Source organism: Nitrospirillum goiasense (assembly GCF_034427435.1).
In the GTDB taxonomy this organism is placed as follows: Bacteria; Pseudomonadota; Alphaproteobacteria; order Azospirillales; family Azospirillaceae; genus Nitrospirillum.
Window position 1 is genome coordinate 515,733 of sequence record NZ_JAXQNP010000001.1, and the last position, 57,671, is coordinate 573,403.

The 57,671-nt window shown below is 66.6% G+C and carries 51 protein-coding genes and 1 pseudogene (1 of these 52 only partly in view); 31 read left to right on the forward strand and 21 right to left on the reverse strand.

The genetic code is table 11. The annotated features are described in order from the left end of the window. From ULB03_RS01810 to ULB03_RS01830, 5 genes are all read left to right on the forward strand, one after another. Positions 1-167, forward strand: the 3' end of a protein-coding gene (locus ULB03_RS01810) for an efflux RND transporter periplasmic adaptor subunit (protein WP_322481612.1). Its footprint begins 577 nt before the window's first position; 167 of the gene's 744 nt are visible here — the last part of the coding sequence; its start codon lies beyond the left edge, outside the window; it ends in the stop codon at positions 165-167. Positions 168-177: 10 nt separating this feature from the next. After that, entirely contained in the window at positions 178-1,569 is a 1,392-nt protein-coding gene (locus ULB03_RS01815; protein ID WP_322481613.1) for an efflux RND transporter periplasmic adaptor subunit, read from the forward strand. 3 nt (positions 1,570-1,572) lie between these two features. Then, entirely contained in the window at positions 1,573-3,714 is a 2,142-nt protein-coding gene (locus ULB03_RS01820) for an HlyD family efflux transporter periplasmic adaptor subunit (protein WP_322481614.1), read from the forward strand. Between the two features lie 80 nt (positions 3,715-3,794). Beyond that, positions 3,795-4,199, forward strand: a complete 405-nt coding sequence (locus tag ULB03_RS01825) for a hypothetical protein (protein ID WP_322481615.1) — start codon at positions 3,795-3,797, stop codon at positions 4,197-4,199. A gap of 74 nt (positions 4,200-4,273) precedes the next feature. Further along, the gene (locus ULB03_RS01830) at positions 4,274-4,852 is read left to right on the forward strand and encodes a hypothetical protein (protein WP_322481616.1); all 579 of its coding nucleotides are present in this window, start codon (positions 4,274-4,276) and stop codon (positions 4,850-4,852) included. 107 nt (positions 4,853-4,959) lie between these two features. Here ULB03_RS01830 and ULB03_RS01835 read toward each other — a convergent pair whose 3' ends face one another. From ULB03_RS01835 to ULB03_RS01865, 8 genes are all read right to left on the reverse strand, one after another. Beyond that, positions 4,960-5,760, reverse strand: coding sequence for a quinoprotein dehydrogenase-associated SoxYZ-like carrier (locus ULB03_RS01835; RefSeq protein WP_322481617.1), 801 nt, complete (start codon positions 5,758-5,760; stop codon positions 4,960-4,962). Beyond that, the gene (locus ULB03_RS01840) at positions 5,757-6,704 is read right to left on the reverse strand and encodes a quinoprotein relay system zinc metallohydrolase 2 (protein WP_322481618.1); all 948 of its coding nucleotides are present in this window, start codon (positions 6,702-6,704) and stop codon (positions 5,757-5,759) included. Before ULB03_RS01840 ends, ULB03_RS01835 begins: the two co-directional genes overlap by 4 nt. Then, entirely contained in the window at positions 6,686-7,837 is a 1,152-nt protein-coding gene (gene pqqE, locus ULB03_RS01845) for a pyrroloquinoline quinone biosynthesis protein PqqE (RefSeq protein ID WP_322481619.1), read from the reverse strand. The genes ULB03_RS01840 and pqqE overlap by 19 nt, the downstream gene beginning before the upstream one ends. Continuing rightward, a complete protein-coding gene (gene pqqD, locus ULB03_RS01850; protein ID WP_416210988.1) occupies positions 7,837-8,034 on the reverse strand; it encodes a pyrroloquinoline quinone biosynthesis peptide chaperone PqqD in 198 nt (65 codons plus the stop codon). Before pqqD ends, pqqE begins: the two co-directional genes overlap by 1 nt. 89 nt (positions 8,035-8,123) lie before the next feature. Beyond that, positions 8,124-8,918 carry a pyrroloquinoline-quinone synthase PqqC gene (gene pqqC / locus ULB03_RS01855; RefSeq protein WP_322481621.1) on the reverse strand — a complete coding sequence of 265 codons (795 nt, stop codon included), beginning with the start codon at positions 8,916-8,918 and terminating at the stop codon, positions 8,124-8,126. After that, positions 8,915-9,847 (reverse strand): pyrroloquinoline quinone biosynthesis protein PqqB, encoded by a 933-nt coding sequence (pqqB, locus tag ULB03_RS01860; protein ID WP_322481622.1) that lies wholly within the window; start codon positions 9,845-9,847, stop codon positions 8,915-8,917. Before pqqB ends, pqqC begins: the two co-directional genes overlap by 4 nt. Before the next feature lie 96 nt (positions 9,848-9,943). Next, positions 9,944-10,024, reverse strand: a complete 81-nt coding sequence (gene pqqA / locus ULB03_RS27365; RefSeq protein ID WP_044560716.1) for a pyrroloquinoline quinone precursor peptide PqqA — start codon at positions 10,022-10,024, stop codon at positions 9,944-9,946. 133 nt (positions 10,025-10,157) lie between these two features. After that, a complete protein-coding gene (locus ULB03_RS01865) occupies positions 10,158-11,417 on the reverse strand; it encodes a porin (RefSeq protein WP_322481623.1) in 1,260 nt (419 codons plus the stop codon). Positions 11,418-11,910: 493 nt separating this feature from the next. Here ULB03_RS01865 and nosP point away from each other — a divergent pair, with 493 nt between their 5' ends. From nosP to ULB03_RS01890, 5 genes are all read left to right on the forward strand, one after another. After that, a complete protein-coding gene (nosP, locus tag ULB03_RS01870) occupies positions 11,911-13,260 on the forward strand; it encodes a nitric oxide-sensing protein NosP (RefSeq protein WP_322481624.1) in 1,350 nt (449 codons plus the stop codon). Continuing rightward, on the forward strand, positions 13,257-15,869 hold the full coding sequence (locus tag ULB03_RS01875) for a PAS-domain containing protein (RefSeq protein ID WP_322481625.1): 2,613 nt from the start codon (positions 13,257-13,259) through the stop codon (positions 15,867-15,869). Before nosP ends, ULB03_RS01875 begins: the two co-directional genes overlap by 4 nt. Before the next feature lie 14 nt (positions 15,870-15,883). Continuing rightward, on the forward strand, positions 15,884-16,105 hold the full coding sequence (locus tag ULB03_RS01880) for a response regulator (protein ID WP_322481626.1): 222 nt from the start codon (positions 15,884-15,886) through the stop codon (positions 16,103-16,105). 93 nt (positions 16,106-16,198) lie between these two features. Beyond that, entirely contained in the window at positions 16,199-16,984 is a 786-nt protein-coding gene (locus ULB03_RS01885) for a 2OG-Fe(II) oxygenase (protein ID WP_322481627.1), read from the forward strand. A gap of 1 nt (position 16,985) precedes the next feature. Further along, on the forward strand, positions 16,986-17,645 hold the full coding sequence (locus ULB03_RS01890; RefSeq protein ID WP_322481628.1) for a hypothetical protein: 660 nt from the start codon (positions 16,986-16,988) through the stop codon (positions 17,643-17,645). 66 nt (positions 17,646-17,711) lie between these two features. Here the strand turns inward: ULB03_RS01890 and ULB03_RS01895 are convergent, their stop codons facing one another. Both ULB03_RS01895 and ULB03_RS01900 read right to left on the reverse strand, forming a co-directional pair. Beyond that, on the reverse strand, positions 17,712-18,242 hold the full coding sequence (locus ULB03_RS01895; protein ID WP_322481629.1) for a cupin: 531 nt from the start codon (positions 18,240-18,242) through the stop codon (positions 17,712-17,714). A 63-nt stretch (positions 18,243-18,305) separates the two neighbouring features. Continuing rightward, positions 18,306-18,977 carry a response regulator transcription factor gene (locus ULB03_RS01900; RefSeq protein ID WP_322481630.1) on the reverse strand — a complete coding sequence of 224 codons (672 nt, stop codon included), beginning with the start codon at positions 18,975-18,977 and terminating at the stop codon, positions 18,306-18,308. 593 nt (positions 18,978-19,570) lie between these two features. Here ULB03_RS01900 and pqqA (ULB03_RS01905) point away from each other — a divergent pair. The 19 genes from pqqA (ULB03_RS01905) (at position 19,571) to ULB03_RS01995 (ending at position 35,433) form a co-directional block, all read left to right on the forward strand. Beyond that, complete coding sequence (gene pqqA, locus ULB03_RS01905) at positions 19,571-19,675, forward strand: pyrroloquinoline quinone precursor peptide PqqA (RefSeq protein ID WP_322481631.1); 105 nt, start codon at positions 19,571-19,573, stop codon at positions 19,673-19,675. 180 nt (positions 19,676-19,855) lie between these two features. Next, positions 19,856-21,655, forward strand: coding sequence for a lanthanide-dependent methanol dehydrogenase XoxF5 (xoxF5, locus tag ULB03_RS01910; RefSeq protein WP_322481724.1), 1,800 nt, complete (start codon positions 19,856-19,858; stop codon positions 21,653-21,655). Positions 21,656-21,794: 139 nt separating this feature from the next. Further along, a complete protein-coding gene (locus tag ULB03_RS01915) occupies positions 21,795-22,253 on the forward strand; it encodes a c-type cytochrome (RefSeq protein ID WP_211102249.1) in 459 nt (152 codons plus the stop codon). Between the two features lie 13 nt (positions 22,254-22,266). Beyond that, the gene (locus tag ULB03_RS01920; RefSeq protein ID WP_322481632.1) at positions 22,267-23,118 is read left to right on the forward strand and encodes a substrate-binding domain-containing protein; all 852 of its coding nucleotides are present in this window, start codon (positions 22,267-22,269) and stop codon (positions 23,116-23,118) included. Continuing rightward, entirely contained in the window at positions 23,115-23,732 is a 618-nt protein-coding gene (locus tag ULB03_RS01925) for a PQQ-dependent catabolism-associated CXXCW motif protein (protein WP_322481633.1), read from the forward strand. Before ULB03_RS01920 ends, ULB03_RS01925 begins: the two co-directional genes overlap by 4 nt. 38 nt (positions 23,733-23,770) lie before the next feature. After that, positions 23,771-24,151: a c-type cytochrome gene (locus tag ULB03_RS01930; protein WP_322481634.1), complete on the forward strand. Its 381-nt coding sequence runs from the start codon at positions 23,771-23,773 to the stop codon at positions 24,149-24,151. A gap of 130 nt (positions 24,152-24,281) precedes the next feature. Beyond that, positions 24,282-24,545, forward strand: coding sequence for a hypothetical protein (locus ULB03_RS01935; protein ID WP_322481635.1), 264 nt, complete (start codon positions 24,282-24,284; stop codon positions 24,543-24,545). A gap of 84 nt (positions 24,546-24,629) precedes the next feature. Continuing rightward, on the forward strand, positions 24,630-25,178 hold the full coding sequence (locus tag ULB03_RS01940) for a phosphatase PAP2 family protein (protein ID WP_322481636.1): 549 nt from the start codon (positions 24,630-24,632) through the stop codon (positions 25,176-25,178). Between the two features lie 226 nt (positions 25,179-25,404). After that, on the forward strand, positions 25,405-26,058 hold the full coding sequence (locus ULB03_RS01945) for an isochorismatase family protein (RefSeq protein WP_322481637.1): 654 nt from the start codon (positions 25,405-25,407) through the stop codon (positions 26,056-26,058). Between the two features lie 65 nt (positions 26,059-26,123). Next, the gene (locus ULB03_RS01950; protein WP_322481638.1) at positions 26,124-26,414 is read left to right on the forward strand and encodes a XapX domain-containing protein; all 291 of its coding nucleotides are present in this window, start codon (positions 26,124-26,126) and stop codon (positions 26,412-26,414) included. Between the two features lie 3 nt (positions 26,415-26,417). Then, complete coding sequence (locus tag ULB03_RS01955) at positions 26,418-28,313, forward strand: amidohydrolase (protein ID WP_322481639.1); 1,896 nt, start codon at positions 26,418-26,420, stop codon at positions 28,311-28,313. Between the two features lie 2 nt (positions 28,314-28,315). Continuing rightward, positions 28,316-28,753, forward strand: coding sequence for a DoxX family protein (locus ULB03_RS01960; RefSeq protein WP_322481640.1), 438 nt, complete (start codon positions 28,316-28,318; stop codon positions 28,751-28,753). A gap of 14 nt (positions 28,754-28,767) precedes the next feature. Further along, positions 28,768-29,679 (forward strand): VOC family protein, encoded by a 912-nt coding sequence (locus ULB03_RS01965; protein WP_322481641.1) that lies wholly within the window; start codon positions 28,768-28,770, stop codon positions 29,677-29,679. A gap of 56 nt (positions 29,680-29,735) precedes the next feature. Further along, entirely contained in the window at positions 29,736-31,178 is a 1,443-nt protein-coding gene (locus ULB03_RS01970) for an alginate export family protein (protein ID WP_322481642.1), read from the forward strand. A gap of 4 nt (positions 31,179-31,182) precedes the next feature. After that, positions 31,183-31,860, forward strand: coding sequence for a DUF1275 family protein (locus ULB03_RS01975; RefSeq protein ID WP_322481643.1), 678 nt, complete (start codon positions 31,183-31,185; stop codon positions 31,858-31,860). 142 nt (positions 31,861-32,002) lie between these two features. Beyond that, positions 32,003-33,061, forward strand: coding sequence for an aldose epimerase family protein (locus tag ULB03_RS01980; RefSeq protein ID WP_322481644.1), 1,059 nt, complete (start codon positions 32,003-32,005; stop codon positions 33,059-33,061). A 74-nt stretch (positions 33,062-33,135) separates the two neighbouring features. Then, positions 33,136-33,381: a type II toxin-antitoxin system ParD family antitoxin gene (locus ULB03_RS01985; protein ID WP_322481645.1), complete on the forward strand. Its 246-nt coding sequence runs from the start codon at positions 33,136-33,138 to the stop codon at positions 33,379-33,381. Then, positions 33,382-33,702, forward strand: coding sequence for a type II toxin-antitoxin system RelE/ParE family toxin (locus ULB03_RS01990; RefSeq protein WP_322481646.1), 321 nt, complete (start codon positions 33,382-33,384; stop codon positions 33,700-33,702). Positions 33,703-33,840: 138 nt separating this feature from the next. Then, positions 33,841-35,433 carry a Na+/H+ antiporter gene (locus tag ULB03_RS01995; RefSeq protein ID WP_322481647.1) on the forward strand — a complete coding sequence of 531 codons (1,593 nt, stop codon included), beginning with the start codon at positions 33,841-33,843 and terminating at the stop codon, positions 35,431-35,433. 25 nt (positions 35,434-35,458) lie between these two features. Here ULB03_RS01995 and ULB03_RS02000 read toward each other — a convergent pair whose 3' ends face one another. Then, positions 35,459-35,899, reverse strand: a complete 441-nt coding sequence (locus tag ULB03_RS02000; protein WP_322481648.1) for a hypothetical protein — start codon at positions 35,897-35,899, stop codon at positions 35,459-35,461. Beyond that, positions 35,899-36,459, reverse strand: coding sequence for a PadR family transcriptional regulator (locus ULB03_RS02005; protein ID WP_322481649.1), 561 nt, complete (start codon positions 36,457-36,459; stop codon positions 35,899-35,901). The genes ULB03_RS02000 and ULB03_RS02005 overlap by 1 nt, the downstream gene beginning before the upstream one ends. A gap of 126 nt (positions 36,460-36,585) precedes the next feature. Between ULB03_RS02005 and ULB03_RS02010 the strand changes: the two genes are divergently transcribed. After that, positions 36,586-38,631, forward strand: a complete 2,046-nt coding sequence (locus tag ULB03_RS02010; RefSeq protein ID WP_322481650.1) for an NADPH-dependent 2,4-dienoyl-CoA reductase — start codon at positions 36,586-36,588, stop codon at positions 38,629-38,631. A 17-nt stretch (positions 38,632-38,648) separates the two neighbouring features. Beyond that, positions 38,649-39,461 (forward strand): crotonase/enoyl-CoA hydratase family protein, encoded by an 813-nt coding sequence (locus ULB03_RS02015; protein WP_322481651.1) that lies wholly within the window; start codon positions 38,649-38,651, stop codon positions 39,459-39,461. Between the two features lie 306 nt (positions 39,462-39,767). Here ULB03_RS02015 and ULB03_RS02020 read toward each other — a convergent pair whose 3' ends face one another. From ULB03_RS02020 to ULB03_RS02060, 9 genes and pseudogenes are all read right to left on the reverse strand, one after another. Further along, the gene (locus tag ULB03_RS02020) at positions 39,768-40,922 is read right to left on the reverse strand and encodes an alanine racemase (RefSeq protein ID WP_322481652.1); all 1,155 of its coding nucleotides are present in this window, start codon (positions 40,920-40,922) and stop codon (positions 39,768-39,770) included. Between the two features lie 242 nt (positions 40,923-41,164). Further along, the gene (locus ULB03_RS02025) at positions 41,165-41,890 is read right to left on the reverse strand and encodes a glycosyltransferase family 32 protein (RefSeq protein WP_322481653.1); all 726 of its coding nucleotides are present in this window, start codon (positions 41,888-41,890) and stop codon (positions 41,165-41,167) included. A 21-nt stretch (positions 41,891-41,911) separates the two neighbouring features. Further along, positions 41,912-42,703 (reverse strand): glycosyltransferase family 2 protein, encoded by a 792-nt coding sequence (locus tag ULB03_RS02030; RefSeq protein ID WP_322481654.1) that lies wholly within the window; start codon positions 42,701-42,703, stop codon positions 41,912-41,914. A gap of 16 nt (positions 42,704-42,719) precedes the next feature. Next, positions 42,720-44,825, reverse strand: coding sequence for a tetratricopeptide repeat protein (locus ULB03_RS02035; protein WP_322481655.1), 2,106 nt, complete (start codon positions 44,823-44,825; stop codon positions 42,720-42,722). Positions 44,826-44,898: 73 nt separating this feature from the next. Then, complete coding sequence (locus ULB03_RS02040) at positions 44,899-45,495, reverse strand: hypothetical protein (RefSeq protein ID WP_322481656.1); 597 nt, start codon at positions 45,493-45,495, stop codon at positions 44,899-44,901. A gap of 110 nt (positions 45,496-45,605) precedes the next feature. Next, positions 45,606-47,483 carry an O-linked N-acetylglucosamine transferase, SPINDLY family protein gene (locus ULB03_RS02045; protein ID WP_322481657.1) on the reverse strand — a complete coding sequence of 626 codons (1,878 nt, stop codon included), beginning with the start codon at positions 47,481-47,483 and terminating at the stop codon, positions 45,606-45,608. 71 nt (positions 47,484-47,554) lie between these two features. Continuing rightward, positions 47,555-48,103 (reverse strand): hypothetical protein, encoded by a 549-nt coding sequence (locus ULB03_RS02050; protein WP_322481658.1) that lies wholly within the window; start codon positions 48,101-48,103, stop codon positions 47,555-47,557. Positions 48,104-48,278: 175 nt separating this feature from the next. Beyond that, positions 48,279-56,732: a hypothetical protein gene (locus ULB03_RS02055; protein ID WP_322481725.1), complete on the reverse strand. Its 8,454-nt coding sequence runs from the start codon at positions 56,730-56,732 to the stop codon at positions 48,279-48,281. Between the two features lie 9 nt (positions 56,733-56,741). Beyond that, positions 56,742-56,888: pseudogene (locus ULB03_RS02060) on the reverse strand (hypothetical protein); the annotation flags it as partial. Between the last annotated feature and the right edge of the window lie 783 nt (positions 56,889-57,671).

Below are 57,671 nucleotides of genomic sequence, written 5' to 3' on the forward strand. Positions count from 1 at the left end.
TCGGGATCGAGGAGACTGGCCGCAAGTATCCGGCCAAGGTCTCGCGCCTGTCGCCGCGCATCGACCCGGTGTCCCAGAGCATCCGCGTGTTCGCCGTGATCGACGGCAAATTTCCGGACCTGCTGCCGGGAATGAGTGGCCGCGCCTTGGTCGCCGCCCCCAATTGAGGATCCGGTGATGCGTATCGTGCCCCCGGCTTCCGAGGATATCGCCCAGCGCCCCGATGCGGCCGAACTGGCCAATCGGCAGCTGTTCGGCCTGACCACCCTGCTGCAGTTGCAGAGGCGGGCGCGCCATGCCCGCAGCGAGCAGGAGCTGGGCTTCCAGATGGTGAACGACACCTTCGGCCTGGTGCGTTACCGCCAGGCGCTGGCCTGGCAACGGGCGGAGCGGGGCGGCGGCACCGTGCTGGCGGTGTCCGGCCTGTCGTCCGCCGATGCCGACAGCCCCTATGCCCGCTATGCCTGCCGGCTGTTGAGCGCGCATGGCGATCCGGCCGGCATCAAGACGCTGACCACCGGCGACCTGCCGGAGGACTTGGCGGCGGAATGGCCGGACTACCTGCCGGCGCACGGCCTGTGGCTGCCCTTGACGGCCCCCGACGACCGGTCGCTGGGCGGCCTGTTGCTGGCCCGGGAAGATCCCTGGACGGACGGGGAGCGCGTGCTGCTGGAGAATCTGGGCGACGCCTATGCCCATGCCTGGGGCGGGTTGGTCAAACAGCAGCGGCGATGGCACCGTGACGCCGCGCGGCTGAAATCCCTGCGGACGCTGGGCTATGTGGCGGCGGGCCTGGTCGCCCTGTCGCTGTTCCCCGTGCGCCTGTCGGCCCTGGCCCCGGCGGAGGTCATCCCCCGGGACCCGACCGTGGTGCGGGCCCCCTTTGACGGCGTGGTCGACAAGTTCCTGGTGACGCCCAACCAACCGGTGACCCAGGACCAGCCGCTGTTCCAACTGGACCCCGTGCGCCTGCAGAACCGGCTGGACGTGGCGCAAGCCACGCTGGAGGCGGCGGAGGCGGAATACCGCCAGACGGCGCAGCAGGCGGTGTTCGATGAAAAGGCCAAGGGCCAGTTGGTGGTGCTTCAGGGCAAGCGCGACCAGGCGATGGCCGAGGTCACCTATGTCCAGGATTTGCTGAAGCGCATCGTCGTCCACGCCCCCCGCGCCGGACTGGCCGTGTTCGCCGACGTCAACGACTGGATCGGCCGGCCGGTCACCCAGGGTGAGCGCATCCTGATGGTGGCGGAACCCAAGGACGTGGAGCTGGAGATCAAGCTGCCGGTGGCGGACGCCATCGCCATGGACGCGGGCGACCCCGTCTCGCTGTTCCTGAACATCGATCCGCAGCATCCGCTGGACGCCACCGTGCGCCTGACCACCTACCAGCCCGAGGTGGGCACGGATGGTGTCGCCGCCTATCGCCTGAAGGCCCGGTTCAACGATGGCCAAGCCCCCGTGCGCATCGGCCTGCAAGGCACGGCCAAGATTTATGGCGAGCGCACGACCCTGTTCTACTACCTGTTCCGGCGGCCGTTGGCCGCCCTGCGCCAGCGGCTGGGCGTCTGAACCATGGACGGCGAAACGGCCATGACCCCGCCGGAGACGCAGGCGCAAATCCTGCGGCTGGCTCCCTTGCGCGAGGAATTGACGCTGCTGGCCGGGCCCGCCCTGGCCGACGGCTCCCCCACCTGGACCCTGCATGACCAGGTGGCGGGCCGCTTTTACCGCCTGGGCTGGTTGGAGTTCGAGATTCTGCGCCGGTGGCAGCTGGAGGTGCCGGAGGTGATCGCCGCCGACGTGGCGTCCAACACCACCCTGCGCGCCACGGTGGACGACGTCATGGCGGTGTCGCAGTTCCTGGCCATGAACAACCTGCTGCAGCGCCATGGACCACAAGCGGTGGCGACGCTGATGCGCCAGGCGGAAATGCGCAAGCCAGGCCTGTGGCAATGGCTGCTGAAGAATTACCTGTTCTTCCGTATCCCGCTGGTGAAGCCGGACCGCTTCCTGGCCCAGGCCATGCCCTATGTGTCCTGGATATTCACCCGCGGCTTCTTCCTGGCGACCCTCGCCGCCGCGCTGGTCGGCATCTATCTGGTGACGCGGCAGTGGGACCAGTTCCGCACCACCTTCGTCAGCTTCCTGTCGCCCTCGGGCCTGATCACCGCCGCCCTTGGCCTGACGGTGGCCAAGGTGGTGCATGAACTGGGGCACGCGCTGACGGCGAAGCGCTATGGGTGCCGGGTGCAAACCATGGGCATCGCCTTCATGGTCATGTACCCCCTGCTGTACACCGACGTCAGCGACGCCTGGCGCCTGCCCAACCGGCGCCAGCGCCTGGCCATCGGCGTGGCCGGCATGGGGGCCGAGCTGACACTGGCGGCCTATGCCACGCTGGCCTGGTCCTTCCTGCCGGAGGGGCCGGTGAAGGCCGCCGCCTTCCTGCTGGCCACCACCAGCTGGATCATGACCGTCCTGGTCAACACCAGCCCCTTCATGCGGTTCGACGGCTATTTCCTGCTATCGGACCTGCTGGACGTGCCCAACCTGCATGAACGCGCCTTCGCCCTGGGACGCTGGTGGCTGCGCGAACGGCTGTTCCACCTGGGCGAACCCGTGCCGGAGGAGCTGCCACCCCGGCGCCGCCAGTTGCTGATCACCCTGGCGATCGCCACCTGGATTTACCGCTTCACCCTGTTCGTCGGCATCGCCGCCCTGGTCTACCACCTGTTCTTCAAGGTGCTAGGCATCCTGCTGTTCCTGGTGGAGGTGTGGTGGTTCATCCTGCGCCCGCCCCTGAACGAGGTGTTGGAATGGGTGAAGCGGCGGGAGTCCATGACCTGGAACCGCCGGTCCGCCACCACCGCCGCCATTGGTCTGGTCCTGCTGGCGCTGGCCGTGATCCCCTGGCGCAGCACGGTGACGGCGCCGGCCGTGCTGCGCGCCGCCCAGGAAATGGAAATTTTCCTAGAGCAGCCGGGGCGGGTGGACGCGGTGCTGGTCAAGGCGGGGCAGACGGTCACGGCCGGCCAGGTGCTGTTCCGCCTCAGTTCGCCGGACCTGGATTACAAGCTGGTGCAACAGCGGCAGAAGATCGAGACGCTGCAATGGGAGGCGGCGTATCGCGGCGGCGTGGACCCCAAGCGCCAGCGCATCGCGGCGCAGGAGCTTGAAACCGCGCAGGCCGAGCTGCGGGGCCTGGAAGCGGAGCGGGCCAAGCTGACCGTCACCGCCCCGTTCGCCGGGGTGATGGCCGAAGTGGCAGAGCCCTTGTCGCCGGGCGAATGGCTGCCGGCGCGGGAGCGGCTGGGCCTGCTGCTGGACCCGGGCCGGCCCATGATCGAAGCCTATGTGCGCGAGGCCGACCTGCACCGCGTGGCGGTGGGCGGCGAAGGACGCTTCCGGCCCGATCAAAGCGTGACGGGCGCGGTGGACGGCCGCATCCAGGACATCGATGACACCAGCACCCGGGTGCTGACCCGCCGCTATCTCGCCAGTCCCTTTGGCGGGGACATTCCCGCGCGGGAGGACAAGCAGCACCAGATGGTGCCCGAGGAGTCGCTGTACCGGGTGCTGATCGCGCCGGCCAAGGACGCCACGCCCGCCACGCTGGAACGGGGCCGCGTGACGCTGGAGGGGGCACGGGAGAGCCTGCTGGGCAGCCTGTGGCGGCGCACCGCGGCCGTCCTGCTGCGCGAGGCGGGTTTCTGACCCCGTACTACCATTCGGGCATGGAGCGGGGCAGTCGCCTGCGTTAGGCTTTCCCGACAATAAGAGATCGGGAGGAGTCCATGGTGCGCCTGTCGCGGATTCGCGTGGTGCGGTGCCTGTTGGCGACGGCGGCGGCGGCGGGGTTGGCGATCATGCCAATGGCCACCAGTGCCGCGGAATCGAAGGCGAAAGGGGACCATCACCCCCGCTATGACTATCCCACGGCCGTGCGGGCCGATTACGTCATCGGCTGCCTAGCCTCCAACGGGTTCAAGCACGAACTGCTGGGCAAGTGCGCCTGCGGCATCGACACCATCGCCGACATGATGCCGTACGACGATTATGAGAAGGCGGACACCATCCTGCGCATGCAGCAGGGTGGCCTGGGGGATCGGGGTGCCATGTTCCGCGACACACCCATCGCCAAGGATGAGGTGGAAAAGCTGCGGCGGGCCCAGGCCGAGGTCAACCTGCGCTGCACCTGAGCACCCTATCGGCTTGCGTGTCTTGGACCGAAACGCCACAATCGCTGATCGGTGACACTCAAGGACCCTTTCCCATGTACCATCCCGAGGCGCTGGCGCCCATCATCACCTTCCTGCGCGAGATCGGCATCGGGGTGGAGGTGGGCGACGGCGGCCTGGATGGCTTTCTTCCGGGGGTTAATATTCATGCCGGTGTGATTCATGTGCATCCCGAAACGCTGGTCGGTTCGGGGGATCTGCTGCATGAAGCAGGGCACATCGCCATCGTCCCTGAGCGTTTCCGGACCCGATTGGGGACCGACCTGCATGCCGATACGGCCGCCGCCATAGCGGCGGAACTAGGCTCGGCGCCATCGCTTGATCCCATCTTGTCACTGCCCCCCGTTCAAGGGGAGGTCATGGCCCAGGCATGGTCCTATGCCGCCGCCCTGCATATTGGCGTGCCCCTGACCTGTGTCTTCTTCCCCGGATCCTACAAGCACACGGACTACGCCGGTGTACATCCCATGCAGCAATGGTTGGAATCGGGAACGCATCATGGCCCCAACGCGCTGGCCCGTGCGGGCATGACCGGCTTCTCGGGCCTGTTCGCCTTCATGGGCGACAATGGCCTGCCCCCCTTCCCCCACATGGCGCGCTGGGTGCAGGCTTAGAGTTTTTCTGACTTTCGTTGAAGCGTCAGAGGAACTCCAAGCCTGTGTTCCGTCGTGCGACTCACGCTTCAGATGAGTCCATCTGAAGCGATCGCACTCTAGCGGCCTTAACCCTTGTCATCCCCCTGGAAGACATGGCTGAAGGTCGCGTCGGTGCTGTCACGGACGATGACCGAGAGGGGCCCCTTGGGCTGATAGCTGAAGGTGATGGCCGGATCCTCGCTCAAGGAAATGTCCGCCTCCAGCTGGAAGACCAGGGCGTCGCCGCTTTTGACCGTGACGTCGCGGACAAAGCGGGCGGGCGTGTAGTTGCGGGTCACCTGGTCCATCTGCATGCCGTTGTAATTGGGATGGCTGATCAGCAGTTGGGCGGTGATCGCCCCCTTGGGCAGGCCGGCCTGCCCTTCGGACACGGTTTTCAGGCGCATCTGGCCCAGGCGCTCCAGGGCCAGGGCCGCGTCCTTGGTGGCGGGGGCGGAGCAGCCCCCGGCGGCCTTGACGTAGCGGTCAGTCACGAACCACCGGCCATCCGCCGTTTCGGCCACCGCATGCATGTGGGTGTAGGCATCGACGCGGACCCGGGTCTTCACCTGTACCGGCACGGCGGCGGGGCCGAAGTGAAAGGTCCCGACCAAGGGCGCCGGGTTGTTGTCCACCACCAGGTAAAGCGCCTTGAGCGGCAAGCCGGGGTCCAGCGTCACCGTGACCGGCACCAAGGCCGCGTCCATGGCCCTGTCCGGCGCCTCCAGCGCGATCTGGCCTTTGGCGGGGGTCAGGGTGTGGTTGGCGAACAGGATCTGGCGCAGATCCTGCCAGCGGGCGGCGTCGGCCGCCGGATCCTCCGCCCGGCCTTGGAGCGGTAGGGCGAGAACCAAAAGCAAGGCCAGGGCGAACAGGCGGGATGTCATGGCGGGTCCTCCCACTCCAGTTGCTTGAAGGCGGTGATGGCGTTGCGGCCGTTATAGGCGTCGAACAGCTTCCAACGGCCCTTTTCCGACTGCGCCACCGTGGTGGCGGCGGCATCGATGTCCCCGCCCTTTTTCAGCAGGGCGCGCACGTCGCGGGCCAGGGTGGTGAGGTAGCGTTCCTCATCCACCGCCCCGGCCGGCCAGGGCAACTGGGCGGGGCCGTGGCCGGGCACGACACGCACCGCCGGCAGGGCCTTCAGTTGTTCCAGCACCCTCAGCCAACCGGTCAGGCTGCCGTCCAGCGCCGGGATACGGTCCTGGAACACCAGGTCACCAGCCCACAGGGTGCGCGTCTGGTCGTCATAGACGGTGAGATCGCTGTCGGTATGGGCGGCGCCATAGGCCACCACATGCAGCATACGGCCGCCCAGGTCGATGTCGGCGGTGGTGTCCACGGCTTGGGTGGGCGGCAGCGCGTCCCCAGCCTGGGCGGGGTCGCCGCCCAGGATGCGGGCCAGGCCCTGGCGGTAGTAGGCCCCCCGCTCCCCCCAGGCGGCGGCGAAGCGGGCATGGGCCACCACCACCGGATGGTCCGCCGCGAACGCCACGGCGCCGAGCACATGGTCGGGGTGGACGTGGGTATAGACCAGATAACGGATGGGCAGGGCGGTGATGGCCTTGATGCGCGCCCGCAGCCGCGCGCCGTCAGCAGCGGCGCCGCCCGGATCGATCACCGCCACGGCGTCACGGCCAACGATGAAGCCTATATTGGCGATGGCATCATCGTTGGCGGCGGTGGCGTCCTCCACCACACCAGGCCGAACGTAAAGGCCAGGGGCCACCTGGACCAGGGGGTCATCCTTCGCCCACGACGACACCGGCGGCAGCGCGACGGCCACCCCGCACAAGAACAGGACGGCCCGGATCAGGGTTCGGCGGGCCATGCCTCCCCCACGGGAGCCTTGACGGGCGGGACCGGCACCGGCCCGTATTGGCGATAGATGAAGTCCGGCACCGCTTCGCCCCGCGCCTCAATGGCCGCCAGCATGACGCCATGGTCCGGCGACTTGGCGCAGGCCGGATCGGTGCGCCCGGCGTCGCCCGTGAGGGCGAAGGCCTGGCAGCGGCAACCGCCCCAGTCTATCTCCTTGCGGTCGCAGCCCTGGCAGGGCTCCGGCATCCAGGTGGTGCCGCGATAGCGGTTGAACGCCTCGCTCTCATACCAGGCCGCCGCCAGGGAGCCGGTGGCGACCGAGGGCCAGTCGAAGCCGGGCAGCGTCTCCGCCGCATGGCAGGGCAAGGCCAGACCGGCAGGGGAGATGTTCATGAACCGCCGGGCCCAGCCGCCCATGCAGGCCTTGGGCCGGGCGGCATAGTAATCCGGCGGCACGTAATCAATCACCATGCGGCCCTTGAGCCGCGTCCGCGCCGCCTCCACCACCGCCGTGGCCTGGTCCAGCTGCGACCGGCTGGGCAGCAGGGCGTCCCGGTTCATCAGGCTCCAGCCATAATACTGCACATGGGCGACCTCGATACGGGCCGCCCCAAGGTGCAACCCCAGTTCGATCATTTGCGGCAGGCGGTCCAGGTTCTGGCGGTGAACGACGAAATTGAGGGTCAGGGGCAGGCCGCCGGCGGTGACCATTCCGGCCACCGCCAGCTTGCGCGCCTGGGCGCCCGGCATGCCGCCGATCCGCTCGGCGCTTTCCACCTCCACATCCTGGAAGCTCAACTGCACATGGTCGAGGCCCGCATCCGCCAGCACGGCCAATGACGCCGCGTCCAGCAGCACACCGGAGGTGATAAGGTTCGTGTACAGGCCCAGGGCGGCCGCGTGGCGCACCAGGTCCGGCAGATCCTTGCGGGCCGTGGGCTCACCACCCGAAAAATGCACCTGCAGGATGCCCAGCGCCGCCGCCTCACCCAACAGGCGCTTCCAGGTGGCCGTGTCCATCTCCTCCCCCGCCCGCTGCAGGTCCACGGGGTTGGAGCAGTAGGGGCAGCGCAGGGGGCAACGGTGGGTCAGCTCCATGAGCAGGCCCATGGGCGCCTCCACGGCAGGTGCGGCCGGCGGCATCACAGCAGCACCACCCCTTTCTCGGCCAGGTCACGCAGCATGCCGCCCACGTCCGCCGCCATGTCGGCCCGGGGCACGTCGAAGCGGGTGGCAAGATCATCCACGATGGCGCCCAGGCTGCGGTCGCCATCCACCAGCTTCAGGATCTCGGTGGCGGCCTCGTCCGGCAGGAACAATCGTTCCGGTGCCAAAACCATCCAGCTTTTCCGGGTTTCATCAAAACGGAATTTCACGCCCCGGGCAAAGCGGGGCACGACCGCCTCATTCCTCGCGTCCGGGGCCGGGGTCATCGCGGGCCGCCTTTGGCGACATGACCTTCGGGCACGAAGGCGCCGGGCGGGATGTAGCCGGGATCGACATAGGCGAAATGCAGGGCGTCCAACTGCGCCCACAGGATGTTGCACTTCTCCGTCAGGGCGGCGATGGCGGCGCGCTGCTGTTCCGCCGTGCGCGCGTGTTGCTTCACATAGGCCAGGGCGAAATCCACATCCCGCGGCGCCTGGGTCAGGCGCGGGGCGAAATAGGCCAGCGTTTCCTGGGTGATGAAATCATAATTGGCCAGCATGCCGGAAACGCGCTCGGCGATGATGGTGGGGGAAAACATCTCGGTGAGGGAGGAGGCCACGCCCTCCAGCACGCTGCGGTCCCGCACCAGGGCGACATAAGCGTCGACGGCGAAGCGGGTGGCCGGCAGGATGCCGGCGGTGGATTCGACATAGTCGCGGTCCAGGCCCACGCCGGTGGCCAGGCGCAACCAGCGCTCGATGCCGCCATTGGCCGTGCCGGGGGCGCCCCCTTCCGCACCGGGGAAGCCGTCATGGTCCTCCAGCCGGCTGCGCCAAAGCCGGCGCAGGTCCGGCGTGGGCAGGCGCGAGAGCAGCACCCCGTCCTTGGCCGGAATACGGCTTTGATAATAATAGCGATTCAGCGCCCAGGCCTGGATCTGCCCACGGTTCAGCTTCCCGCCATGCAGCAGCTTATGAAAGGGGTGCAGGTTGTGATACCGCTCCGCCCCCACGGCGCGTAACGCCGCCTCCAACTCTTCCGGGGATAGGACGCGATCCTGCGGTTCAGCGGTCATAGGGTGATTTCCATTCCGTCGAAGGCCACCTCCCATCCCGCCTGGTCCACCACCCGCCGCTGCGGGCTGTCATCCATCAGGATGGGGTTGGAGTTGTTGATGTGGATGAAGACACGGCGGCGCACGCCCAGGTCGGCAAAGGCGGCAAGGGTGGCGTCCACACTCATGTGCCCCATGCGCAGGCCGGTCTTTTGACCAAGGCCAGCCTGGATCATTTCGTTATCGGTATAAAGCGTGCCGTCGAAAAACACCAAATCCGCCCCACGCAGGCGCGCCGCCAGGCTGGGAGTCATGGCGGCACAGCCGGGGATGAAGAAGAAGCGGCGCTCGCCGTCATCCACCACCACGCCCACGGTATCCTCCCCCTCCACGATCGGGGGTGGGCCATCCTGCCCCTCCAGGTACAAGGGCACCTTGCCCGGAACCGGGAACAGTTCGACCCAAAGGCCACTGTGCCCGGCATCGCCGCCAGTGGCGGCCAGCCCGCCGCCGGTCAGCGGCACCCGTTCGCCCAAGGGCAAGCGGTTGCGGGCCACAACGTCCCGGGCCAGCACCTCGAAGATCGGATTGGCATCCAGGATGCCCAGCGTGCGGGCCGTGCCGTGCAAGGTGAAGGGCTGGCGTTCCCGCAGGTTCAGCAATCCGGCGATGACATCGACATCCCCGCCGCTGAGCACAACACCGGCGATGGGGGTGGACCGCAGCCCTTCCTGTGGATGCAAGGCAGGCGTCTGGGCGATCTGCTGGCGCAGGTCCGGCGAGGCGTTCAGCAGGAACCAGCGGCGGCCATCGCGGCTGACGGCCAGCGAGGCTTGGGTGCGGGCCCGCACGGCCGGATCACCGGCGCGCGCCCGCCGGCAGCCCTCGGCATGGGAGTTCCACTGCGGGAACCCTCCGCCGGCCGCCGAACCGAGGACGAGGATATGCATGGGTCCTTAGGCACTGAGCCGAAGCACAGGGGGCCGGCGCAGGACAGCGGACATGACATCCGCACGCCCCACGCCAGCCCCCAGGCGACGCATGGATTATTTCACGTCCGCGCAGGCATAGCAGTTGATTTCCATGCCCAAGGCGATTTCGACGATCTTCGGAGTCTTCCAGCTCATACCATTTCCTCCGGTTTCGGGACGGGCGAAAGGCCCCTCCCTATTTTTAGAATAATTCTAAATTTGTGCGCCGTCAAGGAGAGCGGCGTGACGGCGATGCCGTCATCACGGGTAAGCGATTAAGCCAGAACCGTCAGAAGAAGGCGATGGCGCCGGCGGCGATTGTATCCTCTTGCGCTTTATTCCCACCGTGGGCCGTGGCCGTGGTGTGGGCGTATTCACAGATCAGATTAACCCAACTGGTCAGCTTGTACTTGCAGCCGGCCGCCCACAACTCGTTGGTTTTCACCAGCAAGGGATTGCTTTCGCCGGTGGCCAGGCCAAGACGGCTCACCCCATAGCTGCCGGACAGGGTGAACTTCTTGAAGAAGGTGTAGCTGCCCTGGACGTAGTAACCGTCCGAACTGCGCCGTTGGCCCGACGCGCTGACCGCGTCGAAGAACAGGCCGGTGGTGCCCAATCCATCGCCGGTGTAGCCGTAAGCCACCAGCTCCGCCGCGGCCACGTCCACCTTGGCGCCGAAGTCCCAGCCCGTGCCGCGCACGCTGTTGCCCTGGGCCAGCGCCTGGGACGCCGAAACGCTCTTCAGGTCCTGGGTGACGACGTTGGCCCACAACTGGGCCTTCACCAGGCTGCTGGCGTCGGCCGGCAGCTCGTAATTCACGCCAGCCTGGATCTGTGGCTGGTCGTGAGCGGAGAGCGTGCCGGACTGGCCGGAGAAGTTGAAGGCGTCCAGCGGCTGGAAGATACCCACGGACGCGGTGAAGCCGCTGAACTTGGGCGTGGTGTAGGTGATTTGGGGCATGAAGTCGGTGTAGACGTAGCCGATGCCGATGCGCCCCAGCGAAGTGTTGGACGGCGCGACGTTGCCCCCGGTGGACCCCACGCCGAACAGCGTGAAATCGTTCAGGATGGCCTGCTGGCCGAACAGGCCGATGTCGCGGCCTACCTTGACCGTGCCCATGGTGGGCGTGCCCACCGTCAGGTATTGCTGGCGGAAGTCGATGCCGGAGGTGGCCAGCGCCCGGCTGTCACCGGCCGAATTGGCGCCGCCCGTGCCCGTCACGCTGTTCAGGCCGGGATAGAGGCCGAAGTGCGCGACGATGTCGAAGCCCTCTTGCTGGGTTTTCAATTCCACGGCGAAGTTGCCGGGCAACAGGCCATTGCGGATGGAGGAGTTATCGCTGCTGCCCACCGCCGCCAGACCGCCCGCCACCACATGGTTGGGGGCCACGCTGTCCGGGCTGTCATGGACATAGAAGCCGTTGATTTCCCCCGACAGGGTGACGTCGACGGGGCCGACATGGACGCCGATGCCCTTTTCCGTCATGCGCACCGCGAGGGGGTCGGGGGGCGGGGCGGCGGCGACCGCCGCGGCGCTGGCGCTGGCCACCGCCGCGGGCGGGGGGGCGGCGGGGTTTCAACCGCCTTGCGCTGCTTCAGCTGATCGTATTCCTGCTGGGACAGGATACCTTTGGCCAACAGTTTGGCCAGCAGATCATCTGTGGTGTCGGCTTTCGCCATGGATCCCGGCAGACACGCCAGGCCGCTGATCGCGGTCACGCCCAGAAACAATGCCATCCGCTTGGATTTCATTCTTGTTTCCTCCCGGCTTATATTCGCAGGGTACCGGCCCGGCCACATGGCAATAAACAGCCATGCGGCGAAGTCATCCGCGCGCCGATGATTTCCCTGCTGTTTGGCAGGGTCTTTCTGGGCCCCACCTTAATTTGACACTTGAAGTCCTTTGCCTTATGGACGCAATAGAACTAAAGAACCGTTGCGGGTCGTAGGGCAGTTGCGCACGCTGGGGCAAGCCTATGAAATCATGGGCGTGGTTCGTACGCGGCCCCTTTCCGACCGCCGGACGGCATCCGGATGGACCCATGAAAATCAAGCCCGGCGACAGTGGCCACCCCCAGCAGGGACGGCGTTCCAGCGCCAAAGCCAGCGCCCCCGACATCCCCCCCGGTGATAGCTGTGTCATTGCCGATGTGAAGCCAGCGGCATCCCCCCGCCGCCCCGCCCATCAACCAGCCGCGTCCTTCCCGCCGCTGCCACCCTTCCCCTTGACGGCGGTGCGACCGCGACCCACGCCCCGGCCCGACGCGCCACCACCCCCACCGGTGCGCCGGGGCGGATCGAACAAAACCGATGCCCGCGCGGCGGTGGCGGACCTGCGGGATCAGATCGGCGGGGCCGCCGCCTGCGTGCTGGTGTTCTTCTCCCCCGCCTATGATCGGGGTGAGATGTTGGCGGCGCTGAAGGAGGCGTTCGGGTCCACGCCGGTCTTCGGCTGCACCACGGCGGGGGAAATCACCCCCTTCGGCTACATCAGCGGTGGCCTGAGCGGCGTCAGCTTTCCGGCCAAGGACTTCCTGGTCCATTCCGCCCTGTTCGAGAACCTCAGCCAATTCCAGATCGCGGACACCATCGAGCGCACGCACCGGCTGGTATCCCGCCGGCACGCGGAGGCCCAGGGCCGCCCCGGATTCGGCTTGTTGCTGGTTGACGGTTTGTCGACACGGGAAGAGCAGTTGGTCAGCGCCATCGGCAACGCGCTGGCGGGCCTGCCGCTGATCGGCGGATCGGCCGGCGACGGCCTGGACTTCAAGTCCACCGTGGTGCTGCACGGGGGCCGTTTCGTCAGCGACGCCGCCATCCTGCTGCTGATCACCACCCGCCGCCCCTTTTCCGTGTTCAAGACGGAACATTTCGTTCCGACCGAACACAAGATGGTCGTCACCGGCGCCGACCTGGAAACCCGCCGGGTGTTCGAGATCAACGCCGAGCCCGCGGCCCTGGAATACGCCCGCCTGGTGGGCCTATCGCATGAGGCCCTGACGCCGAAGATCTTCGCCGCCCATCCGGTGGTGGTCCGGGTCGGGGGGCAGTACCACGTCCGCGCCATCCAAAAGGTCAACCCGGACAACAGCCTGACCTTTCATTGCGCCATCGACGAAGGCCTGGTGCTGACAGTGGCGCGCGGCATCGATATCGTGGAAAATCTGCATGAATTGTTCCGCCGCCTGGAACGGGAGATCGGCCCCTTGGACGCCATCGTCGGGTTCGACTGCGTGCTGCGCAACCTGGAAACCGAACAGCGCAACCTGAAGGCCGCCGTGTCGGACCTGTTCGTGGCCAACCGCGTCACTGGCTTCTGCACTTATGGCGAACAGTACATGTCCATGCACGTGAACCAGACCTTCACCGGTGTCGCCATCGGGAGGACATGATCGCGCACGCCACCCAACCAGCCACTTCCGGGTCCACCACCCCACAGGCCGTCAACCAGGACATGGCCCCGGCCCCCGCCGACACGGAGGCGGCCCGCCGCATCGCCGAGCTGGAACAGCAGGTGGCGAAGCTGACGCGCATCAACCAGTCGCTGATGGACCGGGTTGAGCGCAATGTGGACGGACAGGGTTCCGCCTTTTCGCTGTTCCAGACCGCCATTGGGCTGGAAGACCAGGTGCGGTCGCGCACCCAGTCGCTGGAAGAGGCGCTGGCCAACCTGGAACGGTCGTATCAGGAAGCGGCCAACGCGCGGGAGCAAGCGGAAACCGCCCGCCTGCGCCTGTTCACCGCCATCGAGGCGGTCAGCGGCGGCTTCGCCCTGTTCGATGCCGACGACCGGCTGGTCCTGTTCAACCAGGACTATCTCAGTTTCTGGCCCGGCATGGCCGGCGACGTCCACCCCGGCATGTCGTTCCGCGAGATGGTGCAACTGGCGGTTCAGCGCAAGAGCGTGCTGGACGCCTACCGCGATCCGGAGGGCTGGATACGCCGCCGCCTGCGCCAGCATGCCGATTGCCAGGGCCCCACCGTCCACGCGCTGAGCGACGGCCGGTGGATGCAGATCAACGAGAAGCGCACCAACGACGGCGGCGTGGTCGCGATCTACACCGACATCACGGCGCTGAAACGCCGGGAAACGCTGCAATGGAAGGCGGCGGTGGCCAAGAAGACCACCCTGCTTCAGGCCACCCTGGACAATATCTTCCAGGGGGTGGCGGTGTACGATGCGGAACTGGCGCTGGTGGCGTGGAACAACGAGTTCGTGCGCCTGCTGGACCTGTCGCCCCGCTGTGTGCGACGGGGCGCCGTGTTCGCCGATTTCCAGCGTTTCAATGACGGCCTTCAGTCCCACGGCATCAGCGAGCCCCGCTTCCTGGACCCGCAGAACAATCCGCTGCCGTTGCGGCTGGAGCAGACATGGTTCAACGGCCGGGTGCTGGACATCGATCGCAACCCCATGCCGGACGGCGGCTTCGTCCTGACCTTCACAGACATCACCGAGCGCAAGCGCAACGAGGAGGCGCTGCGCGACAGCGAACGGCGCATCCGCCTGGTGACGGACGCGATGCCGGCGCTGATCGCCTATGCCGACGCGGATGAGCGCTACCAGTTCGTGAACGCCCCCTATCGGCAATGGCTGAAACGGCCGGAGACGGCCATCCTGGGGCGCCGCATGCGCAGCGTCCTGCCCCCCGAATTCTATAGTCGCTGCCGGGCCCACATCCGCCAAGCCCTGGCCGGGGAGACGGTGTCCTTCGAGGTGGAACTGCCCCCCACCGACACACCCGACCCCGCCGCTGATCCCGCTGCCAATCCCGCTGCCAATCCCGCTGCCGGGCCACGCTACGCCCACGTCACCTTCGTACCCCATATCGGCCTGCCCAGCGCGGACCAGAGCCGGGTTATCCTGGGCCTGTTCACCCTGATGCAGGACGTGACGGAACGGCGGCGGGCCGATGCCGCCATCAAGGAGGCGAACGAGACGCTGGAACGGCGGGTGACGGAACGCACCGCCGCCCTGACCGGCCTGAACCGCCAACTGAAACAGGAGATCGCGGAGCGCCGGGAAATGGAACGCGCCCTGCAGTCCGCCAAGGTGGAGGCGGAGCAGGCGAACCTGTCCAAGACCAAGTTCCTGGCCGCCGCCAGCCACGACCTGCTGCAGCCCCTGAATTCCGCCCGGCTGTTCGTCTCCGCCCTGGCGGAATTGGAACACACCCATAAGAACCGATCGCTGATCGACAACATCGACGTGTCGCTGGAGGCGGTGGAGGGCCTGCTGGACGCCCTGCTGGACATCTCGAAGCTGGATGCCGGGGCCGTCTCGGCGGAGATTGTCGACTTCCCCATCGGCAGCCTGCTGGGACCGCTCTATACCGAGCATCAGGTGCTGGCCCAGGATCGGGGCCTGGACCTGCGCTACGCGCCCTCGCGCGCCGTGGTGCGCAGCGACATCCGCCTGCTGCGCAGCATCGTGCAGAACTTCCTGTCCAACGCCGTCCGCTATACCCAGCGCGGGGGCGTGCTGCTGGGCTGCCGCCGGCGCGGGGACTTCCTGCGGATCGAGGTGTGGGACAGCGGCCCCGGCATCCCCTCGGACCAGCTGGAGGAAATCTTCAAGGAGTTCCACCAGTTGCATCGCGGGCCCGTGCTGGGCGCCCCCGTCCCGGGTGGTCGTTCATCACGCGAGGGGCGCGGGCGGTCCGGCACCCGGGGGATGGGCCTGGGCCTGGCCATCGTGCGCCGCGTGGCCAAGGTGCTGGACGTGACGGTGGAAACCCGGTCGGTGGTGGGACGGGGGTCCGTCTTTTCGGTGGTGGTGCCACTGGGCGCCACCACGGCCGCCGCCTTCACCCGCCGTCTCGCCAGCGGGGGCGCCGCCCAGGCCATGAGCGGCACCCTGGTGCTGGTCCTGGATGACGAGCCCAGCGCCCTTATGGGCATGCAAGCCCTGCTGTCCACCTGGGGCTGTGAAGCGGCCGTGGCCTCGACGGGGGAGGAGGCGCTGGAGGTGTTGGAGCACCTGCCCCGCCCCCCGATGTCCTGATCGCCGATTTCCACTTGGGCGAGGGCCATATCGGCCCCGATGAGGTGGGCCGCCTGCGCCTGGCCATCGACCGGGCCACGGGCAAGGCGCCGCCTGCCATCATCATCACCGCCGACCACACGCCAGAGGTCGAGGCCCAGGTGAAGCAGAACGGCTATTGGATGCTGAAGAAGCCGGTGAACCCGGCCCAGTTGCGGTCGCTGCTGTCCAGCATCATAGGGGGGCCCGCATCATAGGGGGTGAATGTCAGCCACGGGCGTTGACAGCGATCACAACTCCAGATATGCGGGGATTTATGAATTCCCACTTTAGCGGAGCCTCGGCGGCCCATGCGTTCCCTATTGGCCGGGCTTGGCCCCGCCGACATCCGCACAGCCCCGTTCCCCCATATCGTGGCTGACGCGCCCATGGAGGCGGGCCTGTATGAGGCCTTGAGCACAAGCTTTCCCGAATTCCAACGCCTGGGCTGGCCCTCTCCCCCAGGCCGCATGCCCAATAACCGTCGCTTCGAACTGTCGGCCCAGATGATCCTGAACGCGGACGACATGCCGGAGTGCTGGAAGGCGTTCGCGGCCTATCACAGCGGACCTGATTTCCTGGCCGAGGTGGAAACGCTGTTCCAGGGACATTGGGACCCCGCCATGCTGGCCGCCCTGGGTGGGCGGCTGACGGGGCATAGCACCGGCCGACTGAATATCGCTCAACCCGGCCCCTATCGCATACACCAGGACGCGCGGATGGAGATCAACACGCCGGTGCGGGATCGCCCCTCGTCATCCCGTGGACCCCACCTGGATACGCCCAACCGGCTTTTTTCCTGCCTGTTCTACATGCGGGCGCCGAATGATGACGCACAAGGTGGCGACCTTTTGCTATATCGCTGGCGCGATGGCCCCCAAGGGCGGATCGACACCTATGAACTGCCCGCCGAGGCGGTGGAGGTCGTCGCCACCGTGCCCTACGGCGCCAACCGGCTGGTGATCTTCCCCCAATCCGTGAACGCCCTGCACGGCGTGGGCGTCCGCCATCCCACCCCGCACACCAGGCGCTATGTCTTCATCACGGCGCAGGTGACTGAGGATTGGCTGCGTCTTCCGCCACGGGAGGCGAATTGACATGCGTCTGCTGGTCCATGGCATGCAGTCCAGCGGCGCCACCGCCTTCACCCGTACCCTGGCCGAACGGCCGGGGTGCGTCGCCTTGGCGGACATCCCCAACAACTATGCCGCGCCGCGGGTCACGACGACGACCGACTTCGTGGCCAAGGCAGTGGTCACCACGGCCTATCCACTGGCCGTCCACGTGGAGCGCTTTCGCCCCGACAAGGTCGTGCTGCTTCTGCGTGATCCCCGCGACAATTACGCCAGCCTGTCAAAGGCCAATTACCGTCATTATTCCGGGCTGATGGATGAGAAGTTCCTAATCCTGGACCAGCTGTTCGCCACACGGGACCGGATCTTCGACGCCATCATCCACTACGAGGATTTCGTGGCCCGCGACCCATCGGTTTTCACAGATTTGAACACCCTCGGCTGGCCGTTGGAAGAGGCGCATTACACCTTCCGGCGCGACTATAACGATTTGCTGCGGACGCTGTGGGAGGCGGAGCCGGCGCTGCAGGAAACCATGGAAGTGGTCTTCGGCAACGCGCGCGGGCCGGGGGTGACCGACCGTTGGCGCGACAAGCCCCGCAATCCCGAAACAGACGCGAGGCTGGAACAGCTGTGCCCCCGGCTGATGCGGCATTACCGGGAGCGGAACGGGGAAGCGGCCTGAGCATCCCCTACATCTGGTAGCCGGGCGTCGGTGTCCACAGCTTGAGCAGCGGCCCCTCCCCACCCATCACCGGGTCGACAGGGGGAAAGGGAGGTGAGCGATGCGGTCCAGCACCGCCGGCGTGGGCGCCTCCCGGCAAACATCCCACTCCTGACCCGGCGGATAGCCCCCCACCACCAGCAGGTCATCGCTGCCATCGAGTCGGCAGTGGCCGATGCCGGCCGGTAGCACGGCCACATCGCCGGCCCGCAGGCTGACCAGGCGACCTTGGGGGCCGCCCAGCATCACCTCCGCCCAGCCGCGGGCGACGCCCAGCACCTCATGGGCCGTCGAATGATAGTGGTGATAGTCGTAAATCCCGTCCCGCCACCGCGCGGGCCAGCCGTTGCGGTTGAACAGCCCCTCGAACACCGCGGCCGGATCGTCGGTGTCCCCGGCCCCACCGCCGAGGGCCACCATGCCGCGATACAACAGAACGGGAAGCCGGGCGTTGTTGGGCACCCAGCCAAGGCTGTGCAGGATGAAGTTTTCCGGCCAGCGGCCCGGCTCACCGGCCATACCGCCATAGGCGGCGGATTCCGTATGACGATCGGCCATGGCGCATCTCCTCAAGGGCGGGCATCCCCGCCTCTCAAGTCAGCCACGGCGTTCCCGGTTCCGCTATCCCTCCGCCACGTCGGCGAAACTGTCCAGATGCAGGCGGCCCGCCATCACCACGGCCTGCGTGCGGCTGTAGACGCGCAGCTTGTGCAGGATGCTGGAGACGTGGGCCTTCACCGTGGTTTCGGCGATGTCCAGGTCATAGGCGATTTCCTTGTTCAGCTTGCCCGTGCCCAGCAGTTGCAGCACACGGCGCTGCTGCGGCGTCAGGGTCAGGACCCGCTGCAGGAAATCGTCATCCGTCGCCTGCCCCTTGGGATCGGGCGGTGGAGCGGCCATGACCAGATCGTCGGGACGGTATGTGCCTCCGCCCGCCACCAGCGACAAGGCCGCCACGATCTCGGCCCGGGGCGTGGATTTGGGAATGAAGCCCATGGCGCCCAGGGCCAAAGCTTCGCGCACCAGGCGCGGGTCCTCCAGCGCGGAGATGACCACGACGGGTGTGGCGGGGAATTGGCTGCGGACACGGACCAGCCCCTCGAACCCATCCACGCCGGGCATGCGCAGATCCAGCAACAGGAGATCGGCGGCACCGATGGACTCCAGCAACTGCATCACCGCCCCCAGATGGGCGCATTCAAGGATTTCCGGCTGGTCAAAAGCAGCCTCCACGGCAAGGGTCAGCGCGCCCCGCACCATGGGATGATCGTCAGCAATAATTATTTGCGGCATACGTCGCCTCGTTTGCGGGCGATTGTCGTTCGGCGTTTCCTCGATACTGACGATAGTCGATCCGACCAAGCACGGCTAGTGCCGAAGAAGGTTAGGTCGCGTAACAAATCGCTGGATCAGGCCGGCCCGCCGCCAATACCGGGCAAGATCTTGATTAATAAAGACTTAACAGTCGGCACGGCGCCAAAATCGCTTACCGGGGGTTGGTACGACGCAGGGGTTAAACCACCCTTGTACCAAAGTACAATTGGCACCCGCGACGGGCTTCTTGAAGATGGGCATCAAGCTGATCAGCGGTCATCGTCCTTGGGATTTCCCCCTTGGAATTGCAAGGCGAAGGCCGAAAGAACAGCGCCCAGGAGAGGATTAGGCCCCCGGCGAAGGTCCGGTGGGTCAGCGAAGACGCAAAACTGGCAAAGTTCAAGTTCCCGCGTGATCGTGCGCCTGCGGTGTGACCGATGATCGTCACCCCGACTGCCGTTGGCGGACGCCCGCTTGGTAACCAAGCGTGAGCGGCACAACCGGCGGCACCAGGTCCAGGGGTTGCGGAGGCGTCCAAGGCCCGGCGCGGGAGGAAACCAGTCTGAACGGACATGTCCTTCACCCTTGAGGAGATCCCCATGCGTTGGAAAAAGCCTGTCGTCACCGAGATCGCGCTCGGCATGGAAATCAACTGCTACGCCTGCGCGGACGTCTGACGCCGCCATCACCGGGCGGGCCCGGCGGGGTCCGCCCGGCCTGTTTGTTTTTGGGGCGTTTCGCCGGCTTGCCCAAGCCCCCGCAACCACCCACCTGTTTTTAAAATGCGTCGCCCATCCGCCGGCCAGGCGGACACCAATCGGACCGGACCTACCGGCCAATCCCCAGGGAGGGAAATGATGAATCAGCGGAAGAAGGTGTTGCTATCCTGGACCGCCTTAGTCGCGGCCAGCCTGCTGTCCAGCCAACCGTCGCTGGCCAACGACGAACTGTCCAAGATGTCCAAGGACCCCAAGCAGTGGGTCATGCAATCCGGCGATTACGCCAACCAGCGCTACAGCCCCCTGAAACAGATCACCACCGCCAACGTCAAGGAACTGCGCCCCGTGTGGACCTTCTCCACCGGCGTGCTGCGCGGCCATGAGGGCGGCCCGTTGATCGTGGGCGATGTCATGTACGTCCACACCCCCTTCCCCAACGTGGTGTACGCGCTGGACCTGAACAACCAGGGCCGCATCCTGTGGAAGTATGAGCCCAAGCAGGACCCCAGCGTCATCCCCGTCATGTGCTGCGACACCGTCAACCGCGGCGTGGCCTATGGTGACGGCAAGATCATCCTGAACCAGGCGGACGCCAACGTCGTGGCGCTGGACGCCAAGACCGGCAAGGAGCTGTGGAAGGTCGCCAACGGCGATCCCAAGAAGGGCGAAACCATGACCGGCGCACCGGTGGTGGTGAAGGACAAGGTGCTGGTCGGCATCAGCGGCGGCGAGTTCGGCGTGCAGGGCCGCATGACCGCCTACAACCTGAAGGACGGCTCCGTCGCGTGGAAGGCCTACTCCGTCGGGCCTGACGACCAGATCCTGTTCGACCCGCAGAAGACCACGAGCCTGGGCAAGCCGGTCGGCGCCAATTCGTCCCTGTCGACCTGGCAGGGCGACCAGTGGAAGACGGGCGGCGGCGCCACCTGGGGCTGGACCGCTTATGACCCGCAGCTGAACCTGATCTATTACGGCTCGGGCAACCCCTCGACCTGGAACCCCAAGCAGCGCCCCGGCGACAACAAATGGTCCATGACCATCTTCGCCCGCGACGCCGACACGGGCATCGCCAAGTGGGTCTATCAGATGACGCCCCATGACGAATGGGACTATGACGGCGTCAACGAGATGATCCTGGCCGACATCAAGGTGAAGGGCACGCCCGTCAAGGCGCTGGTCCACTTCGACCGCAACGGCTTCGCCTACACCATGAACCGCGAGACCGGCGAACTGCTGGTGGCGGAGAAGTATGATCCGGCGGTCAACTGGGCCACGCATGTCGACATGAAGACCGGCCGGCCCGAAGTGGTGGCGCAGTACAGCACCGACCACAACGGCGAAGACCACAACACCAAGGGCGTGTGCCCGGCCGCGCTGGGCAGCAAGGACCAGCAGCCGGCGGCCTACTCGCCGGAAACCGGCCTGTTCTACGTGCCGACCAACCACGTCTGCATGGACTATGAGCCGTTCAAGGTGTCCTACACCGCCGGCCAGCCCTATGTCGGCGCCACCCTGTCGATGTTCCCGCCCAAGGGTGAAACCCACCTGGGCAACTTCATCGCCTGGGACGCCAGCAGCGGCAAGATCGTCTGGTCCAACAAGGAAACCTTCTCCGTCTGGTCGGGCGCCCTGGCCACGGCGGGCGGCGTCGCCTTCTACGGCACGCTGGAAGGCTACCTGAAGGCGGTCGACATGAAGACCGGCAAGGAACTGTACAAGTTCAAGACGCCGTCGGGGATCATCGGCAACGTCACAAGCTATGAGCATGGCGGCAAGCAGTACATCGCCGTGCTGTCCGGTGTCGGCGGCTGGGCCGGCATCGGCATGGCCGCCGGCTTGGGTGGCGACTCCGAGGGCCTGGGTGCCGTCGGCGCCTACAAGCAGCTGGCCAACTACACCCAGCTGGGCGGTGTGCTCACCGTCTTTGCCCTACCGTAACCCTCTCTATTCCACTCATCCCCCGCCTGGGGCGATCCCCCAGGCGGGGTTTCTTTACCCACCAACCGGGCCACTCAGCCTGAACTGCGCACGCGAAAAACAGCACGCAAAACCACATTCTGTGAAAGAGGTTCGATTGATGCCGAAACGCTTGGCGCTGACCGCTGCCATCACTCTCATGGCCCTGCCGCTCTGTGTTGCCGCCGGCGCCGCCGGTGCCGCGGATGGCAGCGCGCCCACCGCCGCCAAGGCGGCAGAGGCGAAGCCGTATAAGGTGGAAGGCGGCAAGGTCGATCCTGGCACCTACAACGGCTATCGCCGCTACGGCGAGTCCTGCATGCGGTGCCACGGCCCCGACGGGGCCGGCAGCTCCTACGCCCCGGACCTGACGGACAGCCTGAAGCACATGGACTATGACGCCTTCGCCGAGACGGTGATCAATGGTCGCAAGAACGTGAACACCGCCAACAACAACGTCATGCCGTCCTTCGGCACGACGGAGGACGTGGCCAATTACCTGGATGACATCTACGGCTACCTCAAGGCGCGGTCCGACGGCGCCCTGGGCCGCGGCCGCCCGCAACGCATCGGGGATTGAGAGCGGCGCCCTCATGAAAACGGCCTTCCGCCTGGCGATGGCGGCCTTGCTGCCGCTGTCCCTGACCGCCGCACCAGCCTGGGCCCAAACGGCCGAGTTGGTGTCCCGCACCGAATTGCGCATCTGCGCCGACCCCAACGACCTGCCCTACTCCAACCAGAAGGAGGAGGGGTTTGAGAACAAGGTCGCGGCCATCATCGGCCAGGACCTGAAGCTGCCCGTCAGCTACGTCTGGTTCCCCCAGGTGATGGGGTTCGTCCGCAACACCCTGCGCGCCCGCCAGTGCGACCTGGTCATGGGCACCGTGGCGGGCGACCCGCTGATGGACAACACCAGCACCTATTACCACAGCGGCTATATGATCGTGACGCGGGCGGACGCCGGCCTCACCGCCACCTCGGTGGGCGACCCCAGCCTGGCCGACAAGCGTTTCGGCCTGGTGGCGGCGACGCCCCCCACCGACCTGCTGTTGCGCCACAACCTGATGCCCAGGACGACCTCCTACGCGCTGACGGTGGACACCCGGTACGAGTCGCCCTCGCGGGCGATGTTGCAGGACCTGGTGGACCGCAAGATCGACGTGGCCCTGCTGTGGGGTCCCATCGCCGGCTATTACATCAAGAAGGAGAAGCTGCCCCTCAGGGCCGCTTTCCTGGACCCGGAAGGTGAGGGCAACCGCCTGGATTTCCGCATCACCATGGGCGTGCGCGCCAACGAACCCGAATGGCGGCGCACCGTGGACCAGGCGCTGCGCCGCCATCGGGCCGAGGTGGATACGCTGTTGGCGGAGTATGGCATCCCCTTGCTGGATGAGGAGAACAAGCCCATTCCCGGCACCCTGCCCGGCGCCGGCGCCAAGCCATGAGGCTGGGCACGGCGGCGCGTGCCGCCGGCCTGGCATTGGGTGTACTGGCATCGGGCCTGCTGGCGGCCGACGCGTTGGCGCAATCAGCCACCCCGGTGCCAGCCACCCCGGTGCCTGAACCCCCGGGCTATCGCCTGGACGACTACCGGGCGCCGGTGCCGGCAACGGTGACGGGTGGCCGGGTGTTGACCACAGATGCCCTGCGGGACCTGCTGGCGCGGCAGGGCGACCGTGTGATCCTGGTGGACGTGGTATCGGCCCCCCGCCGCCCGGCGGGGATGGCGCCGGACTCCCCTTGGATGCCCCTGCCCCACACCGACCTGCCGGGCAGCGTCTGGTTGCCCGACGTGGGCCGGGGCGCCTTAAATCCCCTTCTGGAAAAGTGGTTCCAGCAACAACTTGCGACTTTAAGCGGGGGCGACAAGAGCCGCCCGCTGGTGTTCTATTGTCTGCCCGAGTGTTGGATGAGCTGGAATGCAACCAAGCGCGCCGCCAGTTATGGTTACACCAATGTCGCCTGGTACCCGGACGGCGTTGACGGCTGGCGCGTCGCCGGATTGCCCCTGGCCACCGCCACGGCGCTGACCCCCCCGGAGGCCCCGGGGGTTCCCTGAGTTCACGACGACCAGAGAACAGGCAAAGGAGAGTTGAAGTGCGACGTATCGGACTTTGGGCGGCGGTGACCGCCACGATCATCGCGGGTGGATCGGCGGGCACGGCCCTGGCGGCGGGCGATGCTACCGCCGGCCAAGTGGTGTTCAAGAAGTGCGCGATCTGCCATTCCATCGACGCCGGCGTGAACAAGGTCGGCCCCAGCCTGCATGGCGTCGTCGGCCGCAAGTCCGCCACCGCGCCGGGCTATGACTATTCCGCGGCCATGAAGGGCGCCAACAAGGAATGGACGGCCAAGGAGCTGGACACCTATCTGACCGATCCGCGCGCCGTGGTGCCGGGCACCAAGATGGTGTTCGTCGGCCTGAAGGATCAAAAGGACCGCGACAACGTCATCGCCTATCTCGAGACGCTGAAGTAAGCGGATATCGTTCCCAAGACACCCCCGCCTGGAACCGCCGGGCGGGGGTGTTTTTGTTTGTGCCCGGGGGGCGCGCCGAGGAATGGGGGTTATGGTGGGGCATATGACATCGTTTCGCGCTCTACGCCCCGTGCAGGACACCGACCTGCCGATTTTCTTCGCACAGCAGGCGGACCCCATTGCCGCAGACCAGGCGGTATTCGGCGCGGCGCAGCCGGATGATGAAGGGGCGTTCCTGGTCAAGTGGGCCCGCATCCGGGCCAATCCGGACACGCTGACGCGGACCATCGAAGCGGACGGTGGGGTGGCGGGCTATGCGCACGCCCCGCGCCTGGACAGGCTGGTGGACGAACTGATCTTCCGCCTGGACGCGGATGTTGTGCACAATCAATGACCGCGACCCGGTGGCTCTGGCCCTTGGCGAGCGCCGGCTGCTAGTCTGCGCCCTCGTCCCGTGGGTTCCCCGTGATGGATGGTCATGCAGCTGCTCAGTACCCTGGCCACGATCGGCTTCGTCCTGCCCCTGTTCGTCGCCCTGGTGGGCGTGCTGCTGGCCCGGCGGGATTACCTGGTCGCGGCGGCGTGGGGCGGCGGGGTGGCGACGTCGCTGCTGGTCGCGCTGGCGATCCGCGCGGTGCTGCGCGGTGATCCGGACCTGCCCCATTTCCCCAGCGGGCACGTCACCCTGGCCGTGGCCTTCTATGGTGGGCTGCTGGTCATCTATCTGCGCGGCGGCCTGAACCGGGACCGCACCACCCTGCCCATGTTCCTGGCGGGACTGGCCGTGATCGCCCTGCTGGAGGGGGTGTCGCGCATCCTGCTGACGGAGCACACCTGGGTGGACGTCCTGGGCGGCTTCGCCGTCGGGTCGCTGGGGCTGCTGGCCACCGGGTGCCCCTGGGCGGTGCGCCGCATCCGGACGGGCTCTCGCCTGTGGCTGGCCGCGACCCTGGCGGTGACCATCCCCATCGCCTTCCTCACCGTCGGCTGGCTGGACGGCCTGATCCGGCATTGGGTGACCTTGTAACCTCATAGGGCCCGACCCTTCCGGCGCGTCCGGATGCCGGGGTGCGACACGCGGGCGCAGGCTCCGGCGGGACCAACCCCGTCGGTGACTGAACCGTCTCGAACTTCAAATCCCCAACCCTTTCGACAAGATCCTCGAAGGCTATTGGCGCCATTTATGGGCCGCGCCGGCAATCACGACCGGCAGCGATTTTCGAAACCCCGCCAGCCTTCGCAAGGAAAACATCATGTCCATCACGGCCACGCCCACCCCCGGCGCCAAGCTGCTGACCCCCACCGATCACACCCTGATCATGATCGACTTCCAGTCGCAGATGTCCTTCGCGACCAACTCGATCGACGCGATCATGCTGCGCAACAACGCGGCCCTGGTGGCCAACGCCGCCGCCGGCTTCAAGGTGTCGACCATCCTGACCACCGTGGCGGTGAAGAGCTTCTCCGGCCCGATGTACGCCGAGATCACCGATGCCTTCCCCGGCCAGGATCTGCTGGACCGCACGTCCATGAACACCTGGGAAGACGCCGCGGTCATCCACCAGATCAACGCCATCGGCAAGTCGCGCATCGTGCTGGCCGGCCTGTGGACCAGCGTCTGCATCGTCGGCCCGGCCCTGTCGGCCATCGACCAGGGCTTTGAGGTCTATGTCATCACCGACGCCTGCGGCGACGTGTCGACCGAGGCGCATGAGCGCGCGGTGGAGCGCATGGTCCAGGCCGGCGCCCGCCCGATCACCGCCCTGCAGTACATGCTGGAACTGCAGCGCGACTGGGCCCGGACCGAGACCTACGACATGACCACCGGCATCGCCAAGAAGTTCGGCGGCGCCTATGGCCTGGGCATCACCTACGCCAAGACCATGTTCAACGCCCACGAGGGCTGAGCCGTCAGCGCGGCCGGGCCCAGGTCCGGCCGCGTCCCTCTTCTGGCGGCAGGGAGAACGCCCCCATGAAAGTCTACCTCTTGTCGCTGGGCGCCGGGTTGCTGGTGGGCGTGATCTACGCCCTGATCAACGTCCGGTCCCCCGCCCCGCCCGTGGTTGCCCTGGTGGGCCTGCTGGGCATCCTGGTGGGTGAGCAGATCCCGCCCCTGCTGAAGACCCTGTGGGCCAAGGAACCAGCCGCCCTGTCCTGGATGCAGGAACAGGTGCGCCCGCACATGTTCGGCCATTTGCCGCAAGGCGCGCCCAAAGCCGCCACCGCGGATGCCGCCGCACCCGATACCGCTAAAGGGACCTGAGAAATGACCACCGCTGCTGATGTCCAGACGGCCGACCTGATCCTGCATCACGGGCTGTTCACCACGCTGGATCGCGCCAACCCCACCGCCACCGCCGTGGCCGTCAAGGACGGCCGCTTCCTGAAGGTGGGTGGCGAGCGTGAGGTGATGGCCCACGCCGGCCCCGGCACCAAGGTGATCGACCTGAAGGGCCGCCGCGTCCTGCCGGGCCTGATCGACAACCACCTGCACATCATCCGCGGCGGCCTGAACTTCAATATGGAGCTGCGCTGGGACGGTGTGCGCAGCCTGGCCGACGCCATGGCCATGCTGAAGCGCCAGGTGGCCGTCACCCCCGCCCCGCAGTGGGTGCGGGTGGTCGGTGGCTTCACCGAACACCAGTTCGTGGAAAAGCGCCTGCCCACCATCGAGGAACTGAACGCCGTGGCGCCGGATACGCCGGTGTTCATCCTGCACCTGTACGACCGCGCGCTGCTGAACGGCGCCGCCCTGCGCGCCGTGGGCTACACCAAGGACACGCCGGAGCCGCCGGGCGGCCAGATCCTGCGCGATGCCAACGGCAACCCCACCGGCCTGCTGCTGGCCAAGCCCAACGCCGCCATCCTCTACGCCACGCTGGCCAAGGGCCCCAAGCTGCCCTTCGAATACCAGGTGAACTCCACCCGCCATTTCATGCGGGAGCTGAACCGGCTGGGCGTCACCGGCGCCATCGACGCCGGCGGCGGCTTCCAGAACTACCCCGATGACTATGAAGTCATCCAGAAGCTGGCGGATGAGGACCTGCTGACCATCCGCCTGGCCTACAACCTGTTCACGCAGAAGCCCAAGGGCGAGAAGGACGACTTCCTGAACTGGACGCGGACCTCGACCTACAAGCAGGGCACCGACTATTTCCGCCACAACGGCGCCGGCGAGATGCTGGTGTTCTCCGCCGCGGACTTCGAGGATTTCCGCCAGCCCCGGCCCGACATGGCGCCGGAGATGGAGGGCGACCTGGAGGAGGTGGTGCGCATCCTGGCGCAGAACCGCTGGCCCTGGCGCATGCACGCCACCTATGACGAGACCATCAGCCGCGCCCTGGACGTGTTCGAGAAGGTGAACCAGGACGTGCCGCTGGAGGGCCTGAACTGGTTCTTCGACCACGCCGAAACCATCTCCGACGAATCCATCGACCGCATCGCGGCCCTGGGCGGCGGCATCGCCGTACAGCACCGCATGGCCTACCAGGGCGAATATTTCGTGGAGCGCTATGGCCTGGGGGCCGCCGCGGCCACGCCGCCGGTGGCGCGCATCCTGGAAAAGGGCGTCAAGGTTTCCGCCGGCACCGATGCCACCCGTGTCGCCAGCTACAACCCCTGGGTCTCGCTGGCCTGGCTGATCACCGGCAAGACGGTGGGCGGCCTGCACCTCTACCCCCGCGCCAACTGCCTGGACCGCGAGACGGCCCTGCGCATGTGGACGGAGAACACCACCTGGTTCTCCAACGAAGAGGGCAAGAAGGGCCGCATCCAGGAAGGCCAGCTGGCCGACCTGATCGTGCCCGACCGCGACTTCTTCGCCTGTGCCGAGGATGAAATCGCCGACACCACCGCCCTGCTGACCGTGGTGGGAGGCAAGGTGGTTTACGGCGCCGGTGACTTCGCCGACCACGACGCCGCCCCCGTGCCGCCGGCCATGCCCGACTGGTCGCCGGTGCGGACCTTCGGCGGCTATGGCGCCTGGAACCTGCTGGAACCGACCAACACCAAGCTGCAGCGCCAGGCGGCCCAGTCCTGCGGTTGTGACAGCGCCTGCGGCGTGCATGGCCACAGCCACGCCACCGCCTGGTCGGCAAAGCTGCCCATCCGGGACCTGAAGTCCTTCTGGGGCGCCTTGGGCTGCGCCTGCTGGGCCGTCTGATCATGGAGACGGCCTCACTGGACCGGGTCGCCGCCTCCCTGCTGACGCCCCCCATCGTGCGGTGGGTGGCGCTGCTGGGCCTCTGCGCCGCCTATCTCCAGGGCGGAATCAACAAGGCCCTGGATTTCAGTGGGGCCGTGGCCGAACTGGCGCACTTCGGCATGCCACCCCTTCCCGCCTTGGCGGCGGCGGTCATCGTGCTGGAGCTGGGGGCCTCGCTGCTGATCCTGGCCGGCCGCCTGCGCTGGTTGGGCGCGCTGGCCCTGGCGGGCTTCACCCTGTTCGCCACCTTCGTCGCCAACCGTTACTGGACCATGGCGGGGCCTGAGCGCGCCATGACCGCGAACGCCTTTTACGAACATCTGGGACTGGTCGGCGGCTTCCTGCTGGTGGCCTGGCACGACCTGAAGTCCCGCGATCTTTCACCGTCCGCATCCTGATGGGAGCCTTTCCGATGCGTATCCGTTCTTATGCCGCCGCCCTGCTGACAGGCGCCTGCCTGGCCCTGCCCCTGGCGCTTCCCCTGCAGGCCTCCGCGGCCGCTTCCCACCCCACCCCGGTCGTCGCCGTGGCGCCGCAGTACGACACCACCCACGTCTATGTGGCGGTGGAGGATGTCGACAAGTTCGCGGCCAGCTTCCTGGCCACCTTTGGTGGGCAGAGCACCAAGCAGGTGGTGGCCACCGTCACCCCCACCGCCAGCAGCACCACGTCGCAGTTGCTGCAGACCCCGGTGGGCACCGTCTCCCTGTTCGGATTCAAGACCCCCATTCCCTACCCTTTCGGGGCGGAGCGTACGGGCTATCTGGTGACCGATATGGACGTGGCGACCAAGGCCGCCGTCGCCGCCGGCGCCGACGTGCTGGTGGAACCCTTCCCCGACCCCATCGGCCGCGACACCGTCATCCAATGGCCGGGTGGCGTGAACATGCAGCTGTACTGGCACACCACGACGCCCAACTACACCGCCTTCGAAACCGTGCCGGAGAACCGCGCCTACGTCTCCGCCCACAAGGTGACGGAGTTCGTGAAGGACTTCCTGGCCTTCAGCCATGGCAAGGTGGTGTCCGATGATGCCAAGGCCCCGGGCGTGGAAATCGGCCGGCCCAACGACACCTATCGCCGCGTCCGTATCGAGAGCGCCTTCGGCAAGATGACCGTGCTGGTCACCGACGGCCACCTGCCCTGGCCGTATGGCCGGGAGATGACGGGCTATGAGGTCAAGAACCTGGACGAGACCCTGGCCAAGGCCAAGGCCGCCGGCGTGACGGTGGTGGTGGAGCCCTACACCGCCGATCACCGCAAGGCCGTGGTGGTGCAGTTCCCCGGCGGTTACATCGCCGAAATCCACAGCGCCGCGTCCTAAGTCCCATCATGGCGCGCCGACGGCACCCTGCATCGCCCCTGTGCCGTCGGCACCTGATGGCATCCTCGCTTACTCTGGGCACGCTCACCCTGGGCACCAGCCTGGCCCTGGCCTGCGCCTTCGCCACCAGCGCCAGGGCGCAGGAAGACGACACGATAGAAACGCCCGCGGCCCCGGCCGCGACCCGCCCGGCCATCAAGTCCAACCGCTGGCAGGAGGATTGGTCGGCCCTGGCCGATCCGGCGTTGCGCACCGAACCGCTTGACGGACTGAAGTACATCCCGCTGGATGCCACCAACGCCCAGACCTACCTGTCGCTGGGCCTGACCCTGCGCGAGCGCTTCGAGGATAACGAGGCGCCCCTGTTCGGCGTCGGCGGGCGCAAGGGCGACAGCTATGTCATCCAGCGCCTGCAAACCCACCTGGACCTGCGCATCGACGGCCATTGGCAGCTGTTCGGCCAGTTCGAGGATGCGCGCGCCTTCGACAAGACCACCCTGACCCCCGCCGACCAGAACCAGGCCGATCTGCGCCAGGCCTTCGTCGCCTACAGCGGCGACCTCACCGACGACATCACACTGAAGGTGCGCGCCGGCCGGCAGGAGATGGGTTTCGACCGCCAGCGCTTCGTTTCCACCCGCGACGGCCCCAATGTGCGCCAAGCCTTCGACGCCGTGTGGGTAAACGTAGAAAGCGCCCCCTGGCGCATCATCAGTTTCTGGAGCCACCCGGTGCAGTACCGCACAGGGGAGCCGTTCGACGATTATTCCAACACCCATCTGCAATATGGCGGCATCCGCGTGGAACACGCCAACGTGGGACCGGGGGAATTGTCCGCCTATTATTCCCGCTACCAGAACGATACCGCCAAATACCTGGATGCCAGCGGGCTGGAGCGGCGCGACATCTTCGACGTGCGCTATGCCGGCGCGGCGGCGGGCTTCGACTGGGACGTGGAAGGCATGGCCCAATGGGGGTCGGTTGGCCCCAAGGCCGTGGGGTCCTGGGCGGTCGGCGCCCTGACCGGCTACACCTTGACCCACGTCGTCTGGACGCCGCGCCTGGGCCTACAGGCGGATGCCGCCTCGGGCGACGACCGGCCGGGCGACGGGCGGCTGGGGACCTTCAACCCGCTGTTCCCCAACGGCTATTATTTCGCGCTGGCGGGCTACACCGGTTATGCCAACCTGATCCACCTGAAGCCATCGCTGACGGTGAAGCCTTTGCCGAAGCTGAGCCTGATGACGGCGGCGGGCCTGTTGTGGCGGCAGACGACGGCGGATGCCGTCTATGCCCAGCCCACCATCGCCGTTCCCGGCACCGCCGGCAAGGGCACACCCTGGACCGGCGTTTACGGCCAGTTGCGCGCGGACTATGCCGTCACCGCCAACCTGACCACGGCGGTGGAGGCGGTGCATTACGCCATCGGCGACACCCTGCGGCGCGCCGGCGGGCACGACAGCGATTATCTGGGCATCGAAGTCAAACTGGGATGGTAAGGCCATGAAACAGGGTTTGCCCGTGTTGTTGAGCATCAACGGCGGCTATGTCGACACCGCCGGCTTCCTGGCCTTGCAGGGGCTGTTCACCGCCCATGTCACCGGCAACTTCGTCACCTTCGGCGCGTCGCTGGTGCTGGGCACCTCCGGCGCCGGGGCCAAGCTGCTGGCCCTGCCGGTGTTCTGCGTGGTGGTGATCCTATCGCGTTTCCTCTGCGCGGGGCTGGAGCGGCGCCAGGTGCCCATCCTGCGCACCCTGCTGGTGCTGAAGATGCTGCTGCTGGCCGCCGGCGCCGCCCTGGCCATCCACTTCGGCCCCTTCCATGACGGCGACGCGCTGCCGGCCATCGTCACCGGCATGGTGCTGGTGACGGCCATGGCCCTGCAGAACGGCATGCACCGCGCCCATATGAGCACGACGCCGCCCACCACGCTGATGACCGGCACCACGACGCAAATCATGATCGACCTGGCCGACCTGATGCGTGGCGTGCCGGCGGAGGCGCGGGCCGCCGCCAAGGGCCGCCTGGGCAAGATGTCGGCCAGCGTCATCGGCTTCGCGTTCGGTTGCGCCGCCGCCGCGGGCCTGTTCCTGGTGGTGCGCGAATGGGCCTTCGTCGTGCCGCCGGTCATCGCCTTCATCGGCGTGCTGGTCGTGGGGAATGAGCCGGCGAAGACGTGAGACGCGCCCCCTCGCACCCCGCGCCGGCAGCCGCTATAGTTAGCGGTAACATGCCGTGTGGCGATAAAGAGGGGGGAACATGACTGGGACCAAGCGGATGACGGGTCGATGTGCGCCAGTGATCGCGCGTGTGATCGCGTGCGTGATCGCGCTGGCTGGCACACATCCCGCCTTGGCGGCGACCTTGGAACGGGCCCCCTGGGGACTGACGCCGGAAGGGGAACGGGCGGAAATGCTGACCCTGTCCACCCAGAGCGCCCGCCTGACGCTGTCCACCTATGGCGCGCGCATGGTGTCGCTGCAACTGCCCGACCGCGATGGCCATAGCTCGGACGTGCTGGTCTTCCCCAAGGACCCGACGACGCTGGCGGGGTTCTGGGTCATGGCCGGCGCCTCCGTCGGCCGGTTCGCCAACCGTATCGCCAACGGCACCTTCCCCTTGGATGACCGCACCTATCAGGTGGACCGCAACCTGGGCCCCAACACCCTGCACGGCGGGGTTAAGGGATTTGACAACCGGATGTGGCAGGCCACGGCCGTGGGCGATGGGGTGGAGTTCCATTATGTGTCCGTGGATGGGGAAATGGGCTTCCCCGGCACGATGGACGTGCGCGTGACCTATCGCCTGCTGCACCAGGACGGTCAAACCGTCGTCGCCATCGACTATGCCGCCACGACGGACAAGCCGACGGTGATCAACCTGACGAACCACGCTTTCTTCAACCTGGCGGGTGCAGGCCAACCCCTGGACGGCCAGGCCATCACCCTCGCCGCCGACCGCTACACCCCCACCAGCCCCGACGCCATTCCCGATGGCAGCATCGCGCCCGTGGACGGCACGCGCTTCGACCTGCGCCACGCCACCGGGCTCACCGCCATCCTGAAGACCGGCGGCATGGACCAGAACTTCGTCCTGGCCACCCCCAGCTCGGTCGCCCCCAGCCTGGCAACGCCCGTGGCGACGGTGACCGACAGCGCGTCGGGCCGCGTGATGCGGGTCTACACCACCGAGCCGGGCCTGCAATTCTACCTGCCGGCCAAGCCCCCCGCCCTGAACGGCACGCCCGCCCCCGGCTTCTCCCTGGAAACCCAGCACTTCCCGGACTCCCCCAACCATCCGGCCTTCCCCAGCACGATCTTGCGCCCCGGCCAGACCTTCCAATCCACCACCCGCTATGTGTTCACCATCGGGCGGTCATAAGCCCGAAGCCCAATAACAATCCTTGCGCATTTTATGTTATGAAGCGGTGGTGAGCTTCAGGGGAGGAGTGGATCATGAACGTCTCCATCGGGGAACGTTGGGAAGGGTTCGTCGATAGCGTCGTCAAAAGCGGACGCTATGGATCGGCCAGTGAAGTCGTGCGCGAGGGACTGCGCCTGGTCGAGGAGCGTGAGGCCAAACTACAGGCGTTGCGCGACACCTTGAATGCCTCGATCGCCGCCGGCGGCCACAATGCCGACGATGACGTCACCCGCATCCTGGACGCCAAGGCGGAAGAACTGGCCAAGGCTGGCTATTAAGTGCGGCGGCTGATTTTTCTGGATTCTGCCCGCGATGACCTGGTGGCGATCCTTGAGTACATCACCCGGGAAAGCGGCAGCCGGACGGTTGGCCGGGGCTTCGCGGAGGTGCTTCAGCACCAATGCCGGAAACTGGCCTCCCTTCCCGGAACGCTGGGCCGTGCCCGTCCGGAATTAGCGGAAGGCATGCGAAGCTTCGCCTTCAAAGGCTATGTCATCTTCTTCCGCTATGGCGAGGACACCGTCGAGGTGATCAACCTGCTGGAGGGACATCGGGACGTGGTGGCGTATTTCCACGACGATCCGGAAGCGTCGCGATAGTCCCGCCCACCGTCCCGTGATTGGCGGGACTATCCTTCAAATTCGCGCGCATTCCGACAAGAACGGCCGGCCGCTGGTGCCTACCGTGGCCCGCTGTTCTCGTCGATAAACGTTTTGTCGACAAACCATCGGGGAATCATGGGCAGCGTTGGGCAGTTCGAATTCATCCTGCTGCTGTTGGTGGCCATCCTGGGCCTGCGGCTCCTGGCCGGTCGCCTGGGTCTGCCGCCGGCGGCAGCCCTGATCATCGGCGGCATGGGCCTGGCCTTCGTGCCGGGCGTGCCGGCCTTTGACCTGGACCCCGACCTGGTGCTGGTGCTGTTCCTGCCCCCGCTGCTGATGGACGGCGCCTATTACACCGTCTGGCGGGAGTTCCGGCGCAACCTGGCGGCCATCCTGCAACTGGCCATCGGCGCCGTGCTGTTCACCACCCTGGCCGTGGGCGTCGTCACGCATCTGCTGGTGCCGGATCTGCCCTGGGCGGTGTGCTTCGCCTTGGGCGCGGTGGTGTCACCCCCCGACGCGGTGGCGGCCAAGGCGGTGCTGGAGCATGTGACCCTGCCCCGCCGCCTGACCGTGCTGTTGGAGGGGGAGAGCCTGCTGAACGACGCCGCCGGCCTGGTGCTGTTCCGATTCGCCATCGCCGCCGCCCTCACGGGCGCCTTCAGCCTGGGCCAGGCCACCCTGGCCTTCACCGGCCTGGCCGTGGGCGGGGTCATCATCGGCGGGGCGCTGGGTTATCTGTGGGTGCGCGCCCTGCATCTGCTGAAGCATGAGCACCTGACCATCACCGCCATCTTCCTGTTGCCCTGGGCCGCCTATATCAGCGGTGAGGCGGCGGGCGTCTCCGGCGTCATCGCCACGGTGGCCGCCGGCCTGGTGCTGGGCTGGCACCAGCATGAGGTGTTCACCGCCAGCGTGCGCCTGATGAGCACCGCCGCCTGGCAGGTCATGGTCTTCGTGCTGGAAGCCCTGGTCTTCATCCTGATCGGCCTGTCGCTGCGCGGCGTCATGAGCCGCCTGGGCGGTGTGGAACACGCGCTGGGCACCCTGGCCGTGCCGGTGCTGGCCGTGCTGGGCACCGTCGTGGTCGCCCGCTTCCTCTGGGTGTTCGCGGCGGAGGGGGCGGGACAGATCCTGGGCCTGCTGGTGAAGCGCCGGCCGTTGTGGTCCCCCGCCAGCGCGTTGTTGCTGAGCTGGGCCGGCATGCGTGGCGTGGTCACCCTGGCCGTGGCCCTGTCCATCCCCACCGGGGTGCCGGGGCGTGACCTGATCCTGGCCGCCGCCTTCGCCGTCATCCTGGGCACCGTCCTGATCCAGGGCAGCAGCCTGGGCCCCCTGATCCGCTGGCTGGGCCTGGACAAATCCGCCGGGCACCAGGGCGCAGTGCTGACGGCCCCCCAGGCCATGGCCGCCGTCACCGCCGCGCAGTTGGAAGCGGTGACCACCCGCGCCCACAATCCCGACGGCAGCATCCGCCACCCCCGCCTGCTGGAGCAGTACACCCACCGCGCCCGCGTGGCCGAGCGCTATTCCAAGGAGCGGGACGTCCTGAGCGCCGACCGCAGCGAGCATTACGACGTGATCCTGGCCACCATCGCCGCCGGCCGCGCGGAAATCCTGCGCCTGCACCGCGCCGGCCGCATCCACGACGACGTGTTGCACGTCCTGGAATATGAACTGGACCTGCAGGAGATGGCGGCCACCACCTCACGGATGAGGTTGGGTTAAATCACCTCATGCCCAACAGGCTGAGCTATTGATCCCCATGATCAAGGAAATTATCCATACAGTTATCAAAATTTGACATCAGGGCCTTGAATCTCAAGATGGCGGCCTGCTGATAGCTCCACTGATCTTCAGCATCATCAGCAAGCTGCTCGAGAAATTCAGCAGGAGGTTCGGGAGCCTTGTGCATTGGACACTTACCCATCGCTCCTAAACCTCTCAGCAGCTCCCGACCGGCCTCGCGATAATTGTTGGCTTTCATCCAACCTTGAGCCATCGCCCAGGACTTCAGCACCCGATTGAAACGATCCGCGTCAATCGTGGGACCCGGGACGTGTCGACTCTGGCCCAGGTCGGGATCGGCCGAGCAGGCCCCCCGTTCCTCAGCAATAGCCGGTCCGGCCAGGAGCATCGCGATAAGCGACGCCCCGATGATGGCCTGATGGGTCGATGCCCTATGATATGCCATCAACTCCCCCTCGAAATTGTCCCCGCATCCTCATCCGTCGCCAGCACGGCGATGGCCTTGCGGCAGAAGTCCACCCACAGCGTTTCCGCCATCACGCCGGCCTGCAACACCAGGTGTTGCAGCTCCCGCTGGCGGCTGGCGGCGCCGTCGCTGAAGTCGCGCCGCTCGATCTCCTGGTACAACGCCAGCTTCTCCAGGTGCTGGGCCAGGCGGCTTTCGATGTCGCGCACCAGGTCGGTGGGGCCGATCACCGCCTCCGCCCGCAGCCGCACCATCAGTTCATCGCGCAGCGGCTTGGGCTCCCGCGCCTCCCCGGTCCAGCGGCGCAGTTCCTCCCGCCCCGCCGGAAGCACCTCATAGGCGCGCTTGCGGCCCCGGCCGGCCTCCGGCGCCAGGGCCGTGATCCAGCCCAGATCCTCCAGCCGCTTCAACTCGCGATAAATCTGCTGGTGGGTCGCCTGCCAGAAAAAGCCGATGGAGCGGTCGAAGCGGCCGGCCAGTTCGGAACCGGAGCAAGGACGTTCCAGCAGGGCGGTCAGCAGGGCGTGGGGCAGGGACATGAAGGCTCGATCCAAGAACGCGGCCCCTGACGGTACCCGCCACCGCCGCCTTTATGCAACCAGTTGCACAAACAACGCGCCTGCCTCATTATGCAACAAGTTGCACAATAAGAACCGGGCGCCGCCATGACATCCCCCTACCCCCACCTGCTGCAGCCACTGGACCTGGGCTTCACGCAGTTGCGCAACCGCGTGCTGATGGGATCCATGCACACGGGGCTGGAGGACAGCTGCCACACGCTGAACCGGCTGGCGACCTATCTGGGCGAGCGGGCGGCCGGCGGGGTGGGCCTGATCGTCACCGGCGGCTTCGCCCCGAACATCGCCGGCTGGACCAAGCCGCTGGGCGGCACCCTGGCCCTGACATCCACCGCGCGGCGCCACCGCCCCATCCCCGACGCCGTGCATGCGGAGGGGGGCAAGATCGCGCTGCAGATCCTGCACACCGGCCGCTATGGCTATCACCCCTTCGCGGTGGCGCCGTCGCGCGTGAAATCACCCATCAGCCCCTTCACCCCGCACGCGCTGAGCGCCCGGGGGATCGAGCGGCAGATACGCGCCTTCGTCCGTTGCGCCCTGCTGGCGCGGGAGGCGGGGTACGACGGCGTGGAGATCATGGGGTCCGAAGGCTATTTCATTAACCAATTCCTGGTGACCCACACCAACAAACGCACCGATGCCTGGGGCGGATCGTACGAGAACCGCATGCGCCTGCCGGTGGAGATCGTGCGCCGCACGCGGGAGGCGGTGGGCCGCGACTTCATCATCATCTATCGCCTGTCCATGCTGGACCTGATCCCCGATGGCAGCACGTGGGAGGAGGTGGTGCGACTGGCCAAGGCGGTGGAGGCGGCGGGCGCCACCCTGATCAACACCGGCATCGGCTGGCATGAGGCGCGCATCCCCACCATCGCCACCTCCGTCCCCCGCGGCGCCTTCGCCTGGGTGACCAAGAAGATGAAAGGCAATGTCGGCATCCCCCTGATCACCACCAACCGCATCAACACGCCGGAGGTGGCGGAACACATCCTGGCCGAGGGCTGCGCCGACATGGTGTCCATGGCCCGGCCCCTGCTGGCGGACCCGGCGTTCGTGAACAAGGCCGCCGCCGGCAAGGCGGACGAGATCAACACCTGCATCGGCTGCAACCAGGCCTGCCTGGACCATACCTTCAAGGCGCAGATCTCCACCTGCCTGGTGAACCCGCGCGCCTGCCATGAGACGGAGCTGACCTACGCCCCCGCCGCCGTGCGCAAGCGGATCGCCGTGGTGGGCGCCGGCCCCGCCGGCCTGGCCGCCGCCACCGTGGCCGCCCAGCGCGGCCATCACGTCGACCTGTTCGAGGCGGCGGGCGAGATCGGCGGCCAGTTCAACATGGCCAAGCGCATCCCCGGCAAGGAGGAGTTCCATGAGACGCTACGCTATTTCGGCCGACAGATCGAACTGACCGGCGTCCACCTGCACCTGAACCGCAAGGTGGGCGCCGAGGAACTGATCGGCGGCGGCTATGACGCGGTCATCCTGGCCACGGGCGTCACCCCGCGCGACCCGCGCATCCCAGGACAGGACGCTGGGATCGCCAGCGGCCGGGTGCTGACCTACCTGGACGTGCTGCGCCATGATAAGCCGGTGGGCCGGCGCGTGGCGGTCATCGGCGCCGGCGGCATCGGTTTCGACATCAGCGAATTCCTGGTGCAGGACGGCCCCTCCCCCACCCTGGACTTGGCCGCTTGGCAGGCGGAATGGGGCGTGACCGACCCGGCCCTGACACGCGGCGGCGTCACGCGGCCAGAGATCACCGCCCCGGCGCGCAACGTCACCCTGCTGCAGCGCAAGCCCGGCGGCCTGGGCAAGGGCCTGGGCAAGACCACGGGCTGGATACACCGTCGCCTGTTGAAGATGAAAAACGTCCAGATGCTGGCCGGCGTGAACTATGAGCGCATCGACGAGGCCGGCCTGGTCATCACCTTTGGCGAGAAGCGGGAAAACCCAACCGTCATCGAGGCGAACACCATCGTGCTGTGCACAGGGCAGGAGCCGTTGCGCGAGCTGCACGGGGCCCTGACGGCCGCCGGGGTCACCGTCCACCTGATCGGGGGCGCGGACGTGGCCGCCGAGCTGGACGCCAAGCGCGCCATCAACCAGGGCAGCCGTCTGGCGGCGGCGCTCTGAACGGGGGAGACACTATCATGGCCGAAACCGCGCCCCAGAGGGTTGCCCTGGAGGTCCAGGGCGCCATCGCCCATGTCCGCCTGACCCGGCCGGAAAAGCTGAACGCCCTGGATTTGGATACGCTGCGCCAGTTGGTGCGCACCGCCGCTGTCCTGCGGCGCCAGCCGCAAATCCGCGCCGTCATCCTCAGCGGCGACGGGCCCGCCTTCAGCGCCGGGCTGGATTTCGGCGCCGTAACCACGCGGCCGTGGGAGGTCATCAAGGCCTTCGTCACCCTGGGCCGCAGCACCAACCTATTCCAGCGTGCCTGCTGGTGCTGGCGCGAGCTGCCGGTCCCGGTTATCGCCGTCCTGCACGGCCGCTGCTATGGCGGCGCCCTCCAGGTGGCGTTGGCGGCGGACTTTCGCATCGCCACGCCGGACTGCGAATTGTCGGTCATGGAGGGCAAGTGGGGCCTGATCCCCGACATGAGCGGCAGCGTATCCTTGCGCGAGTTGGTGCCCATCGACGTGGCCAAGCGCCTGACCATGACGGCTCAGGTGATCCGTGGGACGGAGGCAAAGGCCCTGAACCTGGTGACCGAGCTGGCGAATGATCCCCTCGCGGCGGCGCAGGACTTGGCGGCGGACCTGTGCGCGCGCTCCCCCGACGCGGTGGCCGGCGCCAAGGCCCTATTCCAGCGCGCCTGGAGCGCCAGCGTCCGAAGCGCCTTCGCCGCCGAACGGCGCATCCAGTTCCAGATCATGCGCGGTCCCAACTGGCGCATCGCGCTGCGCGCCGGCCTGAAAAAGGAAGCGCCGCAGTTCAGGGAGCGGAGCTTCCGGCGATAACCCATATCCTTGAGGGGAAAATGGATTGGAACATGGAGGCCATCATGCCACCTTGTCAGGCTAGAAGGGCTTCGCAGATGAGATCATTTAATGAGCGTTTCGCGCGACACGATAATATCGGGTACTCTGCTCATCATTATGGCCCTATGCTTGTCTGTCGGATTCTTTCTTTCAAAATATAAGGTTGATGTCCCCGCCTTGGCATACATAGGTGCCGGCACAGGCCTGTTTTCCATCGTCTTCGGCAACCGGGCCTTCTTCAATTGGCTGCGAAGATTCAGAGCAAAAGAGTAGAGTCACAAAACTTCACCAGCCGTTGAACCGATCCCAGCGCTGAAGATCACCGCCCGCCTTGGGCAGGACGGTATAGGCGTCGAACTGGGCAGCGGTGGCGCAGGCGTGGTTGGGGAAGACGCGTAGCTGGGTGCCGATGGGGAACAACGCTTCCAGGTCGGTGCCGGCCGTGCCGGTCCAGTGCAGCACGCCATGTTCTTGGTTGGCGTCGCGGAAGGCCAGATCGGCCACGGGCGTGCCGTCAGCGGTGGCGACCAGGCCATAGCCGTGGTCCTTGGCCTGGCGCTGGGTCCCCCGGTCGCGGCTCATGGCCATCCAGCCGCCGTCAGTGATGACCCAGCCCGTGTCGGCGCGGTGGCCGATGACGGTGCACAGCACCGACAGGGCGATATCGTCCACGGCGCAGACGCCCACCCCGGCCATGACCAGGTCGAAGAAGACATAGACGCCGGCGCGCACCTCCGTCACCCCCTCCAGGTGGCGGGCGCTGAGGGCCGTGGGGGTGGAGCCGACGCTGACCACCGGGCAGGCATGGCCGGCGGCACGCAGGCGCTCGGCCGCGCGCACGCAGCCCGCCCGCTCCTGCTCCGCCATCGCCGCCAGGGCCTCGGGCGTGTTGAGGCCGTAGGAGCTGCCGGCATGGGTCATCACCCCATTGAGGCGGGCGCCGCCCCCGCCCTGGACCGTCAGGGCCGCCGCCACGTCCAACAGCGCCGGCGCCTCTGGATGGATGCCGGAGCGGTGGCCATCGGTATCCACCTCGATCAGCACGGTATGGACATGGCCATTCTCCCGCCCGTGGCGGGACAGGCGCTCGGCGGCCGCCACCGATTCCACCACCAAGGTCAGGCGCACGCCGGCCTTGGCCAGGCGCAGGGCGTGGTCGAACTTGGGCGGCGCGATGGCCACGGCATAAAGGATGTCGCCATAGCCGGCGGCGAAAAAGCACTCCGCCTCCTTCAAGGTGGACACGGTCAGGCCCCGGGCACCGGCGGCCACTTGGCGCCGCGCCACCTCCAGGCACTTGGCCGTCTTCACATGGGGCCGGAAGCGTACCCCCAGCGCGTCCAGGCGACCCTGCATGCGGGCGATGTTGGCGTCCATCCGCCCCTCATCCAGCAACAGCACGGGGGTTTCAAGGTCTGGGGGAAGGAGGGGATGGGTCACCAGGGCGCTCCCTGCCGGCGATCAGAGGCGTGCAAGATAGCGCGGGGGACGGGGCGTTCCCAAAAGAAAAGCCCGGTTCGATCATCGAACGAACCGGGCCTAAAAGGTGGGTAGGAAGGAAGATGAAGCCCCGCGCAGGCTGGAGGGCCGCGCGGAGTTGTTACAACCCACCCACCAACTGCTGGTTCCGCGTCCACAGGCGGTTCTGACGTCCGAACCGCCGGCGCCACCGACCACCAGCCCTATCGGTAAGAGGCGAAGCTGGGCTCGATAGGGGCCAGCAGCAGGTGCTGGCGCATCTCATAAGTCAGGGGGTGGAAAATCTCCCCCAGCAATTCCGCCCAGCGCAGGGGATAGGGTGACGGCTGCCCATCCGGGCGCAACACGCCGGTCTGGTCCAGGGGATGAATGGCGGGATGGCGGCGCAGCGCGTCCAGCTTCTGGTCCAACAAAGCCTCCGTCCGCGCCAGCCAGGCGGCGGTGAGGGGCGTGCCCCTCTTGAAGATGAAGGCGCAGAGGCCGATCAGTTCCTTGTGCGACCGGCGCAGCAGGTCGCCGAAATCCCCGGTGACGTGGGGGATGCCGTGGGCCAGTTCCTGATAGCCCAGGGCCAACTTCTCCGGCCCCTCGGCCGTGGGCTGGGCCAGCAGGTCGAAGAACGGCCCCCACCTCTTGGACGTGCTTTTGATATCGGTGTAGCCGCCACCGTAGTGGTGCATCAGGTAGCAGCGCAGGTAATCCGCCTTGTGCGTGGAGCTAAGGTAGGGCCAGGCCGGGTGCAGGGGGGCGTCTGGCTTCACCCATTCCGCCACCGTCTCTTGGGTGATGAAGGCGACGCCGCAACCGGTGTTGCGGAAAATGGTCCACAACGCCCGCATGCGGGCGTCGGACATGATCTCCGGTCCGGTCCACAGGCAAAAGACGATGCGGCCGGCGAAGGCGTCCAGGTCGTGCGACGGTGCGATCATAGGGATGCCATGGGAGCAGGCTCAGAGCATAGAGGGGGTGGCCGGAATGCCCAGGCCGGTCATCAGGGCGACACGGCGCTCGGCAATCTCGGGCGTAGGCGCGGGGTGACGGCGATAGACATACAGATAATCGATGACGACGTTGTAGTCGTTGGCCTGCCGGCTGTCGCCCCGGCGGTCCGTGGTCGTGTCCTTGACCTCGAAAATGCGGGACGCCAGCACCGGCACATGCACCGGCATCTGGCGGTTGATGACGGCCAGCATGAAATCCCAGTCCTCATACGCGCGCATGAAGACGTCGAACTCCAGCCCCGTCAGCAGGGCGCGCGGGAAGGCGAAACAGGACATGTGGACCTGGTTCTTGATGTAGACGTCCGGGGTCAGGCGCCCGGCCATGTCCACCAGGTCTTCGCTCAGGAACTCCGGTCCCTCGGGGTGGCGCCGTTCGGTCACCACGCTGCCGTTGGCATAGACCGCCAGGCCCTGCTGAACCGCCGGTTGGGCCAACAGGGCGGGGATGAAGTCCGGATGCCAGGCGTCGTCGTCATCCAGGAACAGGATATGGCGCCCGCGCGCCAGCATCAGGCCCAGGTTGCGGCTGGCGGAGGGGCCAGGGGCGCCGTTGCGGCGGATGTAGATATCGTCGGCAGACAATAGCTCGGCGCAGGCGCGATCCGTCTCCGTATCGGTGGCGTCGGAAATGACGATGACCTCCACCGCCGCCGCCTGCTGCTTCACGGACGCCAGGGCGCGGCGCAACAGGAGTGCCCGCCTGTGGGTGGGAATGATGACGGTGACCTGGGGTTCAGCCATGGCACGGTGCCCCGGTTCAGGGGCTGCCCGGCGCATGCGGGGCGCCGTGGGCCGACACCGCGGCCGCCAGCCTGGCCGTGACCGCCGCCATCACCGGGGCCCAGTCACCCGGTACCGTCTGCCGGAACTGCGTCAGCGTCGGATACCAGGGGCTGGTCTCCGCGCCCGCCTCCAGCCAGCGCCAGCAGCTGTCGAAGCGGTTCAGCAGCCAGACCGGCCGGCCCAGCGCGCCGGCAAGGTGGGCCACGGCGGAGTCCACGCTGATGATCAGATCCAGACCCTGCACCAGGGCGGCGGTGTTGGCCATGTCGGCGAAATCCGCCGTCCAGTCAACCAGGCCCAGGCCCGCGCCGTCCGCCCCCTTTTGCAGGGAGAAGAAACGCGCGCCGGTTTGTCCCAGCAAAGGGGCCAGCAGCTCCGGCGCCACCGACCGGCTGCCATTGCGCGGATGGCTGGGGTTGCCCGCCCAGCACAGGCCGACGCGCAGGCCCGGCAGCTCCGCCAGACGCGCGCCATAAGCAGACGCCTCCTCCGCCGGGGCGGCCAGATAGGGCACCTCCGCCGGGACGGTCGACAGGGTGGTGCGGAAGGCACCGATCAGATTGTGCAGGGGCAGGCGCACATCGAAACCAGGGGACAAGTCGCCGATGGCCACAGCCTCATCCACCTCGGGCATCGCGGCCACCAGGCGCAGCAACTCCGGCTGGCATTCCACGACGACGCGCGCGCCCAGGGCCTTCAGCGGCCGGGCATAGCGCACGAACTGCAACGTGTCGCCGAGGCCGCTGTCGGCGGAGAGCACGATGGTGCGCCCCGCCTGGGGGATGGGCTGGCCGGCCTCGTCCACGAAAAGGCCGACCTGGCTTTCCGTGATGCGGCCATGCCAGATCCAGGCGATGCCCTCGGCCCCCTTGGCGTAGTCGCCCTTCCGCAAATGCTGGCGGCCCGTATAGATGTTGGCCTCGACATGGGTCGGGTTGATCTGCAGCGCCTTGGCCAGATAGGCCAGGGCCTCGTCGGTACGGCCCAGATGTTCGCAATATTTGCCGATGCGGCAATAAACGTCGTCGAGGTTGTTGAGCAGCGCGCCCTTTTCCAGCAGCAGCGCCACCGCGTCCTCATACGCCCCCAGCGTGTCGTAAACCTGGGCCAGTGCGTCGATGACGCGGGCATCGGTGGGGGCCGCGGCGAGGGCGCGGCGCAGCACCTCCCGCCCCTCCTCCACCCGCTGATTGGCCACCAGCTGGTTGCCCAGGTTCAGCAGGGCGTCGACATAGGTGGGGTTGATCTCCAGCGCGCGGCGCAGCAGCGGCTCCGCCTCCGCGAAGGGGGCGATCAGCGCCAGGTTGTTCATGACCGCCAGATTGTCCGGGTCGGCGCCCAGGATGGCGGTATAGGCGGCGTGGGCCTCCGCCACCCGCCCCTGCTGGTGCAGGGAAATGGCCTCGGCGAACTTGGCGTCGATCTCGTGCCGGCGGGCGACCTGGGCGAAGCGTGCGGCGCCGTTATCCGTCCCCGTGGCCAAGCCCCAGCCCTTGGCCCGCTTGCGCAGCACAAACTCGATGGCGGATTCCGAGGTGCCCTTCAGCGTCTGGTCACGCAGGGGCGCGTCATACTGGAAGCCGCTGTCCAGCTTCTCCAGCTTCAGCACCTCCACCTCTTCCTTGAACAGGTCCAGCAGCTGCACGACGCTGATCGACTTGGGCGACCAGCTCTGTGGCTTCAGGATGGTGAAGGTCCACTTGTGGTCCTGGTTGAAGATGGACGGCCAGACGCCCTGCTCATACATATCCTCGTCCGGGATGGTGATGATCAGGTGGCCGCCCGGCTTGCAGATGCGGATCCAGTTGCTGAGCGCCCGCACGGGATCGACCAGATGCTCCAGGCAGTGGCTGGAATGGACGAAGTCGTAACTGTTGTCCGCCACCCCCTCCATCAGCATGGCGTCGCCGTCCGGCAAGTCCCAGGGACGGGTGGACGTCATCAGGGGGAAGTAGTCCTTGAGCTTGCCCAGCGGGTCGGGGCCGCAGCCGATGTCTATCCCCTCCCCCACGATCCAACGGCGGGCGAAGCGCCCATCCGCGGCGCGGCGCAGCATCTGCTTGGTCGTTTCATCCGCCATCACACTACTCCGCTTACCGCGCGGCACCCTGATCCCGGCGTGCCTTCAAGGGGAAAGATGACGCCGTGCCTTGTCAGCGCGGCGTGATGACCAGATAGCCCTCATCGCCATAATCGCGGGCGATGGTGTGGGTGTGCCGGAACAGGCGGAAGGCGAAGTCGATATTGCGATCGTAGAAGGCCAAGGTTTGCGCATGGTCCGGCATGTTGCCGCCGGCGAAGGGGCCATCCTCATAGATGCGCAGGTCATCCACCAGGATGACGTCGCGGCTGCGCGGCCGCAGCTCACGGATCAGGCTCATCTCCCGTTCCAAAGGCAGGCGAATGTTGTAGTCCGCATGATCGCCATACTTGGCCAGGTGGTAATCGGCGCCGGGAAAGTGCGCGTCCAGCCAGTACATCACGGGCACTTCCGCCGGGATCAGCGGCAGGACGGTCTTCAGCACGTCCTCGCTGGTGGCGGTCAGGATCTGGGCCTGCGGCACGCCGGCCAGCCGCACCCGCGCATGGTCCGCGATCTCAGGGAAAATTTCAGAGGAGAAGAGCCGCTCAAACCCGAAGGAGGCGGCGTGCAGCAGGCTGTCGCCCGCCCCGGTGCCGGTTTCGATGAAGACGCGGCAGTGGTAGGTGTCCAGCATGCCCCTGAGATCGAAATGATGCAGTTTTCCCATGGCTACCCACCGTTAGTGCGACCGGGCGCCCGGCGGCCCGGGCATCTGTCTGATCAAACGCCCTGCCAGAGGCGGGGCGATACGCGGCATCGGAACGACCGGCCTTGGGCTCAGCCGGCTTGGCCAGGCTTGACCTGGATGGTCAGCAATCGTTCCTCCAGATCCCGCACGAACCGGTCGGTATCACCCAGGGTGCTGCGCCAGGCGTCACCGCCACCCAGGGCGTCGCGGAACGCCCGGTACGCTTCCGGCTCCGTGCCCAGCTTGACCGCCAGGGCCACGTAATCGTCGACGCTGGTTGTGATGCCGGCGGACAGGCCCACGGTGCGCAACAGGCTGCCCGCCATACGCGATGAGAAGGTCTTGCCCGACAGGGTGACCATGGGCAGACCCATGCGCAGAGCGTCGCTGGCCGTGGTGCCGGAATTGTACGGGTAGGTGTCCAGGAACACATCGGCCAGCGGCAGGCGGGCCAGATATTGGGCCGGGCTGGCCGGGCCGGCGAAGATCAGCCGCTCGGGCGCGATGCCGTGGGCCTGGGCCCGGTTCAACATGTTCTGGCGCGCCCAGGGCGTGCGCGCCAGCAGCCACAGCACGGAATTCTCAACCGCGCCCAGGATGCGCATCCAGGCGTCGAAGACCTCATCCGTGATCTTGTAGGTGTTGGAGAAGCAGGTATAGACGAACTTGTCCGTCGGCAGGCCCACGCTTTCCCGCGTGGGCGACGGGTCCACCGGCGCCTTGCTGTCGTTCACCTGATAGCAGATGGGCATGTACAGCGGCTTGGGGTGGAAGTCGCCGGCCAGCTCCTGCGGGACCACGAAATCGTCAACGATGGCGTAGTCCAGCTCAGGAATGGGCTGGGAGCCGACGAAGCCGAGGTAGGAAATCTGCACCGGCGCCGGCTTGCGGCGAATAATGCCGGGACGGGACCCATCGGTCAGGCCATTGAGGTCGACCAGGATGTCCAGTTCATGCTGGCGCATGAGGTCCGCCACCTGGTCGTCGCTCATCTCGGCGACACGGAACCATTGGTCGAAGGCGCCCAGGATGCGATGGCGCAGGTAGCTGCCGTCGTCCAGGCCCATGTCATAGCCATAGACCTGGAACCGCGACCGGTCGTGCTTCTCGATCAGCTCCACCATCAGCATGCTGACGGGATGGAGGTTGTAGTCGGAGGAGAGATAGCCGATGCGGACCTTCTCATGGTCGTAGCCTTCGGCGGGGGCCCGGCGCTGAAGGTCGCCGAAACGGGAAATCCACCGCTCCACCCACCGGTTGACCACCGCGTTCTCATCGAACAGGGACATGAGGGTGAGGCCACCGGAGCTGGCGACCAGATCGTCGGTGGTCAGCCCGGGGATCTGTTCATAAACCGGCCAGGCGCACATCTTCAGGCGCAGGTGCACCCAGTGGCTGATGGCGTCGGACTGGTTGGGCACGGTCAACAGGCTGCGGTGCAGTTCCCGCTCCGCCTCCTCAAACCGGCCCAGGCGCTCCAGCAGGCGGCCGCGCTGATTCAGCAGGGTGGTGCGCATGTCGTCGGGCTGGACGGCCCGGCGCCAAATCTCCAGCGCCTCGTCCGTCTTGCCCTGGCTTTCGGACATGAGACCCAGGTTGATGGCGGCGACGAGGAAATCGGACTTGAGCGCCAGGGCGGCGTTGTAGGCGGCGCCCGCCTCAACCACATCGCCGATGGTGGCGAGTTCCACACCCAGGTTGAAATAGGCCGCGTGCCGCAGGGGAACGTCGGCAGGTGTCTCATCCAGCCATAACCGGTACAGCGCCGCGGGACGCATCCAGGGCGCCGAACCGCGGGCCACATCGATCAGGCCCAGCAGGTTGTTGAAGTCCAGTCGCCCCAACAGGAAGCGGAAGGCCCGTTCTTCCACCCCCGGGGGGATTTTCCAATCTCTGGCGGTCAGGTATTTGACGATGTCGGCGGTTTGCAGCGGTGCCTGGTTTGTAGCGGAAGCGGCAGAGGGCACGATCGATGTTCCATAATAAAGTACCCTCAGGCCTTCTCAATTCCTGAAGATATCGCCAATATCGCAAGGAATCATAACACGATATTTATGGTGGAGCGATCTGCAACTTTTCCCTGATCATCGGCAACTTGCGATGAATCGGCGGCGGCGGGCGTCGTTGTGCCGGTGACCGGGGCCGCGGCCGATTGGGCGGCTCCGCCCTGGGCATTGGACGCCTGGGACACGGCGGTTTGGGTTTGCAGAACCTTGGCATAGGCCGTGCGCCCCTGAAGCTCACGCGAGGGGGACAGCCGGAAGGCGCCTTTATCGGACTTCTCGTTCTTCGTCGTCACGTTGTCACCAACCCGAACCACGGGCCGCTGGTATCCCGGCGTCGCCGGCAGAGCCTGAGCCGCCATAGTATACGCAGCCACACCCGACAGCATACTCTGCTGTGATATACGGACGGCATCGGCCGGGGGGCTGCTGGTCTGGCTGGCCCGGGACGGGTCGACCCCGGCGGACTTCACCAGGGCTTTCTGAAAATCGCCATCGCTCCGGCCCGCGGGCGTGGTCTTGGTGAAGGTGGTCTTGGGGACCCCTCCGCCAATCGGCCGCGATGATACCGGATCGTTACCCATAAACCCCAACCCGCACGCCTTCCCATACAGCGGAAGTTGTGCCTGAACCATGAACCGGGGCCCTTAAAAGCGTCGAGGATTGGGGAAGGATGTTGCCCCCAATCCTGCCGACGCCCGCCCCTGATCGAGCCGAAGTGCTGCCCCGCACCCCGGCCCGACCTTTCACGCTACCTTATCACCCGGACAGGCCGGTCAGCCAGGCATTGACCTGATCAGTGTTGAACGCGCCGACCTGGGCCGAGGTGAACACGCTGGCCTGGGCCGTCGTCATGTTGGACAGCTGGTCCGTGGTCAACCCGGAAATCTGAGACGTAGCCAAGTTCGTCACCTGGCTGGTCGTGAACTCCCGAATATCGGCCGTCGTCAGCGAGCTGATCTGGGCCGTGGTCAAGGACTGGATCTGGGCGCTGTTGAGGGCCGCGACCTGGTTGCTGGCCAGGGCCGACAGGTTGTCGGTCGTCAGACCCGCCACCTGGCTGGTGGTGAGCGCCTGCACCTGGCTGGTGTTCAGCGCCCGGACGTCGGTGGTGGTCAACGCCCCCAATTGCGCGGTGGAGAGCGCCTTGACCTGGGCACTGTTCAGGCCGGAGACCTGGGTGGTCGCCAAGGCGGAGACCTGATCCGTGGTCAGCGCCTGCACCTGCGCCGTCGTCAGCCGGGTCACCTGGGCACTGCTCAGCGCCGTGAGGTTATCCGTGCTGAGTGTCGACACCTGCGCCGTCGTCAGGGACGAGACCTGGACGGTGGTCAGGGCCCGCACATCCGCCGTGCTGAGGGAGTTCAACTGGTCGGAGGTCAGCGCCTGAACCAGCGTGCTGGTCAAACTGGCCACCTGGGCGGTGCTGAGCGCCGTCACCGTGCTGGTGCTCAGGTTCGACACCTGGGCGGTCGTCAGCTGACCGACCTGGGCGGTGGTCAACTCACGCACATCCGCCGTCGTCAAGCTGTTCAGCTGGGCGCTGGTCAGGGACTGGACCTGCGCGCTGTTCAGCGACTGGACCTGGCTGCTGCTCAGGGCGTTCAGGTTATCGCTGCTCAGGCCCGACAGCTGGGCCGTCGTCAGCGACTGGACCTGCGTGTTGCTCAGCTTCTGCACCGTCGCCGTGGACAGGGCGTTCAGCTGATCCGTCGTCAGCGCTTTCACCTGCGCCGTCGACAGGCCGGTCACCTGGGCCGTGCCCAGCGCCGCCACCTGGTCGGTGGTCAGCGACTGAACCTGCGCCGTCGTCAGGCCCGTTTCCTGGGCCGTGGTTAGCGCCGACAGGTTCGCGGTGCTCAGCGTCGACAGCTGGGCCGTCGTCAACTGGCCCACCTGGGCCGCACTCAGCTCACGAACGTCAGATGTCGTCAGGCTGTTCAGCTGATCCGTGGTCAGCGCTTGCAGCTGGCTGCTGGACAGACGCGCCACCTGGGCGCTGCTTAGCGCGTTCAGGTTGGTCGAGGCCAGTCCCGACACCTGGCTGGTGGTCAGGGCCGACACCTGCGACGAGGTCAAGGCCGCCGCGTCGGACGTGCTCAGCGCGTTCAGCTGATCCGTCGTCAGGGACTGAACCTGGCCCGTCGTCAGGCTGGCCACCTGCGCCGTGCTCAACGCCGACACCGTGCTGGTGGCGAGGTTGGACACTTGCGCCGTCGTCAGCTGACCGATCTGAGCGTTCGTCAGCTCACGAACGTCAGAGGAGGTCAGGCTGTTCAACTGGTCGGTGGTCAAGGACTGGACCTGGTTGCTGGTCAGCCTGGACACCTGGGCACTGCTCAAGGCGTTCAGGTTGTCACTGCTCAGGGTCGACACCTGGGCCGTCGTCAGCTGGCTGATCTGGGCGCTGGTGAACTCCCGGATATCCGAGGTGGTGAGCGCGTTCAGCTGGGAGCTGGTGAGTGACTGGACCAGCGTGCTGGTCAACGACGCCACCTGGGCACTGTTCAGAGCCGACAGGTTGTCACTGCTGAGGCCGGAAACCTGGGCCGTGGTCAGCGACTGGACCTGCGTGTTGGTCAGCTTCTGCACCGTCGCGGTGGACAGCGCGTTCAGCTGGTCCGTCGTCAAGGACTGTACCTGCGCCGTCGTCAGGCCAGCCACCTGGGCCGTGCCCAGCGCCGCCACCTGATCGGTGGTCAGCGACCGCACCTGCGCCGTCGTCAGGCCCGATTCCTGGGCCGTGGTCAGCGCCGACAGGTTGGCGGTGCTCAGCGCCGACAGCTGCGCCGTCGTCAACTGGCCCACCTGGGCGGAGCTCAGTTCACGAACGTCGGAGGTCGTCAGGCTGTTCAGCTGATCCGTGGTCAGCGCTTGCAGTTGGCTGCTGGACAGGCGGGCCACCTGGGTGCTGCTCAGCGCGTTGAGGTTGTCGCTGCTCAGGCCCGACACCTGGCTGGTCGTCAGAGCGCTGACCTGGTTCCCCGTCAGGGCCCGGGCGTCCGCAGTACCCAGCGCGTTCAGCTGGTCGGTGGACAGTGCCTGAACCTCGGTCGTGGTCAGGGCCGCGGTCTGGGCCGTTGACAGGGCGCCCACATTGGTCGTGTTGAGGCTGGCCACCTGGGCCGTCGTCAGCTGACCGACTTGGGCGGTCGTCAGTTCCTGGACATCCGCCGTGGTCAGGCTGTTCAGCTGATCCGTGGTCAGGGACTGAACCTGGGTGCTGCTCAGCCTGGACACCTGGGCACTGCTCAGGGCGTTCAGGTTGTCGCTGCTCAGGTTCGCCACCTGCGCCGTCGTCAGCTGACCGACCTGGGCGGTCGTCAACTCACGCACATCCGCCGTCGTCAGGCTGTTCAGCTGCGCCGTCGTCAGAGACTGAACCTGCGTGCTGCTCAGGCTGGCAACCTGGCTGCTGCTCAGGGCATTCAGGTTATCGCTGCTCAGACCCGACAGCTGGGCCGTGGTCAGCGACTGAACCTGCGTGTTGGTCAGCTTCTGCACCGTCGCGGTTGACAGGGCGTTCAGCTGATCGGTCGTCAGCGCCTTCACCTGAGCCGTCGACAGGCCGGCCACCTGGGCCGTGCCCAGCGCCGCCACCTGATCGGTGGTCAGCGACTGAACCTGCGTCGTCGTCAGGCCCGACTCCTGGGCCGTCGTCAGCGCCGACAGGTTGGTGGTGCTCAGCGTCGACAGCTGCGCCGTCGTCAGCTGGCCAACCTGGGCGGCACTCAGCTCACGAACGTCGGAGGTCGTCAGGCTGTTCAACTGATCCGTCGTCAGCGCCTGGATCTGGCTGCTGGACAGACGCGCCACCTGCGCGCTGCTCAGCGCGTTCAGGTTGCTCGACGCCAAGCCCGCGATCTGGCTGGTCGTCAGCGCCGACACCTGCGACGAGGTCAAGGCCGCCGCGTCCGCCGTGGACAGCGCGTTCAGCTGATCCGTCGACAGGGACTGAACCTGACCCGTCGTCAGGCTAGCCACCTGCGCCGTGCTCAACGCCGACACCGTGCTGGTGTTGAGGCTGGCCACCTGGGCCGTCGTCAGCTGACCAACCTGGGCGTTCGTCAATTCACGAACGTCAGAGGAGGTCAGGCTGTTCAGCTGATCGGTGGTCAGGGACTGGACCTGGTTGCTGGTCAGCCTGGACACCTGGGCACTGCTCAGGGCGTTCAGGTTGTCGCTGCTCAGGTTCGCCACCTGCGCCGTCGTCAGCTGACCGACCTGGGCGGTGGTCAACTCACGCACATCCGCGGTCGTCAGGCTGTTCAGCTGCGCCGTCGTCAGCGACTGAACCTGGGTGCTGCTCAGGCTGGCAACTTGGCTGCTGCTTAGGGCATTCAGGTTATCGCTGCTCAGGCCCGACAGCTGCGCCGTGGTCAGCGACTGGACCTGCGTGTTGGTCAGCTTCTGCACCGTCGCGGTGGACAGGGCGTTCAGCTGATCCGTCGTCAGCGCCTTCACCTGGGCCGTCGACAGGCCGGCCACCTGGGCCGTGCCCAGCGCCGCCACCTGGTCGGTGGTCAGCGACTGAACCTGCGCCGTCGTCAGGCCCGATTCCTGCGCCGTCGTCAGCGCCGACAGGTTGGCGGTGCTCAGCGTCGACAGCTGGGCCGTCGTCAGCTGGCCGACCTGAGCGGCACTCAGCTCACGAACGTCGGAGGTCGTCAGGCTGTTCAACTGATCCGTCGTCAGCGCCTGGATCTGGCTGCTGGACAGACGCGCCACCTGCGCGCTGCTCAGCGCGTTCAGGTTGCTCGACGCCAAGCCCGCGATCTGGCTGGTCGTCAGCGCCGAAACCTGCGACGAGGTCAGGGCAGCCGCGTCCGCCGTGTTCAGCGCGTTCAACTGATCCGTCGACAGGGACTGAACCTCAGTCGTCGTCAGGCCCGCCACCTGCGCCGTGCTCAGCGCCGACACCGTGCTGGTGCTGAGGCTGGCCACCTGAGCCGTCGTCAGCTGGCCAACCTGGGCCGCGCTCAGCTCACGAACGTCAGAGGAGGTCAGGCTGTTCAGCTGATCGGTGGTCAGCGCCTGGACCTGGCTGCTGGACAAGCGCGCCACCTGCGCGCTGCTCAGCGCGTTCAGGTTGTCGCTGCTCAGGTTCGCCACCTGCGCCGTCGTCAGCTGACCGACCTGGGCGGTCGTCAACTCACGCACATCCGCCGTCGTCAGGCTGTTCAGCTGCGCCGTCGTCAGAGACTGAACCTGGTTGCTGGTCAGGCTGGCAACCTGGCTGCTGCTCAGGGCATTCAGGTTATCGCTGCTCAAGCCCGACAGCTGGGCCGTGGTCAGCGACTGAACCTGCGTGTTGGTCAGCTTCTGCACCGTCGCGGTTGACAGGGCGTTCAGCTGATCGGTCGTCAGCGCCTTCACCTGGGCCGTCGACAGGCCGGCCACCTGGGCCGTGCCCAGCGCCGCCACCTGATCGGTGGTCAGCGACTGAACCTGCGCCGTCGTCAGGCCCGATTCCTGCGCCGTCGTCAGCGCCGACAGGTTCGCGGTGCTCAGCGCCGACAGCTGCGCCGTGGTCAGCTGGCCGACCTGGGCGGAGCTCAACTCGCGAACGTCGGAGGTCGTCAGGCTGTTCAGTTGATCCGTGGTCAGCGCCTGGACCTGGGCGCTGGACAGGCGCGCCACCTGCGCGCTGCTCAGCGCGTTCAGGTTGCTCGACGCCAAGCCCGCGATCTGGCTGGTCGTCAGGGCGCTGACCTGGTTCCCCGTCAGGGCCCGGGCGTCCGCCGTGCCCAGCGCGTTCAGCTGATCCGTCGACAGGGACTGAACCTGGCCCGTCGTCAGCGACGCGGTTTGCGCCGTTGACAAGGCGCTCACGTTGGTCGTGTTGAGGCTGGCCACCTGGGCCGTCGTCAGCTGGCTGACCTGGGCCGTCGTCAGTTCCTGGACATCCGCCGTGGTCAGGCTATTCAGCTGATCGGTGGTCAGCGCCTGGACCTGGGTGCTGGACAGACGCGCCACCTGCGCGCTGCTCAGCGCGTTCAGGTTGTCGCTGCTCAGGTTCGCCACCTGGGCCGTCGTCAGCTGACCGACCTGGGCGGTCGTCAGCTCACGCACATCCGCCGTCGTCAGGCTGTTCAGCTGCGCCGTCGTCAGCGACTGAACCTGCGTGCTGCTCAGGCTGGCAACCTGGCTGCTGCTTAGGGCATTCAGGTTATCGCTGCTCAGGCCCGACAGCTGCGCCGTGGTCAGCGACTGGACCTGCGTGTTGGTCAGCTTCTGCACCGTCGCGGTGGACAGGGCGTTCAGCTGATCCGTCGTCAGCGCCTTCACCTGGGCCGTCGACAGGCCGGCCACCTGGGCCGTGCCCAGCGCCGCCACCTGGTCGGTGGTCAGCGACTGAACCTGCGCCGTCGTCAGGCCCGATTCCTGCGCCGTCGTCAGCGCCGACAGGTTGGCGGTGCTCAGCGTCGACAGCTGGGCCGTCGTCAGCTGGCCGACCTGAGCGGCACTCAGCTCACGAACGTCGGAGGTCGTCAGGCTGTTCAACTGATCCGTCGTCAGCGCCTGGATCTGGCTGCTGGACAGACGCGCCACCTGCGCGCTGCTCAGCGCGTTCAGGTTGCTCGACGCCAAGCCCGCGATCTGGCTGGTCGTCAGCGCCGAAACCTGCGACGAGGTCAGGGCAGCCGCGTCCGCCGTGTTCAGCGCGTTCAACTGATCCGTCGACAGGGACTGAACCTCAGTCGTCGTCAGGCCCGCCACCTGCGCCGTGCTCAGCGCCGACACCGTGCTGGTGCTGAGGCTGGCCACCTGAGCCGTCGTCAGCTGGCCAACCTGGGCCGCGCTCAGCTCACGAACGTCAGAGGAGGTCAGGCTGTTCAGCTGATCGGTGGTCAGCGCCTGGACCTGGCTGCTGGACAAGCGCGCCACCTGCGCGCTGCTCAGCGCGTTCAGGTTGTCGCTGCTCAGGTTCGCCACCTGCGCCGTCGTCAGCTGACCGACCTGGGCGGTCGTCAACTCACGCACATCCGCCGTCGTCAGGCTGTTCAGCTGCGCCGTCGTCAGAGACTGAACCTGGTTGCTGGTCAGGCTGGCAACCTGGCTGCTGCTCAGGGCATTCAGGTTATCGCTGCTCAAGCCCGACAGCTGGGCCGTGGTCAGCGACTGGACCTGCGTGTTGGTCAGCTTCTGCACCGTCGCCGTGGACAGGGCGTTCAGCTGATCGGTCGTCAGCGCCTTCACCTGGGCCGTCGACAGGCCGGCCACCTGGGCCGTGCCCAGCGCCGCCACCTGATCGGTGGTCAGCGACTGAACCTGCGCCGTCGTCAGGCCCGATTCCTGCGCCGTCGTCAGCGCCGACAGGTTCGCGGTGCTCAGCGCCGACAGCTGCGCCGTCGTCAACTGGCCCACTTGGGCGGAGCTCAACTCACGAACGTCGGAGGTCGTCAGGTTGTTCAGCTGATCCGTGGTCAGCGCCTGGACTTGGGCGCTGGACAGGCGCGCCACCTGCGCGCTGCTCAGCGCGTTCAGGTTGCTCGACGCCAAGCCCGCGATCTGGCTGGTCGTCAGGGCGCTGACCTGGTTCCCCGTCAGGGCCCGGGCGTCCGCCGTGCCCAGCGCGTTCAGCTGATCCGTCGACAGGGACTGAACCTGACCCGTCGTCAGCGACGCGGTTTGCGCCGTTGACAAGGCGCTCACGTTGGTCGTGTTGAGGCTGGCCACCTGGGCCGTCGTCAGCTGGCTGACTTGGGCCGTCGTCAGTTCCTGGACATCCGCCGTGGTCAGGCTATTCAGCTGATCGGTGGTCAGCGCCTGGACCTGGGTGCTGGACAGACGCGCCACCTGCGCGCTGCTCAGCGCGTTCAGGTTGTCGCTGCTCAGGTTCGCCACCTGGGCCGTCGTCAGCTGACCGACCTGGGCGGTCGTCAGCTCACGCACATCCGCCGTCGTCAGGCTGTTCAGCTGCGCCGTCGTCAGCGACTGAACCTGGGTGCTGCTCAGGCTGGCAACCTGGCTGCTGCTCAGGGCGTTCAGGTTATCGCTGCTCAAGCCCGACAACTGGGCCGTCGTCAGGGACTGGACCTGCGTGTTGCTCAGCTTCTGCACCGTCGCCGTGGACAGGGCGTTCAACTGATCGGTTGACAGCACCTTCACCTGGGCCGTCGACAGGCCGGCCACCTGGGCCGTGCCCAGCGCCGCCACCTGATCGGTGGTCAGCGACTGAACCTGCGCCGTCGTCAGACCCGATTCCTGGGCCGTCGTCAGCGCCGACAGGTTGGCGGTGCTCAGCGTCGACAACTGCGCCGTCGTTAGCTGGCCGACCTGGGCGGCACTCAGCTCACGAACGTCGGAAGTCGTCAGGCTGTTCAATTGATCGGTCGTCAGCGCCTGGACCTGGCTGCTGGACAGACGCGCCACCTGCGCGCTGCTGAGCGCGTTCAGGTTATCGCTGCTCAAGCCCGCGATCTGGCTGGTGGTCAGCGCCGAAACCTGCGAGGAGGTCAGAACCCGGGCGTCCGCCGTGGACAGGGCGTTCAACTGGTCCGTATTAAGAGCGGACACTTGCGCGGTCGTGAGTGCGGCGACCTGCGCGGTCGTCAGATTCGCCACGACGGCGGTGCCAAGGGAGGCGACCTGGGCGGTGGTCAGCTGGCTGACCTGGGTGGCGCTCAACTCCCGCAGATCGGAAGACGTCAGGCTGTTCAGTTGGTCGGTGGTCAGCGCCTGGACCTGGCTGCTGGACAAGCGCGCCACCTGCGCGCTGCTCAGCGCGTTCAGGTTGTCGCTGCTCAAACCGGAAATCTGGGTGGTGTTCAAGCCGCCGACCTGGGCAGCGCTGAACTCGCCGATATCGGAAGTGCTGAGCGCGTTCAGCTGGCTGGTGGTCAGGCCTTGAATTTGCACGGTGCTGAGCGCCTGCACCTGGGCGCTGTTGAGCGCCGACAGGTTGTCGCTGCTGATGCCCGCGATCTGTTTGGAGGTCAGGCCGCCAACCTGGGCCGTCGTCAGCGCCCGAGCGTCCGCCGTATTAAAGGCGTTCAGCTGGTCGGTGGTCAGGAAGCCGACCTGAGTCCGGCTGAATTCCTGGACGGAACTGGTGGTCAGCGCGCTCAGCTGATCGGTGGTCAGCGCCTGGACCTGATCAGACGACAAAGCCTGGACCTGGTTGGATTTCAGCGCTTCAAAATCCGCCGTCGATAAGACGGAGATGTCGGCGTCACTGAACGCCTGAAGCTGCGAAACACTGAAAACCATTTGGCTGGCCTGGAAGGCCGCCACCTGGGTCGTGGTTAACGCCTGAATCTGGGCCGTTGAAAGCGCAGCGACGTCAGCTGTGCTGAGAGCCTGGATATTCGCCGTGGACAGGGCGGCAATCTGGGTCGGCCCCAGGAAAGTAATAGGCGAGACCATTTACAACCTCCGATCGCACCTCGTTTGAGGTGCCTCATGGACGGCGATGAACAACACCCATTTTTTGGGCGCAACCACAGCCATGTGGTTGATATGGCAAAAACAAAACCCGCTTCGCGCTTCCCTTATGGCAACGCTGGCGGAACCCTCAGGCAACCTGACGACGTCCCTTGTGGACCTAAGCCGTCCGACTAGACCATAAGCCCAAAGCGCAAATGCACCTCTGGCACACGGATAGCCTGAGGGGCACGATAATAAGATGCGAGGATAACTTCAAGGCGTATTTTAAGCGCATTGCTAATGAAGGCCCTGAATCCGCCTACCCCAAAGTGTTAACGAGACGTTAGCAATCGAATGTCCCGGTCAGTATGGGATAAGCAGAAGGGAGAGGTTCTCAATATATGGAGGGCTAAGCTTGTTTCCTATTCCTTGAAATTTCCCGATCCGCCCTGACGTTGACTCTGTTTCAGTGTGTCAGAAACATGATAACGCTGTCCCAGCGATGGTTAATGGCGTCCATCTTCCATGTTATGACATCAGCAGTTTTCGTGGTGGGTCCTCCATGCGACGCGTTTCCGCTGTAGATAAGGACCTGTAATCTGCCACACTCAAGAAGTGCGCGACAAATTTGCGGGTGAAATCAGCCACAGCTACTGAGAAAGGCGCGGACGTTTCCCCAGACGCTTGGCGCGGACGGGAACGCCCGCATAAATTTGAAGCGCCCTCAATTCATGCCCAAGGGCGACCGTTGCGGCGAATGCTTAAGTTATCAGCGGCGGTATT

Excerpts from the sequence above, each read along its gene's own strand:
- ULB03_RS01815 (WP_322481613.1), top strand. The coding sequence starts at position 178 with ATGCGTATCGTGCCCCCGGCTTCCGAGGATATCGCCCAGCGCCCCGAT.
- ULB03_RS01820 (WP_322481614.1), top strand. The coding sequence starts at position 1,573 with ATGGACGGCGAAACGGCCATGACCCCGCCGGAGACGCAGGCGCAAATC.
- ULB03_RS01825 (WP_322481615.1), top strand. The coding sequence starts at position 3,795 with ATGGTGCGCCTGTCGCGGATTCGCGTGGTGCGGTGCCTGTTGGCGACG.
- ULB03_RS01830 (WP_322481616.1), top strand. The coding sequence starts at position 4,274 with ATGTACCATCCCGAGGCGCTGGCGCCCATCATCACCTTCCTGCGCGAG.
- ULB03_RS01835 (WP_322481617.1), bottom strand. The coding sequence starts at position 5,760 with ATGACATCCCGCCTGTTCGCCCTGGCCTTGCTTTTGGTTCTCGCCCTA.
- ULB03_RS01840 (WP_322481618.1), bottom strand. The coding sequence starts at position 6,704 with ATGGCCCGCCGAACCCTGATCCGGGCCGTCCTGTTCTTGTGCGGGGTG.
- pqqE (WP_322481619.1), bottom strand. The coding sequence starts at position 7,837 with ATGCCGCCGGCCGCACCTGCCGTGGAGGCGCCCATGGGCCTGCTCATG.
- pqqD (WP_416210988.1), bottom strand. The coding sequence starts at position 8,034 with ATGGTTTTGGCACCGGAACGATTGTTCCTGCCGGACGAGGCCGCCACC.
- pqqC (WP_322481621.1), bottom strand. The coding sequence starts at position 8,918 with ATGACCGCTGAACCGCAGGATCGCGTCCTATCCCCGGAAGAGTTGGAG.
- pqqB (WP_322481622.1), bottom strand. The coding sequence starts at position 9,847 with ATGCATATCCTCGTCCTCGGTTCGGCGGCCGGCGGAGGGTTCCCGCAG.
- pqqA (WP_044560716.1), bottom strand. The coding sequence starts at position 10,024 with ATGAGCTGGAAGACTCCGAAGATCGTCGAAATCGCCTTGGGCATGGAA.
- nosP (WP_322481624.1), top strand. The coding sequence starts at position 11,911 with ATGAAAATCAAGCCCGGCGACAGTGGCCACCCCCAGCAGGGACGGCGT.
- ULB03_RS01875 (WP_322481625.1), top strand. The coding sequence starts at position 13,257 with ATGATCGCGCACGCCACCCAACCAGCCACTTCCGGGTCCACCACCCCA.
- ULB03_RS01885 (WP_322481627.1), top strand. The coding sequence starts at position 16,199 with ATGCGTTCCCTATTGGCCGGGCTTGGCCCCGCCGACATCCGCACAGCC.
- ULB03_RS01890 (WP_322481628.1), top strand. The coding sequence starts at position 16,986 with ATGCGTCTGCTGGTCCATGGCATGCAGTCCAGCGGCGCCACCGCCTTC.
- ULB03_RS01895 (WP_322481629.1), bottom strand. The coding sequence starts at position 18,242 with ATGGCCGATCGTCATACGGAATCCGCCGCCTATGGCGGTATGGCCGGT.
- ULB03_RS01900 (WP_322481630.1), bottom strand. The coding sequence starts at position 18,977 with ATGCCGCAAATAATTATTGCTGACGATCATCCCATGGTGCGGGGCGCG.
- pqqA (WP_322481631.1), top strand. The coding sequence starts at position 19,571 with ATGTCCTTCACCCTTGAGGAGATCCCCATGCGTTGGAAAAAGCCTGTC.
- xoxF5 (WP_322481724.1), top strand. The coding sequence starts at position 19,856 with ATGAATCAGCGGAAGAAGGTGTTGCTATCCTGGACCGCCTTAGTCGCG.
- ULB03_RS01915 (WP_211102249.1), top strand. The coding sequence starts at position 21,795 with ATGCCGAAACGCTTGGCGCTGACCGCTGCCATCACTCTCATGGCCCTG.
- ULB03_RS01920 (WP_322481632.1), top strand. The coding sequence starts at position 22,267 with ATGAAAACGGCCTTCCGCCTGGCGATGGCGGCCTTGCTGCCGCTGTCC.
- ULB03_RS01925 (WP_322481633.1), top strand. The coding sequence starts at position 23,115 with ATGAGGCTGGGCACGGCGGCGCGTGCCGCCGGCCTGGCATTGGGTGTA.
- ULB03_RS01940 (WP_322481636.1), top strand. The coding sequence starts at position 24,630 with ATGCAGCTGCTCAGTACCCTGGCCACGATCGGCTTCGTCCTGCCCCTG.
- ULB03_RS01945 (WP_322481637.1), top strand. The coding sequence starts at position 25,405 with ATGTCCATCACGGCCACGCCCACCCCCGGCGCCAAGCTGCTGACCCCC.
- ULB03_RS01950 (WP_322481638.1), top strand. The coding sequence starts at position 26,124 with ATGAAAGTCTACCTCTTGTCGCTGGGCGCCGGGTTGCTGGTGGGCGTG.
- ULB03_RS01955 (WP_322481639.1), top strand. The coding sequence starts at position 26,418 with ATGACCACCGCTGCTGATGTCCAGACGGCCGACCTGATCCTGCATCAC.
- ULB03_RS01960 (WP_322481640.1), top strand. The coding sequence starts at position 28,316 with ATGGAGACGGCCTCACTGGACCGGGTCGCCGCCTCCCTGCTGACGCCC.
- ULB03_RS01965 (WP_322481641.1), top strand. The coding sequence starts at position 28,768 with ATGCGTATCCGTTCTTATGCCGCCGCCCTGCTGACAGGCGCCTGCCTG.
- ULB03_RS01970 (WP_322481642.1), top strand. The coding sequence starts at position 29,736 with ATGGCATCCTCGCTTACTCTGGGCACGCTCACCCTGGGCACCAGCCTG.
- ULB03_RS01975 (WP_322481643.1), top strand. The coding sequence starts at position 31,183 with ATGAAACAGGGTTTGCCCGTGTTGTTGAGCATCAACGGCGGCTATGTC.
- ULB03_RS01985 (WP_322481645.1), top strand. The coding sequence starts at position 33,136 with ATGAACGTCTCCATCGGGGAACGTTGGGAAGGGTTCGTCGATAGCGTC.
- ULB03_RS01995 (WP_322481647.1), top strand. The coding sequence starts at position 33,841 with ATGGGCAGCGTTGGGCAGTTCGAATTCATCCTGCTGCTGTTGGTGGCC.
- ULB03_RS02000 (WP_322481648.1), bottom strand. The coding sequence starts at position 35,899 with ATGGCATATCATAGGGCATCGACCCATCAGGCCATCATCGGGGCGTCG.
- ULB03_RS02005 (WP_322481649.1), bottom strand. The coding sequence starts at position 36,459 with ATGTCCCTGCCCCACGCCCTGCTGACCGCCCTGCTGGAACGTCCTTGC.
- ULB03_RS02010 (WP_322481650.1), top strand. The coding sequence starts at position 36,586 with ATGACATCCCCCTACCCCCACCTGCTGCAGCCACTGGACCTGGGCTTC.
- ULB03_RS02015 (WP_322481651.1), top strand. The coding sequence starts at position 38,649 with ATGGCCGAAACCGCGCCCCAGAGGGTTGCCCTGGAGGTCCAGGGCGCC.
- ULB03_RS02025 (WP_322481653.1), bottom strand. The coding sequence starts at position 41,890 with ATGATCGCACCGTCGCACGACCTGGACGCCTTCGCCGGCCGCATCGTC.
- ULB03_RS02030 (WP_322481654.1), bottom strand. The coding sequence starts at position 42,703 with ATGGCTGAACCCCAGGTCACCGTCATCATTCCCACCCACAGGCGGGCA.
- ULB03_RS02035 (WP_322481655.1), bottom strand. The coding sequence starts at position 44,825 with ATGGCGGATGAAACGACCAAGCAGATGCTGCGCCGCGCCGCGGATGGG.
- ULB03_RS02040 (WP_322481656.1), bottom strand. The coding sequence starts at position 45,495 with ATGGGAAAACTGCATCATTTCGATCTCAGGGGCATGCTGGACACCTAC.
- ULB03_RS02050 (WP_322481658.1), bottom strand. The coding sequence starts at position 48,103 with ATGGGTAACGATCCGGTATCATCGCGGCCGATTGGCGGAGGGGTCCCC.
- ULB03_RS02055 (WP_322481725.1), bottom strand. The coding sequence starts at position 56,732 with ATGGTTTTCAGTGTTTCGCAGCTTCAGGCGTTCAGTGACGCCGACATC.